This window comes from Desulfovibrio sp. (genome assembly GCA_016208105.1).
Lineage (GTDB): Bacteria > Desulfobacterota > Desulfovibrionia > Desulfovibrionales > Desulfovibrionaceae > Fundidesulfovibrio.
Map to the genome: position 1 here is coordinate 114,212 of JACQYS010000008.1, position 57,671 is coordinate 171,882.

General features: G+C 54.6%; 45 protein-coding genes. 10 read left to right on the plus strand and 35 right to left on the minus strand.

Annotated features, from left to right (window positions below):
• Positions 1-25: 25 nt before the first annotated feature.
• Positions 26-802: a hypothetical protein gene (locus tag HY795_03425; protein MBI4804265.1), complete on the plus strand. Its 777-nt coding sequence runs from the start codon at positions 26-28 to the stop codon at positions 800-802.
• A gap of 9 nt (positions 803-811) precedes the next feature.
• Here the strand turns inward: HY795_03425 and HY795_03430 are convergent, their stop codons facing one another.
• On the minus strand, positions 812-2,380 hold the full coding sequence (locus tag HY795_03430) for a type VI secretion system contractile sheath large subunit (protein ID MBI4804266.1): 1,569 nt from the start codon (positions 2,378-2,380) through the stop codon (positions 812-814).
• Between the two features lie 144 nt (positions 2,381-2,524).
• Between HY795_03430 and HY795_03435 the strand changes: the two genes are divergently transcribed.
• On the plus strand, positions 2,525-3,451 hold the full coding sequence (locus HY795_03435; protein ID MBI4804267.1) for a hypothetical protein: 927 nt from the start codon (positions 2,525-2,527) through the stop codon (positions 3,449-3,451).
• Between the two features lie 150 nt (positions 3,452-3,601).
• On the plus strand, positions 3,602-5,473 hold the full coding sequence (locus HY795_03440; protein ID MBI4804268.1) for a B12-binding domain-containing radical SAM protein: 1,872 nt from the start codon (positions 3,602-3,604) through the stop codon (positions 5,471-5,473).
• 35 nt (positions 5,474-5,508) lie between these two features.
• Here HY795_03440 and HY795_03445 read toward each other — a convergent pair whose 3' ends face one another.
• Positions 5,509-6,624 carry a glycosyltransferase gene (locus tag HY795_03445; GenBank protein MBI4804269.1) on the minus strand — a complete coding sequence of 372 codons (1,116 nt, stop codon included), beginning with the start codon at positions 6,622-6,624 and terminating at the stop codon, positions 5,509-5,511.
• A gap of 504 nt (positions 6,625-7,128) precedes the next feature.
• Positions 7,129-8,297, minus strand: a protein-coding gene (locus HY795_03450; protein ID MBI4804270.1) for an IS3 family transposase whose coding sequence is annotated in 2 segments (ribosomal slippage) — positions 7,129-8,039 and positions 8,039-8,297 — 1,170 coding nt in all. Because the reading frame shifts where the segments join, the coding sequence is not laid out codon by codon here.
• A gap of 621 nt (positions 8,298-8,918) precedes the next feature.
• Between HY795_03450 and HY795_03455 the strand changes: the two genes are divergently transcribed.
• The 4 genes from HY795_03455 to pseI are packed head-to-tail and all read left to right on the plus strand — an operon-like array spanning position 8,919 to position 12,548.
• Complete coding sequence (locus HY795_03455) at positions 8,919-9,716, plus strand: polysaccharide deacetylase family protein (protein MBI4804271.1); 798 nt, start codon at positions 8,919-8,921, stop codon at positions 9,714-9,716.
• Positions 9,716-10,450 carry a glycosyltransferase family protein gene (locus HY795_03460; GenBank protein ID MBI4804272.1) on the plus strand — a complete coding sequence of 245 codons (735 nt, stop codon included), beginning with the start codon at positions 9,716-9,718 and terminating at the stop codon, positions 10,448-10,450. Before HY795_03455 ends, HY795_03460 begins: the two co-directional genes overlap by 1 nt.
• On the plus strand, positions 10,447-11,490 hold the full coding sequence (gene pseG, locus HY795_03465; GenBank protein MBI4804273.1) for a UDP-2,4-diacetamido-2,4,6-trideoxy-beta-L-altropyranose hydrolase: 1,044 nt from the start codon (positions 10,447-10,449) through the stop codon (positions 11,488-11,490). Before HY795_03460 ends, pseG begins: the two co-directional genes overlap by 4 nt.
• Positions 11,487-12,548: a pseudaminic acid synthase gene (gene pseI, locus HY795_03470; protein ID MBI4804274.1), complete on the plus strand. Its 1,062-nt coding sequence runs from the start codon at positions 11,487-11,489 to the stop codon at positions 12,546-12,548. The genes pseG and pseI overlap by 4 nt, the downstream gene beginning before the upstream one ends.
• Positions 12,549-12,560: 12 nt before the next feature.
• Here the strand turns inward: pseI and pseC are convergent, their stop codons facing one another.
• On the minus strand, positions 12,561-13,718 hold the full coding sequence (gene pseC / locus HY795_03475; GenBank protein MBI4804275.1) for a UDP-4-amino-4,6-dideoxy-N-acetyl-beta-L-altrosamine transaminase: 1,158 nt from the start codon (positions 13,716-13,718) through the stop codon (positions 12,561-12,563).
• A 132-nt stretch (positions 13,719-13,850) separates the two neighbouring features.
• Between pseC and HY795_03480 the strand changes: the two genes are divergently transcribed.
• Complete coding sequence (locus HY795_03480; GenBank protein ID MBI4804276.1) at positions 13,851-14,393, plus strand: formyl transferase; 543 nt, start codon at positions 13,851-13,853, stop codon at positions 14,391-14,393.
• On the opposite strand, the gene HY795_03485 is transcribed toward HY795_03480, so the two are convergent.
• The 28 genes from HY795_03485 to HY795_03620 all read right to left on the minus strand — a co-directional run bounded on the left by HY795_03485 (position 14,381) and on the right by HY795_03620 (position 47,881).
• Entirely contained in the window at positions 14,381-15,811 is a 1,431-nt protein-coding gene (locus tag HY795_03485) for a B12-binding domain-containing radical SAM protein (protein MBI4804277.1), read from the minus strand. The two genes, HY795_03480 and HY795_03485, sit on opposite strands and share 13 nt — an antisense overlap.
• Positions 15,812-15,817: 6 nt before the next feature.
• Positions 15,818-16,804 carry a UDP-N-acetylglucosamine 4,6-dehydratase (inverting) gene (gene pseB / locus HY795_03490; protein MBI4804278.1) on the minus strand — a complete coding sequence of 329 codons (987 nt, stop codon included), beginning with the start codon at positions 16,802-16,804 and terminating at the stop codon, positions 15,818-15,820.
• Between the two features lie 67 nt (positions 16,805-16,871).
• The gene (locus HY795_03495; protein ID MBI4804279.1) at positions 16,872-17,255 is read right to left on the minus strand and encodes a hypothetical protein; all 384 of its coding nucleotides are present in this window, start codon (positions 17,253-17,255) and stop codon (positions 16,872-16,874) included.
• Positions 17,256-17,587: 332 nt separating this feature from the next.
• Entirely contained in the window at positions 17,588-19,141 is a 1,554-nt protein-coding gene (locus HY795_03500; protein MBI4804280.1) for a hypothetical protein, read from the minus strand.
• A 92-nt stretch (positions 19,142-19,233) separates the two neighbouring features.
• Entirely contained in the window at positions 19,234-20,484 is a 1,251-nt protein-coding gene (locus HY795_03505) for a radical SAM protein (protein MBI4804281.1), read from the minus strand.
• A gap of 162 nt (positions 20,485-20,646) precedes the next feature.
• Complete coding sequence (locus tag HY795_03510; protein MBI4804282.1) at positions 20,647-21,330, minus strand: methyltransferase domain-containing protein; 684 nt, start codon at positions 21,328-21,330, stop codon at positions 20,647-20,649.
• Positions 21,323-22,240, minus strand: coding sequence for an SPASM domain-containing protein (locus tag HY795_03515; protein ID MBI4804283.1), 918 nt, complete (start codon positions 22,238-22,240; stop codon positions 21,323-21,325). The genes HY795_03510 and HY795_03515 overlap by 8 nt, the downstream gene beginning before the upstream one ends.
• A gap of 238 nt (positions 22,241-22,478) precedes the next feature.
• Positions 22,479-23,924, minus strand: a complete 1,446-nt coding sequence (locus HY795_03520) for a hypothetical protein (protein MBI4804284.1) — start codon at positions 23,922-23,924, stop codon at positions 22,479-22,481.
• Between the two features lie 339 nt (positions 23,925-24,263).
• The gene (locus HY795_03525) at positions 24,264-24,962 is read right to left on the minus strand and encodes an SIS domain-containing protein (GenBank protein MBI4804285.1); all 699 of its coding nucleotides are present in this window, start codon (positions 24,960-24,962) and stop codon (positions 24,264-24,266) included.
• A complete protein-coding gene (locus tag HY795_03530) occupies positions 24,932-25,465 on the minus strand; it encodes an NTP transferase domain-containing protein (protein MBI4804286.1) in 534 nt (177 codons plus the stop codon). The genes HY795_03525 and HY795_03530 overlap by 31 nt, the downstream gene beginning before the upstream one ends.
• 273 nt (positions 25,466-25,738) lie before the next feature.
• A complete protein-coding gene (locus HY795_03535; protein MBI4804287.1) occupies positions 25,739-27,451 on the minus strand; it encodes a hypothetical protein in 1,713 nt (570 codons plus the stop codon).
• A gap of 109 nt (positions 27,452-27,560) precedes the next feature.
• Positions 27,561-29,843: a radical SAM protein gene (locus tag HY795_03540; protein ID MBI4804288.1), complete on the minus strand. Its 2,283-nt coding sequence runs from the start codon at positions 29,841-29,843 to the stop codon at positions 27,561-27,563.
• Positions 29,844-29,938: 95 nt separating this feature from the next.
• The gene (locus tag HY795_03545; GenBank protein MBI4804289.1) at positions 29,939-31,273 is read right to left on the minus strand and encodes a glycosyltransferase; all 1,335 of its coding nucleotides are present in this window, start codon (positions 31,271-31,273) and stop codon (positions 29,939-29,941) included.
• A 228-nt stretch (positions 31,274-31,501) separates the two neighbouring features.
• Positions 31,502-33,163 (minus strand): hypothetical protein, encoded by a 1,662-nt coding sequence (locus tag HY795_03550; protein ID MBI4804290.1) that lies wholly within the window; start codon positions 33,161-33,163, stop codon positions 31,502-31,504.
• 71 nt (positions 33,164-33,234) lie between these two features.
• Positions 33,235-34,497, minus strand: coding sequence for a hypothetical protein (locus HY795_03555; protein ID MBI4804291.1), 1,263 nt, complete (start codon positions 34,495-34,497; stop codon positions 33,235-33,237).
• A 113-nt stretch (positions 34,498-34,610) separates the two neighbouring features.
• Positions 34,611-35,654 carry a radical SAM protein gene (locus tag HY795_03560; protein ID MBI4804292.1) on the minus strand — a complete coding sequence of 348 codons (1,044 nt, stop codon included), beginning with the start codon at positions 35,652-35,654 and terminating at the stop codon, positions 34,611-34,613.
• Positions 35,655-35,735: 81 nt separating this feature from the next.
• Positions 35,736-36,509, minus strand: a complete 774-nt coding sequence (locus tag HY795_03565; GenBank protein MBI4804293.1) for a class I SAM-dependent methyltransferase — start codon at positions 36,507-36,509, stop codon at positions 35,736-35,738.
• A gap of 61 nt (positions 36,510-36,570) precedes the next feature.
• On the minus strand, positions 36,571-37,497 hold the full coding sequence (locus HY795_03570; GenBank protein MBI4804294.1) for a transketolase: 927 nt from the start codon (positions 37,495-37,497) through the stop codon (positions 36,571-36,573).
• A gap of 16 nt (positions 37,498-37,513) precedes the next feature.
• The gene (locus HY795_03575; GenBank protein ID MBI4804295.1) at positions 37,514-38,320 is read right to left on the minus strand and encodes a transketolase; all 807 of its coding nucleotides are present in this window, start codon (positions 38,318-38,320) and stop codon (positions 37,514-37,516) included.
• 12 nt (positions 38,321-38,332) lie between these two features.
• Complete coding sequence (locus tag HY795_03580; GenBank protein MBI4804296.1) at positions 38,333-39,358, minus strand: hypothetical protein; 1,026 nt, start codon at positions 39,356-39,358, stop codon at positions 38,333-38,335.
• Entirely contained in the window at positions 39,351-39,980 is a 630-nt protein-coding gene (locus HY795_03585; protein MBI4804297.1) for a hypothetical protein, read from the minus strand. Before HY795_03585 ends, HY795_03580 begins: the two co-directional genes overlap by 8 nt.
• 154 nt (positions 39,981-40,134) lie before the next feature.
• The gene (locus tag HY795_03590) at positions 40,135-41,238 is read right to left on the minus strand and encodes a radical SAM protein (protein ID MBI4804298.1); all 1,104 of its coding nucleotides are present in this window, start codon (positions 41,236-41,238) and stop codon (positions 40,135-40,137) included.
• Between the two features lie 8 nt (positions 41,239-41,246).
• Entirely contained in the window at positions 41,247-42,281 is a 1,035-nt protein-coding gene (locus tag HY795_03595) for an alpha-ketoacid dehydrogenase subunit beta (GenBank protein MBI4804299.1), read from the minus strand.
• A gap of 1 nt (position 42,282) precedes the next feature.
• Positions 42,283-43,230: a thiamine pyrophosphate-dependent dehydrogenase E1 component subunit alpha gene (locus tag HY795_03600; protein MBI4804300.1), complete on the minus strand. Its 948-nt coding sequence runs from the start codon at positions 43,228-43,230 to the stop codon at positions 42,283-42,285.
• 66 nt (positions 43,231-43,296) lie between these two features.
• The gene (locus HY795_03605; protein MBI4804301.1) at positions 43,297-44,385 is read right to left on the minus strand and encodes a radical SAM protein; all 1,089 of its coding nucleotides are present in this window, start codon (positions 44,383-44,385) and stop codon (positions 43,297-43,299) included.
• A gap of 13 nt (positions 44,386-44,398) precedes the next feature.
• Positions 44,399-45,943 carry an adenylyltransferase/cytidyltransferase family protein gene (locus HY795_03610; protein ID MBI4804302.1) on the minus strand — a complete coding sequence of 515 codons (1,545 nt, stop codon included), beginning with the start codon at positions 45,941-45,943 and terminating at the stop codon, positions 44,399-44,401.
• The gene (locus HY795_03615; GenBank protein ID MBI4804303.1) at positions 45,940-46,926 is read right to left on the minus strand and encodes an SDR family oxidoreductase; all 987 of its coding nucleotides are present in this window, start codon (positions 46,924-46,926) and stop codon (positions 45,940-45,942) included. The genes HY795_03610 and HY795_03615 overlap by 4 nt, the downstream gene beginning before the upstream one ends.
• 139 nt (positions 46,927-47,065) lie before the next feature.
• Positions 47,066-47,881 (minus strand): glycosyltransferase, encoded by an 816-nt coding sequence (locus HY795_03620; protein ID MBI4804304.1) that lies wholly within the window; start codon positions 47,879-47,881, stop codon positions 47,066-47,068.
• Between the two features lie 230 nt (positions 47,882-48,111).
• On the opposite strand from HY795_03620, the gene HY795_03625 reads away from it, so the two are divergent.
• Entirely contained in the window at positions 48,112-49,899 is a 1,788-nt protein-coding gene (locus HY795_03625; protein MBI4804305.1) for a DUF115 domain-containing protein, read from the plus strand.
• A gap of 13 nt (positions 49,900-49,912) precedes the next feature.
• Here HY795_03625 and HY795_03630 read toward each other — a convergent pair whose 3' ends face one another.
• From HY795_03630 to HY795_03640, 3 genes are read right to left on the minus strand one after another with little or no spacing between them, the layout of a single operon-like run.
• Entirely contained in the window at positions 49,913-50,890 is a 978-nt protein-coding gene (locus HY795_03630; protein ID MBI4804306.1) for an NAD-dependent epimerase/dehydratase family protein, read from the minus strand.
• Between the two features lie 12 nt (positions 50,891-50,902).
• Positions 50,903-52,846, minus strand: coding sequence for a hypothetical protein (locus tag HY795_03635; GenBank protein ID MBI4804307.1), 1,944 nt, complete (start codon positions 52,844-52,846; stop codon positions 50,903-50,905).
• A 40-nt stretch (positions 52,847-52,886) separates the two neighbouring features.
• Positions 52,887-56,300, minus strand: coding sequence for a DUF748 domain-containing protein (locus HY795_03640; GenBank protein MBI4804308.1), 3,414 nt, complete (start codon positions 56,298-56,300; stop codon positions 52,887-52,889).
• Positions 56,301-56,389: 89 nt separating this feature from the next.
• Between HY795_03640 and lhgO the strand changes: the two genes are divergently transcribed.
• Positions 56,390-57,589: an L-2-hydroxyglutarate oxidase gene (gene lhgO, locus HY795_03645; protein ID MBI4804309.1), complete on the plus strand. Its 1,200-nt coding sequence runs from the start codon at positions 56,390-56,392 to the stop codon at positions 57,587-57,589.
• The last annotated feature ends 82 nt before the right edge of the window (positions 57,590-57,671 follow it).

Consider the following 57,671-nt stretch of genomic DNA (forward strand, 5'->3'; position numbering starts at 1 on the left):
AATAATCTCAAGCAAAGGTTGGGCCATGACCAAGAGTATCTGGGTGACCATCCTGGAAAAGGACGAAGCCAAGGGGAAGGCCCTGTTCGAGGCCATTCACCGTTACGGTTTGGGAGTAAACGGCCACTTCTGGGTGGACGATCTGGAGAAGATGCAGTGGGCCGGTGCCTTTTCGGAGATTTCCAAGCCCGATACGGCCCTGTGGCTCATCAAGGGAACGCTTAAAAGCCTGCAGGAGGAGACAACGCGATACGGTTTGTCCATGCTGGCCGTCATGGTGCAGACCATGAAGGGGCACGGGTTCCCCATCATTCTCATCCCAGAGGACGGCCCTCTGGACCCGGCCAGTCTGCCTACCCCGCTCAAGGGCGCGGCAGTCGCCGCGGACGACGCAACGCTTATGGCCAAGCTGGTGGCCAAAGCCAACACCCCGGTGCCCAAGGTGGCTACAGAGTACCACCTGGACATTCACCCCTTGCCCGGGCTCGGGCAGTGGTTCGAGGTCGGGCCAGCCGCGGGCCACCAGTGGGCCGGGGCCATCTTCGGCACGGACGGCGCCGAGGTGGACGCCCATGGCGCAGGCCCCAGGGGAACCGTGCCGGAAAAGGCGGTTCTGGAATACCCCATGAAGGGCGTGAAGTTCACCCTGGGGCAAAGCGAGTTCAATGCCTGGGCGGTAAAGAACGCCCTGGACGACAATACGTCCTACTATCTGCGGGTGAAGGGCTATCCCAAGGCCGTGGCCTTCGGCAGCCTGCCCGAAGGTGATGAAGCCGAGATGTTCGTGGTGGGGCTTAAATAAGCTTGGCTCTTACCACCCGAAACCGAATGTGAGGCGTTCCCCGCCCATGACCGCCCTGGGCGGGGTGAAGGAGATGGTCAGCGGCACGCGCCCGTCCTTCTCTTCCCCGGCCGTAACGGTCAAATCCGCCGGCGGGACCTGATCGGTCTGGTTGAAGAGGTTCAAGAGCGCCCTGGTCACCATTGCCGCCGGATCTTCCTGCACGGCATCCGGCGAGGACTCGCGCGTTTGCAACAAGTGGCTCACTATCCTACCGAAGAAGAGCTGAAACACGAATGATCCGCCGTCCAGGGAAGTCTGCCTGGGCAACATGGTCACGTCCTTGCCTCGGCCCCCGACCAGCGGGGATATCCCCGCTTCCATGAGCTCGGCGATGCGGTTCTCGTCGAAGAGCCCCTCTGTGGCCGCCGGCCCATCTCCTGAGTCGGCCACGGCCAATTCTTCCACAAACACGGTGCGGTAGTCCGCCAGCCTGGACGGCCAGCCGTAGGCGGCCACGCTCTTGGCAGCCAGGGTAGCCACCCCCCAGCACGGAGAAAGCCACAACGGGGACTCTTCGGTGAACACGACCGGGCGGGCGGGATTGCCCGGGCCATACGGAGCGCGGGTGAGGAAACGATTCAAAGTGAGCATGAGCCGCGACGCGCCGGGATGGTCGCGCAGCTTGCGGAACTTGACGAACTGGGCGTCCTCCAGGGCGCTCTTCAGGTAGCCGAGCTTGGAGAGTTCGCGCCAGGCACCAATGCGGAAGAATGTCATGGACAGTTCCGCCACCACAGGGGCCAACAAAGTGTCGGCAAACGCCAGAACCTGCTCGAGAAGCTCGATGCTGGCCGGGGAATTGTCGAACCCGTGGTCGATGACAGTCAGGTGTGGGGTGTCCTCGATCAGCTCCACGGCAAGGGCTCCTAGCGCGTCCGCCAGGTTTTCTGGCGACACTGAGCAGAGCTTCAGCCGGACCCGCCCTCCTTCCTTCAGTCCAGCCTTGCGGGCCAGGCACTCGGCGCCGCGCCAGGCTGATTCGTAGAGCCTGAAGTTGGGGTCCGCGAAGATTCCAGCCACGGCCCGCGCCACAAGCGTCTCGACCTGGGCCTGCCAGCCTGCCAACCCGGAGCCTCCACTCGCCTGGGACGGCGCTCCGTCGACAGCCACCATGGACAGGATATCGTCAATGGCCCCGGTGTCGGCCGTTTCTTGCTGCGCTGCCTGGGCGATACTCAAATCCAGGGGCAGGCCCGGCCATTGCGCCCGGATGTCGGCTGCGGCCTTGTCCGGCTGGGCGCCCGAGGCCCTGGCCTGAGCAAGGTAGGAGCGGCAGGCATCCAGGTCGGCGAGATATGGCGTGTTCTTCACCACATTCTCTGGCTTGAATCCGGAAAGGCTCGAAACAGCCACATCCAGCCCGGCCTCGGGGCAGACGTCCTTGGAGAGTTCTACCCAGAACCTTGGGGCCATCTGGGCCAGGGCATCGTCTAAGGTATAGAGGTCGGTCTCCACCACGCGCGGCTTGTAACCTTGGGCGGCCACCGGCGCGAAGGGCGCCAGGGCCAGGATGGTGAACGGCTGAACGCTTGGCATGACTACTCCTGAACGGTAAGGATTTCTTGTCTTATAGCACGAGTGCGTATCCGCGCGAAAGACATTTCCAGCCCTGGTGCCAGGGCAAATATTACCTCGGCACGCTCCTTGCTTCTCGTTGGCAACGCGAAGCAAGGAGCGCTTATGAAAACCGTGGACATCGCCCAGGCCAAAATTCAGCCCGTACTCATGATATTGACCCACCCCTTCCGTGGCGTCAAAAATCTGCTCATTACCTTGCGCTGCCTGGAACGCTACACTGATCTGCGTTCTTTCAAAAAGATATACATTCTGGCCAATGCCAGTTTCGGGGAACATCTGCTTCTCATTCAAAAATACGTCAAGAAATACCCAGGACTTATCCAGGACGTTCACTGCTCTCCTCCCGGACACAATCCCTGCGTGGCCCACATGCAGAACCTTGTGCACGAGCGACACTTCAAGGACGTCATCCTGAAGATGGACGACGATATCTTCGTAACCCCGGGTTGGCTTCCGCCTATCCTGGAGGGCTTCAAAAAATACCAGGATGACCCGCAGGCAGGAATGGTCACGCCGATGGTGCCCATCAACACCATGGGGGTTAAGATCCTCTGGGATGCCCTTGGGAATCTCTACGGCGACGAGTACAAGGACATCTGGGTGCGCGGCGGCCATATCGGCACGAACATCCAATACCATCAGTTCATCTGGGAGAAGGTCCTGAATGATGACCTGATATCCAAATACCTGGCAACCGTCACCGAGCCTTATCATGTTTCCACAGGCCCCGGTTCTCATCTGAGCATAAACTGTTGCCTCTATGACTATAGAGTCATGGACAAGGCGTATCCGTACAATCTCGAAGACGAGTGGTTTCCGGACGGCGAAAAGAAGTTCGATGAATCCATCATCAACCGCTTCGTCCGCGACGGGCACCTTAAGACCATAGTGGCAAGACGCTCTGTAGTTCACCACTACTCTTTCAACAAGGTACAGGTGGAACTCATGCAGTCCCACCCAATCGAGATGGTGTATGAGTACCTCATGCGCCTGGAGTCACCTGGCAAGACTATTCGCGCCGCGAGTTGAGCCGGACATCAGGACGACTGAAACGCCAAAGCATTCGAGCAACAGGGCTGGTCTCTCCTGGAGAAGTTCATTGCGTTCAGGGCTTGAAGCATGTCAAACGTCTGAAGCCGACACTGGCGAACAAAAGCAGGAGCCCGCTCGAGCCGCATCATGAGAATCCTCATCGTTGCCCCCCGTTTCGTGGCCAAGGCGGGCGACTACTACGAGTTCCCCTTGGGCCTGAGCTACGTATCGGCCTGTTTGAAGCGCAAAGGGTTCGACGTCGAATGTTTGAACCTCAACCACACTGACACATCCCCCGAGCAAACCGTGTCCAGGGCGGTACGTTCTCTGGACATCGATCTAGTCATGAGCGGAGGACTCTCTGCCCATTATTGGGCGGTGCGACAGGTTTTCGACTCTGCAAGGCTGGGCAGGAAGGACGTGCTCACTGTTGCCGGAGGAGGCCTCGTCTCCAGCGAACCCGAACTCATGCTGAACGCTCTGGGGCTGACTGCGGGAGTTATCGGAGAAGGCGAACTCACTTCAACGGAGTTGGTGGAATGCCTTTCCCACGGTGGGAATCTCGCCGATGTACCCGGCATCGTCCACCGAGATGAGTCCGGAACACTCAGCCTCACGAAGGTTCGCCCGTCCATATCCGATCTGGATATAGCCCCTTTCCCGGATTACGACAGTTTCGGGGTGGAATCATACCTGGACATTCAAAGGCCTGGCGACAACTACTATCTCTATCCTTTCGACAAGCCCCGCCTTCTTCCCGTCATCTCCAGTCGCTCCTGCCCGTACAGCTGCACGTTCTGCTATCACCCACTGGGCAAGAAATACCGGAGGCGCAGCCTCGAGTCCTTCTTTATCGAACTGGACTCTTACCGCGAGCGTTACGGCATCAACATGCTGGCGATTCTCGACGAGCTATTCCCGACGAGTTCTCCCTGGCTTGAAGATTTCTGCAACCGCATGCGCGAGCGGGATCTGCTCTGGATCGCCCAGTTGCGGGTCAGCGGCATAACCCGCGATGCACTGAAATCCATGAAGGAGGCCGGCCTCTTCTACATCAGCTACGGCATTGAGTCCGCCTCTCCGACGATTCTGAAAAGCATGCGCAAGCACATCACAGTAGCTGAAGTGGAGTCCGCACTCAGCCAGACACAGGCTGAGAACATAGGCATCCAGGGAAACCTCCTGTTTGGTGATCCTGCCGAAACGCTCAAAACGGCCAAGGAATCACTCGACTGGTGGGAGCGAAATCCCCACTACCACCTCGCCATGAATCTCGTGATCCCATACCCTGGCTCAGTGATCTACCAACAGTGCCTCTCCCGGGGAATCATCCACGACAAGCTGGCCTTCATCGAACAGGGATGCCCCCCTCCAAACATGACCACCATGGGGGATGCTGAATTGGAATCCGTCGTCGGACGAATAGCGGATCTCAAGGTGGCGAAGCGTATGTTCTGCGAGGCAAGCGCGAAAGATATCGGATTCGACAAAGTGAAAGGGAGGCATGTCCACGAACTCTCCACCACATGCCCCAGGTGCGGCGCGGCCAACATTTACGGCAACTTTGTCTGTGAGCAGTTCGAGGTATTCAAACTCTCCTGCCGCTCGTGCAACCAACGCTTCGATTGCTCACCCCTGGTGTTTCCCCACCTTCTGGAGAAAGTCGCTCCTCTCCAGTCCGCATTGGATGTGGCAAAAAGAACCGGACGGCCACTAGCTGGAGCTCCGGCGCTCTTTCGGCCCACCTTCGAGGAATACCTCGGACTCATGGGGTTTGCTTTCGAGGATTTCGATTGGCGCTTATTCCTGGACGACAGACCGCAGCGGGTCGGGTTGGAATACGCTCCTGGAGTATACGTTCGCGCCTTGAACGCAGTCGACCTCTACGACCTACCGAAAGGATTGGCGGTCTTCGTTCCTCCGTACCCTGGTTGTGAGAATATTGTACGCAAGCTTCGCGAAAACTATTGCTTGGCTGAGAGGGATATTCTCCACTCCGCCGGTGGTGTCGGGATCTGAGCGTTTTCTCTACTTACGTCCCACAAACTGGATGATCAGCACTCCCCAACCTGACACTCCGGCAGAAATACATGCACTATTTTCTCCCGTGGGATCCCCCGGCCCACAAGGGCGGCCTGTTTCGCACCATCCGGGTCGAAGCCGCAGATTAGAACGTAGTCTCCGCCCCAGTTCCCGAATCTCTCCTCGTCCATGAATGGGATTGCGAAGTATCGGCCCTCGCCAAGTACTCCAGGCAGCGCCCCCAGCTCGTCGAGTATGTCCAGCACCACTTTTTCCACCGGGCCGAGCCCCAGCACCGCTAGCTTCATGCCAGGCCTGCCATGCATGAAGAATCCCAAGAAATAACGGATGCGGCTGCGCAGCCGGGCATAGCCGGTTCCAAAAGCCTCCAGTACGTCCGGGGAACGGTCCCTGACCCGGAAGACCTCTTCCCCGCGCTTCTGGGCAATGTGGATATTGGGACCGATGATGTCGTAGAGCGAGTTGTCGTACTCCTCGCGCATGCGACACATGCGTGTGTTGGGATGCATCCTGTTGGCTCCCAGGTTCACAGGCAGATTTTTCATGACAAAGCCGTGCTGCCAGATGCGCACCCAGTAGTCGTGATCGTCGCGTGGATGCGACTCCAGATAATCGCCAACTGTTTCGTACACTTCCCGGCGGTAAAGAAACGTCGGTCCCACCAAACAGTAGGAGAGGAGCCGGTCCGGATCGAAGGGCCCATAGTGCAGGATTTCATGGGATCTGCCCATGGAATCAATGTTCTCGAAGTCTGAGTAGACGAATCCCACGTCAGGGTTATCATCCAATTCACGCACCATGGTTTCCAGCCAGTCAGGATAGGGGACATTGTCTGTCTGGTGCCAACAGACATATTGCCCCCGCGTGCGCCTAAAACCCTCGTTGAGGGCCTTTCCCATCCCAGGTTCCGGATATCGAACTGCTATCACGCGCGGGTCATCGATCGAGTCGAGAATATCCCAGGTCGCGTCCGTGGAGGCGTAGTCCATGACAATGAGTTCCCAGTCCGCGAATGTCTGGGCCATGATGGCCGCGATGGTTCCCCCAATGTACGCCCCGTGGTTATGCGAGGGCATGACGATGGACACTTTCGGGGAAATAACGGTCGATTTAGTAGCCTTTGGCATCGGGAAACCTTTTTTTAGCATGCGATTTATGTCCATCACCCCGCAGCGTTAGCCCTGACTCTTAGGCCCAGCAGCGACGGTAGGATTCGAAACCGTCGAGAACGGCCATGACGCCTGGGGAATGCGGGGAATATCCAGGCTCAACAACAAGCCGCAACATTGCTAAATCCAAGCGAACGATAAATATATCACTACTGATCAGACCACCATTCCACCCTATGAAATAGAAATCCTCTTACTGAAGCTGCCCCGCTGGACCAGATATTGGTTTGAATTAAGTTTGTATACTACCAGAAAAACCCCCTCTTACCTAAATCAAGTAGCTCTGGTCGGGATGCCCGCCCCACCAAACCAGACTATGAACTGTTTAGCTAGTTATTGTCTGATTAGCCCGAACTTGCTTATACCCTATAACCAATGTTCATGAGACAACATGATTGGAAGAGGTGGTCCCCGTCGTTCGGACAGGTTGACGGCTTGGATAAGGTGGAACCTGTTGTTCCATTATGCCGCCTTGAAGCCTACCAGGGACGGATTTAATCCCGGCCCCGGCTTCTGGTTCCCGGAATACACTTCGTCGGGCGTCATGTCGTCCAGGCTGGAGTGCGGCCGGTTGGCATTGTCGTAGCCGACCCATTTGCCGATACCCGATCTTGCTTCGCTCCCCGTTTCAAAAGTCCGTAGATAAACACACTCGTACTTCAGGGATCTCCACAGTCGTTCGATCATGACGTTGTCCATCCAACGGCCACGTCCATCCATGGATATCCGCACGTTGGCGTCCTTCAAGGCCTGGGTGAAATCCAGGCTAGTGAACTGGCTTCCCTGGTCAGTGTTGAAGATGTCCGGCGTTCCATACCGACCAAATGCTTCTTCCAAGGCCGCAACGCAGAAATCAGCCTCCATGGTGTTCGACAGCCGCCAGGTCAGAACATTTCGGCTGTGCCAATCCATGATCGCCACCAAGTACAAAAAAACACGGCGCATCGGGATGTAGCTGATGTCCGCACACCAAACTTGGTTGGCCTTCTCGATGACCAGCCCGCGTAGCAGGTATGGGTAAACCTTGTGCTCGGGATGCGGAATGCTCGTGCGCGGCTTCTGGTAGATCGCCATCAGCCCCATCTTGCGCATCAGTCTGCGTACCCGTTTTCCGCCGACGTGGTAACCAAGGCGACGGAGGTGGCGCACCATTTGCCGTCGTCCATACCACGGCGTTTCGAGAAACTGCTCGTCGATCAGTCGCATCAGCGTATGGTTCAGGACGCTTTCCCCGGTCTCCTCATAGTAGAATCCGGAGCGGCTGAAGCCCAGCAGGTGACACTGTCTGACGATACTGAGCCGGGGATGGCTTGGTTCGACCATCCCTCTCCTTCGGGCGAGGCTCAACGCCCGAAGGCTTTGGCCAAAAAATCTCGTTCCACTGTCAGCTGGCCGATCTTGGCATGAAGATCCTTGATCTGCGCCTCGCTGAATTCCTGCGGCCGTTCAAGCTTACCGGAGAAGATACCCACCAACCCGTCCATCGCCAGCTTCTTCCATTGGGCGATCAGATTCGGGTGGACGCCGAATCGCACGGACAGCTGCGCCAGCGTCTCTTCACCCTTTAAGGCCTCTTTAGCCACTTTCGCCTTGAACTCAGCCGAGTAACGGGTCCGCTTGCCCTTGGACATGATCCCTCCGTGTGCCTTGGCTCCACCTTATACACCTGTCCGAGGATTGGGGACCACCTCTGACCATTTGTTCTGAGAGTTATCTCAATTTGAGAGGTCATTGTATAGGGTTCAGGTCAATTCTCCGGATACAACATAATATCAGGACCAAGGTACGCGTGAAGCTCAAAGCTAGAACTCGACCAATATCTCAACTATTGCCTGGCACTAGCATTGGGAGATTAACACCAGAGCGAACCGAATTATTAATGCATGTTGGCTTGATAATCATCTTGACTAAATCGCCGGTGATCCTGAACAGTTTCTCATTGCAAGGGATAAGCTCACGCTTTATGAGTTCTATGGAAATCAGCTCACAACCTCTGGGATACGCTCAGGAGTTCTGTGTTTGGTTTTAATACCATGAATATTCATGTTACAAACGGGTGGGGCATGTCCAGCGGACTAATATTATTTTATCATCGCGTTAGGCCAGAAGCCTATGACCCTCCCTTGCTTGGAGTGACACCCGAGCACTTTACCGAGCATATGGAGATCCTAGACTCCAACTGCTACCCCATGTCACTAGAAGAACTAGTGAATCAATCCTTGAAGGGCATTCTGCCAAGACGAGCTGTGGCCGTGACTTTTGATGATGGTTATGCTGACAATCTCGAGATTGCTGCTCCGATCATGGCCCAGCGCGAGATTCCCGCAACCGTTTTTGTTACCACAGGCATGCTGGGCCGAGAGTTTTGGTGGCACGAACTCGAACGACTCATGCTGCATCCGGGACGTCTACCCGAAAAACTGCATCTTCGGACTACGGATCGGCATTATACATTTGAACTTGGTAAGTTCTCGTGTTTGGACGCTTCCGATTTTGAACGCTACAAAGAATGGACTCTCCTATCACCCGGTGCCCCTACTCCTCGGCATGCTGCTTATCGGGAACTGCTGGCTCTTCTTCCTCCATTGCCAGATGTAGAACGCCGGGTATGGCTTGAGGAGCTTCGCGCCAAAAGCGAAGGAGTCCCACTCGGCCCGGTGACACCTTGCCTGACTGCCAATGCGATTCGCGACGTTGCTCACAACTCCCTCGTTGATTTTGGAGCCCATACAATTAGCCATCCAATCCTCTCTCTTTTACCCCCTGAGAATCAACTTGCGGAGATTGCTCAATCTGCAAGAGATCTCGAATCCTTGATAGGTCGATTCCCCTTGTGTTTCTCCTACCCCTACGGTGGAACCATCCATTATTCTCGGCATACCCGGGACATTGCGGAAAAGCTGGGTTTCTCCTTTGCCTGCACAACAACACCGGGACTTGTCGGGCCTGATGTTGATCCATTTGTTCTGCCACGAGAAGTCGTTCGAGATTGGGACGGCGCAACATTTGCCGCTCACCTAGATGTGCTGTTTGAAGCCGGTACTGATTAATGCGAACGATTGCAGTGATTCAGGCACGCATGGGTTCCACCCGTCTCCCTGGTAAAGTCCTACGAGAGATTGCCGGTCGTCCGATGCTTGATTGGTGTCTTGCGCGGGTGGAAAGGGTCAGGGGACTAGAAGCAGTGGTGACTGCCACAACTATTCTCCCAGTGGACAACGCTATCGTTGATCATTGTCAGGCCAGAGGAAGGTTTGTCCTCAGGGGGGCCGTGGACGATCTGCTCGACCGCTATATGGATGCGGCACGTTCTTTCGAAGCTGACGCCGTGGTGCGAGTGACCTCAGACTGTCCGCTCATCGACCCGGAAGTGATCGAGGAGGTTCTGTCACTTTTTTTACGAAATCAACCTGATGTCCACTACGCTTCCAATGTCCATCCATTAAGAACGTTTCCTCGGGGTATGGACGTCGAAGTAATCCGTCGTGATGCTTTGGAGCGAGCCTGGAGGGAGGATTCCCGTATTACTTGGAGGGAGCATGTCACACCTTACATCCAACGTAATTCAGACATGTTTAATGTCAGATGTCTCAAACGTGTTTCAGAATGCCCTCAGTACCGGCTGACCGTAGACACTATCGAGGATTTCGAGCTGATAGAACTCATATTGACCCATTTCGGGAATGACCGGTTTAAACTCGATGACATAGTGGATTTGTTATCTGCCCATCCTGAATGGACATTGATAAACAGTAACGTGGTTCAGAAACTGGTGGAGGAATGATCCCTCCCCCCTTGCTTATTCTGAGGGCCGACGCCACGCCAAGTATCGGCTCTGGACACGTCCTGCGTTGTCTGGCCTTGGCCCAGGCTTGGGAGGACGATGGGGGAGAGGCCGTATTCGTGGGGCATTTTTCAGGAGAGGCCTTGGCGCAGCGTCTTGCCAAGGAGGGATTTGATGTCCATGCTTCCCCCCCCCATCTGCTGGGATTTGCTGATATCGCCCCGATATTAAAAGAGCTGGCGTCGGGTAGAGATACTTGGATTACTCTCGACGGGTACAATTTTTCTCTGGATTATCAGGAGGAAGCAGCCCGTATTGCCCCGGTGTTACTGATTGACGACTACGTCCATCAGTCAGTGTACCACGCAGACGCTCTGCTTAATTCCAGCATTGGAGCTGAGAATTTCGGTTACGACCTGCGCCCCGGAGCGATTGGACTCTTCGGGCCAAAGTATGCGCCAATCAGGCGCGAGTTCCGGCTTGCAGCCCAAGCAGATGCTGAGGTGGCTTCTCAAGCGCGAAGAGTGCTACTGAGTTTTGGGGGATCCGACCCATCGGGACTAACTATAAGAGCTGTGGAAGCATTGTCCTTGCTGCCAGGGGATGATTGGCAGTTTGTCGTCGCAATCGGTCCAAACCACTCCGACCCGGAAGGCCTGACCAGCTCTTTAGAGAGGTTTGCTCCCCGCTTTGAGTGCCGACGTCTTGGCGTGGAAATGCCACAACTTATGGCCTGGGCGGACATAGCCGTATCAGCTGCAGGGAGCACAAGTTGGGAGTTGGCATGTTTGGGAGTGGCCAGCATCCTAGTAGTGACCGTTCCCAATCAAGAGATTATCTTTCATGGATTGCTTGCGGCTGGAGCGGCAGAGGGGCTCACATACACTGGGCCGAGCTTTGAAGTGGAAATTCGCGAGCTTGTATTGTCTCTTGCCAGCGACTCTCGGCGCAGGATGAGATTGATCAATCGAGCCCGTACCCTTTGCGATGGACAGGGAGCTGTCCGAGTGGTCCGAGCGCTTAGAGGGAGACGACCATGAGTGGTTTTTCAATTGACGGTCGGGACATTGGGCCAGGCCTGCAGGTCTATGTTGTGGCGGAATTATCAGGGAATCACGGGGGAGATTTCGAGCGGGCTCTGGCCCTAGTCCAGGCGGCCTTCGAGTCTGGTGCGGATGCCATTAAGTTACAGACCTACACCCCAGATTCCTTGACCATCGACTGCAACACTGCGCCGTTTCGAATCAAAGACACTCCCTGGGGCGGGCGTACACTCCACGATCTTTACGCGGAGGCCGCCACCCCTTGGGAGTGGCAGCCGAAATTGTTCAAGGCCGCAAGAGATCTGGGGATGGGAGCCTTTTCGTCGGCTTTCGACGAGACCGCAGTGGATTTCCTCGAATCCCTGTCTGTAAGCGTCCACAAAGTTGCCTCATTTGAAATCGTTGATTTAGCTCTCCTGCGACGGATTGCGGCAACAGGAAAGCCAGTGATGCTGTCGACGGGAATGGCCAGTTTGGCGGAAATCGAGGAGGCAGTAACGGTACTGCGCCAAGGAGGTGCTGGTCCCCTTGCTTTGCTTCGTTGCGTGAGTTCGTATCCGGCGCAGCCTGAGGACATGAACCTGCGAACAATACCGATGCTTAGTCAGCTATTTGGAACCGTCGCAGGTTTGTCCGATCATAGCCTCGACATTGTCGTTCCTGTTTGCGCTGTTGCCTTGGGCGCGTGTCTGGTCGAAAAGCATTTGACCCTGCGGCGATCCGACGGCGGGCCAGATGCGATGTTTTCCCTGGAACCTCATGAGTTTGCTGATATGGTCCGAGCTGTAAAGACTGCTTCCACATCCATGGGTGGCGTTCGTTTCGCTCCCGTGAATGCAGAACTGCCGGGTCGAGTTTTTCGTCGATCACTGTTCGTCGTTAAAGACATGAGGGCAGGCGATGTATTCGACGAGTTAAACGTCCGTTCGATAAGACCTGGCTATGGGCTCCCCCCACGTTTCTTGGAAGTGGTGCTTGGACGCCGTGCAGCAAGCGATATTCCCCGAGGGACTCCAGTGAGTTTTGAGTTGTTGTCCCCTGTGGGCAACGACTGAAGGGCGTATTTGCTACATTAGGTGGTCGAAGGTACGGAGAGTAGCATCGATAATCCGCTCCACGGCATCGTCATCAAGGCCTGGGTGTAGCGGTAATGAAAGGACTCGTTTGGCTGCCTTTTCGGCGTTAGGACACATTCCTGGCCCATACCCAAATTTTCTTTGATAGAATGGGTGCATGTGGACCGGGGGATAGTGTACATTGACTCCGATTCCCTCAGCCCTTAAACGCCCGACCACCATGTCTCGCATCCCGTCCGGCATTTCATCTGCAATTCGTATGACATAGAGGTGGTGGGCGTGTCTAACCCCATCACGCGTGGCGAGAAATGTGAAATCCTTGCGGGAAAGGAAGGCATCGCTATAGCGAGCTGCGATATCCCGGCGTTTGGCCAGGAAGCTGTCGAGCCGTGAGAGCTGGCTGATCCCAAGGGCGCTTTGGATATCCGTGAGGCGGTAGTTCCAACCAAGTTCCTTGATTTCATAGCCAAAAGTCCCAGCCTTCTCCCGGGAACGAGCGTCGAGGTTCATACCATGGTTGCGCAGGCAACGCATCCGGCTAGCCGCAACGGAATCGTTTGTCAGGACCATGCCGCCCTCCCCAGTAGCAATATGCTTGACCGGGTGAAAGCTCAGCACTGTGGCGTCAGCCAAAGTTCCGACAGGGCGCCCGTTCAATTCGGCGCCAAGTGAGTGACAAGCGTCGGCTATAAGGTGAAGGCTTCGAGTGTTAGTAATCCGGGCTAATGTTTTATAGTCGCAGGGTTGGCCTGCGTAGTCTACGGGGATGACGGCGCGTGTTCGCTCGGTCAGGAGCCTTTCGACGTCGCTCGGACTAACGAGCAGCGTCTCTGGATCAACATCTGCAAAGATGGGTGTAGCACCTTGGTAGACGACACAGTTGGCAGTGGCGGCAAATGTTAGGGACGGAACGATCACCTCGTCACCTGGTTCGATATCGAAAGCGGCAGTGGCAACATGCAAAGCGGCAGTGCCGCTGGAGACGGCAACCCCTTGGGAAGCACCACATCGGGATGCAACGGCCTGCTCGAAGACATCAACGAGTGGGCCGGTAGTAAGCCAGTCCGAGCGCAAGGCCGCAACAACCGCAGCGACATCATCATCGTTTATTGATTGTCTGCCATATGGGATAAATGGCTTCGTACTCATGCGAGGAGTCTCCTTGGAGCTGCCGTCCATTTTGACAGGCCGTGTCCAGGCTGATATCATTTAAATATGAGGGTAATGTTCCTTGGGCCAGGGCACTCGCCAGTTTATGCGTGGCTACTAGACCGGGAAGAAATGTCTGAGCCAGTGATCAAGCCCTTATGCGTGGAACATTATGAAGCTTTTTCTCCGGAAATAGTGGTTAGCCACGGCTACAGGCATATCGTATCCTCAGGGGTTTTGTCGCTGGCATCTGGGCGGTTCATCAACCTGCATATCGGTTATCTTCCATTTAATCGCGGTGCCGATCCAAATTTTTGGAGTTTCGCAGAAAACACCCAGCCGGGGGTTACCATCCACATTATGGATGAAGGCTTAGATACAGGCGACATCATTGCGCAAAAGCCCGTTGTTTTTGGCCCTGACGAAACACTTGCTACGAGTTACGATCTACTTCAATCCGAGCTTCTAGATCTTTTTTGTGCCACCTGGCCCGGCATCAGAGCTGGGACATGCCCAAGAAAACCTCAGTCTGGATTAGGGAGCTGTCACCGGCAGGTGGACATAGAGCCTTACCGGAACAAGCTAGTCGCCGGATGGGATACACCCATCACCGCGATTCAGGGAGTCGCTTTACTGAACCCTCGGCTAGTCCAGCCAGGAGATTATGAGGACTGATTCCCGCTAGAAATGCCAGCGGCCCTATAGTATTGAGTTTTGATTAGCCCGTCATCAGAAAGCCCCAGCCTCAGTTCACGGTTTAAACGCGCAAGCCATTGGCGCACAGCGCCTTCGAATTCAGAATCGGACATTGCCGTGAGGTTGACCCGCAAGTCCTGCCGATCGCCCATGGCCAAAAGATATTCCTCTTCATCAGTAATCCGTCCGATGGACTTGGCATAGTCATAAATCGGCGTACCTGGCTGGGGTAGCAAATACCCACTGGAGGGATAAAGCCCTATATCCAGACAGAAACCAAAGGTTTCATCAAGTGTTTTGAGTGTTTCCTGGGGATAACCAAGAACGATGCTTGTCGCGGACGCTATACCAGCAGCATCCAACAGTTCTTTTTGGCGCCGAAACTGCTCAAGGGAGCTATTCTTATTCATGGCAGCTAAAATTTCTGCGTTTGCAGATTCCAGGGAGTAGCCAAAGCGGACGCATCCAACGGCTTTCGCTCTTCGCAGAAGTTCGAGGTCGCTTTCGTCGTGGAAGAGGTTAGCCCGGATGTTGCCAGCGAAAAAGATATCCAGGCGTTCCCGCTCCAATCCTGCTACAAAGTCGGCCACATGACGGCGGGAATAGAAGCTAAGGTCATCCCACAACCAAATGTAGTTTATTCCATATTGGCGTTTGAGCCTGCGGATATCTGCCAGAACAGCCTCTGTGGACTTGTGGCGGAAGCGTGAACCGATAAAGACGTGATAACAGAAGCCACAACGGTTGATGCACCCTCGAGCAGAATTGATGGTGAAAGGTCTGAGTTGGTCACGGGGCAAGGGGAGCGGATCACTCAGGTGACTCCTTAACCCGTCTATATAGGTTTCGACGTTGAAGATGTCGTAGTCCAGGGGGATCTCATCCAGGCTCTGTATGAGCTGGCGATCCTTGGTTCGAACGACCCTTCCCGCGCGTTTCACTGCTACACCTTCCACAGTTGCTATATCCCGGCCAGACATCCAAGCCTTGACCACCTCAAGCGCTGTTACTTCCCCTTCACCCATGACAGCGACGTCTGTCTCTGTGTGATTAAGCAGAATCTCGGGGATGGAAGAGGCCACGGAGTTCCCGACTACAATCAAAGCGGCAGGGTTGGTTCGGCGGATGTCGGCTGTCAGTCTTTTGACCGTTGAGTATCCTGTGACGATAGCACCAAGCAAAACAATATCATATGGGCCTTGGGAAAGGCGGTTGATGATTTGCTCTGGGCTTGGCCTAAGCGCATCAACGTCGAAAACCTCAAATGAGACTCCTTGGCTGGACAAGCCAGAGAGAACGTAAGCTAATCCCACGGGGAATATTTTCACCGGTGAATTTGGGCGAAGCGATACGTTGATCGCTAGAATACGGGGTGCTCGAGGCTTGGTTGGATTCATTGGAAATTAACTCTTCAGCGTCCCGAGCATGACAGACAATTCTTCCGGCGTCAGTGGACGAGCTCCAGATCCCGAGTTGTATTCGAAGTCTTCAGGCACTGGGCTTCCTCCGTTTTGGGCGATGTATGCCTCGCGGGATCGAATGGAGGCAATCACCACATAGTGATTGTCGAATTCCGTAGTGTGTGGAGCCTCTTCCCGAGAAACAAGGGTTTCGTGGAGCTTTTCCCCAGGTCGGATACCGACAACGCGTTGTTCGCAATTCGGGCATATGGCTTGGGCCAACTCCTGTAGCCCCAGACCAGGGATTTTGGGAACGAAGATTTCTCCTCCGGTCATAATCCGAATGGAGTTCAAGACAAAGTCTACCGCTTGTTCCAGAGTGATCCAGAAGCGGGTCATGCGAGGATCCGTAAGGGTCAACACACCCGTTTCTCGTTGTGCCATAAATAGCGGGGCTACGCTGCCGCGGCTACCAAATACGTTCCCGTAGCGCGCGACAGCAAATCGGGTGCCCCCTTCGCCAGAATAGGCAGAGCCGGCTAGAGCCATCTTTTCAGCGCAGAGTTTAGATGCCCCGTAGAGGTTGATAGGATTTACTGCCTTGTCAGTACTGAGGAACAAAACCTTCTCCACGCCTTGATCGATCGAACAGTCGATAATATTCTGAGCTCCAAGGACGTTGGTCTTGACCGCCTCCATTGGATTGTATTCTGCTGCTGGAACCTGTTTCAGCGCGGCCGCATGAATAATGTAATTGACCTTATGCAGCGCACGGTGCAGCCGTTCTTTGTCTCGGACATCCCCCAAAAAATAACGTAGGCAAGGGTGGCTTTCAATAGACAGTGTCTGGGCCATTTGCCACTGCTTGAGCTCGTCACGGCTGTAGATTATCAACCGTTTTGGTTCATATCGCTTAAGGATGGTCTTGATAGCCTCCTGGCCAAAGGAACCAGTGGCCCCGGTGATCAATATAGATTTGCCGTCGAACATGCGCCCTCCGGGCGGACCGTCTTCGGCAAGACGGCCGTATGTGTGGATTATCTCCACGTGTTGAGCATTAAAGCGAGTTCAGCCTGTAAAGAATCGGTGCATCCGGTCCTGGCTCTTCCTCACAAAAGACGAGAGAAAAATTCTGGTCATCGACCCCCCTTTTCCCCTCGAGAAAAACGGATGGTACGCAGGCCACCGCACCGTCAGCATCATAAAGCTCGGGCAGCCATTGGCTTCCCCTAATTTCATCAAGGTCAGGAAAGAAGTCCCTCAGCTCTGATGTCACGTTCCCCCGTAAGAGAGCCGGCTGCGCGGGAGTGGTCAAGATCATGGCACCATCTGCACCTGTAGAACGATCTGTTCCCCACGCCCAACTTGGATGCTTATTGTGGTGTAGTTTTTGGGCTGAAATCGTGATGCGTGAAGGTTCGAGGTGAAAAGCGGCTTCCACTGCGTCAATCCGGGCATGACCAATCCGGGCATGCAGAGGCGATAAAAGAACCAAGTGCTCAGAACGAAACGCATTCGGTGGCAGTATGCGAGATAGAAGTGTTATTGTCCTCGCGAGCCCTGGTAGGCCATTCTCAATGGATTCGCTGAAAAGCAAGGAGGTCATCCCCTTGGCTTCATATGCGAGACTGGGGTTGTTATGGATGCAAAAGGACTGGTACCCCGGATACCGATTTGCACATATCCGAGCCGCAAACGAGACAGCTTCACGAGCAAGCGCGGGGGGCGTCCCTTTCAGACTCGTGAGGCGTTCGTCAAGGAGATTGAGTATGATCAAAGGCATAAGTGAGTCCCGAAGTCGAAACCATCGGTTTTGAGAATTGTCTCGGCTACATCAAAGTCCGCCTGGGTATCCACATCCAATAGTTCATACGGGTCATCAATGACGAAACATTTCTGACCTGTCTTGCCAGCTGCGAATGATCGTCCATCGAAATAACCAAGGCTTTTGTATATTCTTCTAGAAGCGGGAGTTTTTAGAAAATTTGAGAGAGCCAAGGGGGTACCATTGTGCGGTAGGTAGAGCCTACCCCAATCCACGTCAACCGGAGCGCATGCCGTAACCAGCGGGTGGTCATCAAGGGCATCGAGCATTGCCTGGACGCGTCCAAGACGTCGGAGAGGGCTGGTTGGGTAAAGCGTGACCACTCGGCTAGGTACGAATCCGTCAATCTCACGCAGACGCTTTAAGCAATATTCAAGAGCTCCTTCGAGACTTGAGTCGAGGGCCGAAAGATCTGGAGGTCGAAGGAAAGGTGCCTCAGCACCAAAGGAACGGGCAACTTCGGCATATTGTTCAGAATCGGTATTGATAACGATTCGATCCACACCTTTCAGTCGTTTGGCTAACAGGATGGTATAGGCCATGAGAGGCATTCCCATCAGAGAAGCTATGTTTTTGTCTTTAAGACGGGTCGAACCAGAGCGAGCGGGGATGTGCACCAGAGTACTTTGAGTCGTGCCCAATGATACACCCAAGACGCGTGCAAGACCAAACGGAAGTAGCCTGACACCTTCAAGGGCGCGTTGGACGTCGCTGGAGTCTGGGGCATTCAGGGGAGCCCCCGAGGATACTTGACGTTCGAGCAGGGACAATAATGGGCCGCAAACCTTCAATGCCCGTTCAGCTGCATAGACAGGCAGGGACTTTGGCCAGCTTCCCGGTATTAGAAAGTGCTCGGAGATGAGGGGGCGAGAATATGAGGTCGGCTCGACCACACACTCACTGGAAACCATGTTTTTGAAACATGCGCGTACACTTTGATCTGGAGTCGAACCTGCCAAGCGTTCGAAACGGAACAGGCGGATCGGCAAATCATGCGCAGCGATAAGCATTGCAGCCACATTTTCGCACCAAACAGAAAGCATTTCATCGAGGTTTTTACGTAACCAATCATCGGGATCCGGGGTAGGGGTCCCATTGGGTAGTGCATCGTGTAGGGCCTTACTGCCAAACAGAAGGTACAGGTCGCTGAGGTAGTCTCGAGGATCAATCAGGATGTAAGCAAGCTCTCGAGCCTGTCCGAGAATTCCACGGCAATACGACTGCAAAGTGCTGTTGGTGAGAAGTGCTCCTGGCGTCTTGATGACATCAACAGTTGTAGCAATAGCTCGGGCCGGCTCGAATGGGTGGTGCAGGGTAGGCCCATGAGCTTCAATGCTCAAACAGGCAAATCCATCAAGATCCGGCACCGTGCCATACATGTTTGAAGCATGGGTGTTTGCCGGCAACAAGGCTAACAACCTTGGGTCTGATCCGATTGGGGCGGTCTGGCGTAAGGCCACAGCGATGTGGATGAGAGACGATCCAGCTAGAATCACGGACATCTGGTCATTTCCTTAAAGCGTGCTGGGAGTCGGAAAGTCGACACCCAAAATTCTACGACAAGAGACTGCATATTCCAGGCCGAGGAGGCGGATCATTGCTCATTTTTTTCATCGACAAAAGCTTCAATGCGTGACGCCAGCTCACGGAAACGTTCTGGGGGAATGTTCTCACAAAAATGGTTTGCTGGGCTCTGATGGTTGTAGAGTGAGACGTCGAAATCTGGAGGGATCAATCCTTTGTCGCGGCAATAGTCATAAGCTTCTGTGCCGGGATATGGCGTAAAAACACTGTATATTATTTTGTCAATATGCGGCGATTGCATCGCTTTGAAAGTGTCTGCGATTGTATCCTCGGTGTCAAATGGAAATCCAATAATAAAGAACGCCCGGACCTCTATCCCTTGTGCCTTGAGCAAGGAACAAGCTTCAAGAGCCTTGGATACTGTCACGCCTTTGCGAATTGCTCGCAACACTCCATCATTACCAGACTCAATACCTACAGCCACGGCGTTACATCCACCCTTCCGCATGGCAGTAGCGGTATCTATGTCCACTAGGTCCGCGTGTATCTCGCAGGTCCACGTGATGCCCGGGCAATTCTCTCCAATCGAAGCGCACAACCGTTTGAGATGACTTTTATTGATGCCGAAATTGTCATCGTCGAAAAGAAAGGATCGAAGGCCCATGCCACGTAGCGCCTGCAGCTCAGCGACAACATTTTCTATGGAGCGAAGGCGCGTGCGCCGGCTCCAAACATTGCGTGATCCGCAGTAGAAGCAGGCATGAGGGCAACCACGTGTCGCAAAAATATATTGGTAAGCGTGAGGAGGATAGAGCGCATAGTCCACGAGAGTGGTCGGAGCACTGGCATGTGGAAAAGGCAAAGAGTCGAGGTCATGGATGAGTTCCCGTGCAGAAGTCCGCTCGACAAGACTATTTCTGCGTAGTGCTAGTCCAGGAATGTCTGCCGGATCACGACCGGTCTTCAAGGCATTGAGCAGTTCGACCAGGGTGACTTCGCCTTCCCCGAGGACGCAGAAATCAATTTCGGGGACTTTCATGACCTCAGGCCATGCCATGGAGGGGTGAGGACCTCCAATGACCACCACGGTGTCTTTGTTGATGGCCTTGACTATACGTGCGAGCCTTACGGCAGAGGCAAAGTTTTGGGATTTCGAAGAGATGCCAACAACATGCGGGGCATACTCCTTGACAGTCGTTGCGGCTTGCCGCCAGACATCAGCATCAAGGTTGTTAAGATTCGCAAGATAATTACGATAACCCTCTCCGGCAAGATAGCTGATACGATAGTATTGGGGTTCTTCCGGAGAAGCGAAATCCAAATTCTGGGTCTTTACCTCCCATCCTCCCTCCTTTATGACCGCTCCGGCAAGATACCCGAGAGAAAGCGGATACTTAGTGAGAGATAGAGTGGGCCTGTAAAGGCGATAGAACGGTGGCTCAAATAACAGTAGCCTTGGTTGCACAGTGATGTCCTTTTGGCGCTAGACTAGGTTCTTCACGGCTCGGATGGCGATAAGGAGTTGGTAATCTGGATCGATGTGGGCGAGTTCTTCTTCAGTCAGCTCTTCTGTTACAATTCCATGCAGAAATGAGACCGAGGTGAGTACGTTACCAAATGTCTGGACGGAAACGTTCGTTGGGCTGAAAAAGTCTTCGAAGAGCCGGCGTACCCCGAGGTCGGTAAATCGCCAAAAGTCCCCCCAACGGTCGTAATCATAGCGACTTATCTGGCTTATGCCAGGGACGGAGGCCAGAATTACCCCCCCCGGGCGCAGAATGCGTTTGAGCGTGGTCAAGGCCGCGGCAAGGTCGTAGATAACCAGGAGAGTTTGTGTCAGGATTATGCAGTCGTAGGCATCACTTTCAAGGCCGCTCTCGACAGAGGTTATGTCCGCGATGATTGCTCCGGGCGGGGCGTCCTGGCCTACGTGGAGCACATCACAACGGGAAACATGCTCCCCTCCAAAGCGTCGAGAGTAACTATCCTCAGCGATCTCCAACACGCGGCCTCGAACATCTTCAGTATGGGATTCCAGGAATCGCGCAATATAGTGCAGATCAATAGGAGTTCCTCGGTCAAGGCCGAAGACTCGGCTTATGGGAGTGGTCCTTCGTAGATCTCCGAAGAGTACTTTCCCGAAAGGAGGTGACGACTGCTCAGGCAATTGAGGACTCCTTGGGAAAAGAACCCAGGTCAAGGTTGGGCCAGAGGGCTTGACAGGTCGCGATGGCGGCTGGCCCAGGCCGAGGCGGAATTCCTATTTCAAGGCTGCCCTCTCTACATAAATAGCACAGTGGATTCCCCCTGTTACCGGAGAGAAAGCTTTGTCTCAAGCTTGTCATCCGCGGACCGTTCCATATTTCCACGAGACTTTGGTGACGTAAATCCCCAAGGACGAAATCTGCATTGACGTCGCGGCAGCAGGGTACGACGCGTCCGTCCCAGAGGACTGAGACACTATGCCACGGGTAGTGACATACGTGCGCATTAAGAGCTGCGACGCGATTAGCTTCTCGTGCTTCACTCTCGCCACCTTCAGCCAGACGTTGTGCCTGGTCCAGGATGGCAGGTACCCGTCCGGAAAAAGTTGAATACTCGCCGAGAGCTGCTTCTACGCCTTCCATCGCACCAAAAAAAGAAAGAAAATCTTTCCACTGATGACGATTCAAGGGGTTCTTGATCATAAAGACTTTAATCGTAGGCCAAAGACTTGATGTAGATTTTTTATAATCAATGAGCCAGCGGAGGCGTTCGAGTCCCAAGGTGAAGCTTGCTCGCGGGCCTCGGATGGCCTGGAAAACATTGTCGTCCATTCCGTCAAAGATGAGCCAAATGACTGCTTGACGGTTGTCAACAGCAGCTCTGAGTATTTCTTCCGACGGTTCGGAAGCAGTAGACGATGTGATGACGTTAAGTCCCATGTTTTGAGCCAAAGCCACCGTGCGCCCGTATTCCGGATGCAGGGAAGGTTCACCGTAATGCATGAAATTGATTATTGCTCGCCCATCTGAGTGTATGTCCTGGGCGTATGGTCGTAATTCACCCAGGACTCGTTCTAAAAGGCCGAGGTCCATATCTCCAGTAGGCCTGCTCAGCAAGAATTTACGAGGGCACTGAATGCAGCGCATCCGACAACGTGATGTTGTTTCTATTTCCAAAACTGCAGGATACGCAGAAGAAAATATACTCCCGGCATGGTAGGCCCATGCTCTTAACTCCGAGTTCCTGGAGGACGCTTCGGCCATGGGCATTTTTCCAAGCACCATGTCCGTGTCCAATGGGGTTACACAGACTTTGCTCAAGTTGGTCATCCTATGATGCTGCTGCCCGGAGAGGGGCAAGTTCTATGGGACGGCGATTCGGTGTCGTTAGATCGAGAAATGCCCGGTCGTTGATGAGGGAATCGCATAGGTTTTCGATGAAGACGTGCCCTCCGGGAGCGAACATACTGAGTGTTGGAATACGCCAGGAGAAAGTGTCCGACACGTAGAAGTCTGGCTTAGCGCGTAGACGCAGGAAACAGTAATGGGCGTAACGCCAAGCGGCTTCAACTTGTGCTTGGGTTGGAAGCGGAAGGGGGCTACGCGTTTGCAGAAGTTGGAGAAAAGAGTCTTTTGTGTTGATATCGACGGTGAACCCTTTCCCTTGGTAATGGCAATCTCCAGCCACGGCACAGAGTCGGCCAAGGAGCGGAGCCTCGAGGCTAAGAGTGCCGGTATAGGTCGATGATATATCGCTCATATGAAGCAGTGCGTAGGAGCTAATCTGCGAATTGCTTTCGACCAGATGGATATTGTGCGGTAGATCACCATAGGCAGCGCGTACGGCGTCTGCAATGAATACCCGTGAAGGGTTATGAAACTGGCGGAAACGTTCAACAGGATGTGAACGTATGATGCACTCTACGTCAGGATTGGCTGATGCGAAATCACAACATGTTCTCACCCAATCATAGAGCGAGACAAAGGCTTTGTGTCGACCGATAACGCTGGAATCATCTGTCACATTTGAAAAAAGGCATATCGTAAAAGCGTCCGAGCGTAACTTAAGGTGATCTCGAATAGCCGTAGTATCGTCAATCGGGGATTCGTAGAAACGAAATGGAGTGTTCTTTGAATCCTTCCAAAGCTTCATGTAATTTGCCGTGCGGCGTTTTTCCTCGCCTGTTAAAGGCTGATTTTTCACAACTTCCCAAACGCCTTCTTGGAGGAAATCTACGCAAGGTGAGTTGGTGTCGAAAATGAAGAGCTCTTCCCAATCCACTGTTCGAATACCGAGGGACCTGGCAACGTCGAAGACTGGGCCTGATTCGATTGTTTTCGCGTTGCATAGGAGTAGCGCGTCGTAATTGGCTCGAGAAAGTGCCTTGGCGGCAGCACGGGCGTTCAAAACGTATGCCTCCGCACATTTGCGTAAGACCTCCTCTACGAGATCAGGATCGCTAAAATTGGCGGAGAGATGCCAGTATGCCTGTTCGTATATGCGTTTGCCCAGGGGCAGACCCTCAAATTGCAATGGCAGAAAATCCAACAGTTCCATTTCGTGTTTACGCGGAAGGTTTAGAGCCGCGGCCGTTGAGGCGGCAAGCGAGCGATCGCCGTCAGAGAGGAAATCCGCAGTACTAGCCGGGGTTGGTAAACCCCACGCAGCAAAGTTGTCCAATGCATGTGTATGGCAGGCAGTACAATTGGGCCGAAGGACGTCGGCGTGTTCCATTCCGCAGGCCGGGATGTCTCCGCCACAAATTATTTCGTCCACATGATGCCCTCGTAGCCGTAGAGCCAAGGATATCATCCTTTCTAAGTGACCCTGGTCCCAGGGAACGGGGGAGTAGATCAAAAAACGGGAAGGGCGGCTGAGCGGGACGGGAGTGAGATCTTTAGTTCGCCATAGGCCTTCACTGGCAGCAAGCCCGCGAACAGCTTCCAACCAACTACCTGACATCATACAGCCTCCTGCGCAGAAGAAATATTTGCTAAATAGAGCCTAGAGGCTTTTGAATCTGCCCTCAGGGTTTCACCCCAACTACTGAGCCCTACAAATCTCAATACCCTTCATGGGGCACAATCAGACTCATCTAAGCGTCTACACGTCAAGTTACTCAAGAATTTCATGTTGCCATGTAAGAGCCGCATCAATGGCGTGGCGTGTCAGGCAAACATGGGCTGCCTCCACAAGCATATTTGCGCGGGAGCATACGAAGAAGCTCAGGTTTCCAATTCCCCGGAGGCGATTTTCAGAACTAACACCAGTAAAAGTTACCACGTCCATTCCCAAGTCGCCCGCTAAACGAGTGGTGGTCAAGAGTCGCTCGGTCTCCCCTTGACTGCATATTGCGATGAAGACATCACCAGTACCACCCATCCGCTCCAAGCAATGTTCGAGATGATGTTCCTCGGCGCTGTCGGTTTGGTCGCAAAGGTTGATCGCCCTTATCCCAAGGGTGTTGGTCAGGTCATCAAACATGTGTGCAGCAATGGACCTACTGGCACCGGAGCCTGCTAAAAAAACAGCGTGTCCTCTTTCTCGTGCTTCCATCAGGAGTTTGACTAGGCGATAGTAGCCGGAGTGCATGGTCATAGGGATCAAGCCCGGACCTGTCACCGCTGTGGCACGGATATCATCGGAGAGTTTCTCAAAGTAAGGAGATTGAAAAGAAATACTCGTAGCGTTTCGCTTAAAAAATGGCTTACATGCATTAGTCTTGTCTATGCATATCCCGGAAGTCGGGCCTCCGAAGTCGAGCCATCCAGAAAACACTCCGACTAGCAAGGCCGTTTCCTCGACCGGACACATGAAACTCTTTTCCACATTGTTTTTTTTTCAAGAAATGTTTGAACCTCACCATCATGGGTCAAGACCAGTCTTCCAAATCGGGAGGTGCCTGGTACTTTTGCAGCTATAATGCCTGCTTGAGCATTTTTCTTTTGAAACCACGAAACAAACGCCCATAAATCGGCATCTACGAATGAATCACCATTAAGAACCATGATGAGACCGTTGCGAATCTCTGGGACCGCCAATAGAAGACCACCGCCTGTGCCCAAAGGATAGTCTTCGTGGGAATAGATCAACTTAATTTTTCCATAGGCATCCCCATAGTGTGCCCGGATTGCATCTCCCATGTATCCGGTGGACATTACAACCTTGGCAACACCAGAACTTTCGACCAAATCGAGAACAAAATCCAAAAAAGGGCGTCCGGCAACCTCAGCCATGACCTTGGGCTTTCCAGGGACGGCATCCCGCAGTCTGGAACCCAGGCCACCTGCAAGAATGACTGCGGTTACACTGCGCATGTCCACATCTTGACTCAACATATGACTGCCCTGACAGGCAACTCTTCAGAGAGAAGCAGCTTGATGTAAAAATATCTTTGCACAACGCATTTTCTCATATTATATCCCAACAGAGATGCAAATTGTACATTTTATTATCGTGATTGATATTCAATAAAAAAATAAAACTTTGTTCAATTTACACAAAGAATTAGTGAAACATAAAAAACAACTTACATCTAAAACACTGTCACATAATAAAAAATATACTGACCTCAACAAGGTCGACAAAAGTTACTTTCTATCCACTGCAATACTTGAGAGTAAATTTTTCGTAGCAGCTAGAAGTTCTTCCCAGTTCAGTTCGTAATTGCGCACACTATGAATGATTATACTTTGGCGATAATTCTCCCTAGGTGGTGTCTGACATGCGTTTGCTTCAAGCTTCAAACAGCTCTGTTCCAAGAAGCCTACTGAACCGTAGTATATCCCTGGCAGATTTGCGATAAAAGTAGTAAATAACGCCCCACCCCCTAAAGGGGATATGAACATGTCGCATTTCCCAACTCGAAAAATCGTATCATATAGTTCACAGTGTAAAGCATTGTGAACATCAATCTTGGCATTAAGCTTAGCGCGGATCTGTAGCAACAAGTACTCTTCTTCTGGCAACCCATCGAACACTACTAACATGTCCTGATAATCCAAGTATAATTCATTCAGCAAGGATGCAAGGCCGTCAACTTGGCCGAGCCAACCACGCTTTGATCGCAACGTGACCCACAGCACGGGCCAGTGCGAACTAACCTGTGACAGCTCAAGTATTTTATTCAATGATAAATCATGCCTAACCTTGGACTCACTCACCACTCTTGCAGCAACCTTGTTCATGAACTGGCCGTAGTAATAAATAAAACCGCATGTAAGCCTGTTTTTAAGTATATATTGGAAGGCGTTACTGCGCCTTCTTTTTGTATCTTGCCCCTGAAGATTTTCGAACGTTCCGATTTCAGGAAACAGATCTCGGAAGTTTAGTAGATCTACAGAAACAATCATTATCCTATCAAGAGCATGATGGTAACCTTGATCAAGACAAAATTGAACACCACCAAGTTCATGAAGACCATGGTGCCCCAGGTTTGGATGAATTCCAACAAATGAGACTCTATCGTAACCACTAGTTTCTTCACAGTAGGACTCAAGGCTTTCCAAACAATACGCTGCCTGCACTTTCAATAGATCAACGTAATGCCACAAAGCACCATTACACCATGACTTTTCCAGACTAGGATAGCACGAAGTAAAGTCAATAAGAGCCTCTTTTTCCGGCAGATACACCCCCCACACCTGCGGGATGTACTTCAACACGTAGAATTCCTGACAACATAAAAACCGATAAAAGATGACTAATGCCAAATCCAAAACAGGCAAAGATTGACGTGTTTTGCAAAGCCTCCCGCAAAAGGGACACCGCGCAGCAGCCTCTCCAGTCTCAGCAATAACTCTATCAAATGGCGTGAACCTACCTTTAACAGGATAAGCGTCCCGCCACAGCACATCATTTTTTGTTAATGGATCTATAAAATCATTCTTTACACCTAATAAATCAAGAGTTCTTCTATCATCAGCAGAAGACCACTCAAATGTTGAGACACTCCTCCTTGGCCTATTCAGACTCCACTCTCCATTACTACTCTGAAGATCAATGACCTCAACCCGCGGCTTATATTTACACAGCTCGAATAAAAGATCTTGCGCTCCGTCTAAACCACAAAATAAACATACATCAATAGTATGTATAAATTGCTTTATATTGTTGAAGCATTTAAATTGTAAACTTTGCCACCCTGCCCCAGCGCCATAAACGCCTACAACTTCAATACCATCAAACAAATGTATATCGCAGCCAAATCGAGCAAAATCACCAGGGTATAGACCGATGCGCTTCCCTTTAAGGTGGCTCGCCAGTTCATCGAGGTTGCGTCGTATATCTTCTATAATCACCATACTCGTTTCTCTCGCTTGGAACAGATCGGATTGGATTCCTCACCACTTCGAGCAAGTCAAAAAATACAATCCAGGTCTTGGTATCCTTTTAGTTCCAGTAGCTTTAGAGCTATACCCGTTCATCGAAAAAAGGGAGAAGCCGAAGAGCAGGCCGCATAATCGTATCCAGGGCGATCGTTGCAAGCCCCGGTAAATAGGAAGACAATTGACCTTCCAGGGCCCGCTGGAGCTCTCGTCCAGGTGTCGCCAAGAAAACTAAATCAGCGCCGAGTTCTTCAATCCTCCGAGGAGGGAAAAGAGGCAATCCATCAAGGACCTGAGTTTGAACGCTGCGAAAATTATCTACGAAACCAATAACTTCTGCACCATGACGTTGCAACCTCTTTGCCATCTCCTGGCCAAAAGGACCCGCCGGAGCCAGAGCGATACGCCCCCCAATAGCTGCAACCTGGGCACACACACCTTCGAGAGCTTGATCTCTCATACTGGCGTAGATTCGACTCGACCGACTTGCAGACAACGCCAGCACTACAGCATCCAGGTCATGTCCACTTCTGGCCAATGGCCCATTTTTGCGTGTATTTTCATATGTAGCAAGCCATCCTGGTGGAGCGATGGAGAACACACGCTCAGCGGGAACACCCTGCTCAGCTAATAATTTTGCTGCGGTTGGCGGATGGATACTATCTGCAATCAGAGCAAAATCAGGTGCGAATTGCTCAACTTCATCCGGTGCGCAGACTGGTGATTCGAAGAACCAAGGCCAGTCGCGCAACCCGATATCGTCGATGCAACAGACTATTCGACCTGGATCAAGCCCCAAGACATCGAAATATTGAATCCCCAGACTGTTATGCCCAACACCCCAGATGGCTATCCGGCGAGCGTCTGCCAACATTTCACGTAACATATTGGCATGACGGAGGCCCGCCCCTTCCTTATATACATCAACGTACATGAGACCAAAACATGCCGGGCAATAATATTCCTGACCCAAAACCACTTCTGGTGGGAAAGAAGGCGAGACCGTCCGCCCACACGACGGGCACGACCCTTTCCCGCTTTCCGCATTGAAGTCTCTTATTGTCCACCTTTTAAGCAGATATGTTGCGTTTCTCCTAACCTGCCGCAAGGCAGCCCCCCATACAGCGCTGTCCGGCACAGCACTAACATTGACATAATCTGGATCAAAAAATTTTCCTGTTCGCAAAATGCTACTGTAATTCAGCCGTTCAATGTATTTAGCTTCATCCTCTATCAACCCAGAGGCAACAGCATTACGGTATATGCATGTCCCAGGGTAAGCAAGAACCATGCTAAACATTCTTCCAACAATATCTTCTTCGATAAGCAGGTCGACAGTAGCAGCCATTTCTTCTTCATTTTCAGTTTCATTAGCAAGCATAAATGAACACCCAGCATTTATTCCTGCGGAACGTGCAGCGCTAACAAAACTCTTTATTTTCTCTATATTAGTATTTTTTCCAATCTTCTTAAGCACACGATCACTTCCACTTTCAACACCTACACCAACATAAACACACCCAGCATCCCTCATTGTTGTTAAAATTCTTTTATCTATGTCAACCCGCAGATTGCACACCCATGTTTTTCCAGGACCATGCACAGCGTAGGCGTTACAAAAGTCTCGAATCAACTTACCAGTGGGTGCAAAGAGTTCGTTGGGAAAGACAAAATGATCAAACTCGTACGCCGCTACGAGGCGATGCATTTCTTCAAGAATATACTCCATCCGACGCATGCGATAGGCCCCATTGGTTGGCGAGCAAAACGTGCAGCGACCTACGCAACCTCTCGCCGAAAGCACAGGCATAGAAACGGCTCTGTCCTCTGGACTGTCCGCACCGCTGTAATGACGCGCATTGACGTCGTCCCATACCGGAAAGGTATCGAACGTTCGTAGATCGAGCCAGGGACGCATGGGGTTGACTTGGAGGCTACCACCTGGGCTGCGACTGATAACTCCTGGGATGCCTTTGGGATCACAACGCAAGCTCAAAGCATCAAGCAATTCAGGAAACGTAATCTCGGCCTCACCCAGCACGCCATAGTCCACAGCGATGCGGTCAAAGACAATATGCGCCGGTGTATCAAAATTGATCGGCCCACCCAGGATAAAAGGCGTCTCTGGGTTAATCGCTTTGACTTCTGCGGCTAAGTCACGAAAAAAACAGAAATCCGCGCTCATGCCACCAGCAGCCACCGCCAGGTACTCGCCACGGGCCAACGGCCCAGCCCAAGAGCACGAGTCTGGAAACAGCCTGTCAACGAAATCATAATCCATCCCCACCTTGCGCAGAGCACTCATGACATGCCCAAGTCCTATGGGAAAATGGTCGTAGGCTGATTTGAACAGTAGAACCTTGCTCATTGTTGCCCCTGCTTGCGATTGAAAAATGCCTAGTGGGAAAATTAGCCTTCGCCGTCAGTATCATGCAATTTCCGCTCCGATTGTCCCCCAGCACATTATTCTTTGCGCCAAGCGGCAAAGTTGACCTCCACCTCCTCCAACCATTCAAGATGCGACTTAACCATGATCTCACGGTCAAACCGACCAACAGCGTCCAAAGCAGCGTTTAGGCCAAGGCGGGTGCGTAGATCCGAATCCGACAAAAGAACAGCCAGCCCTTGAGCCAAGGCCTCGTAATCACCGGGGGGGGAGAGGATTCCTGTAGCCGTCTCCGACCCCACTCCGCTCGCAACACCAACACTTCGTCCCCCCAAAGGTCGTATCTGTTCTGGAATACCACCCACGGCTGTGGCCGCGACTGGTGTTCCACACGCCAGCGCTTCCAGCACTACCGTCGGGAACGTATCGGCGCATGTAGCGTGGACATAAATATCAGCGGCGCGGTAATACTCAGCAACCAGCGTCGGATCGTTAACGAATGGCACGAAGCGAACATCAGCACGGCCATGACGCTCATTGGGGGCATCCTCCCCTAAAGCCAGAAATATGATCTCATTATCTGGGAGACGTTCTGCCAGACATGCTACAGCCAGACGCATCGTCTTCCAGTCGCGCCACATACTCTGGCGCACGGATGTAGCCGCAAACAATACAACCTTTGCTTCTGGCGGTATTCCTAGCCTCTGACGCGCAGCCGCCCGGGAGCCTGGCCGGAACACTTTCAGATCCACACCGTTTGGGATTACTTTCATCCCAGCTACAGCTGGAGCCAGAATTGACGCCACGACTTTGTCCATCAGCCAATTCGAGGGCGTGGTAACGTAGAGCCGGCTTCGGGCAAATATCGCCTTCTTGCGCCGCCAATTGTGCTCCGTGGAATCCTGGGCTAGGCCAGGATAGATTCTAATGTTTGGACATTTGCCACAGCCTGACTTCCAACGTTCGCAGTCGAATGAGTGAGCACAATTACCAGCAAGAAGCCACGCGTCATGGAGAGTGAGGGTGAATGGCACCTGGGCAGAAAACTTCGGCAACAGTCGGAGGTCAAAATAGCCACCGTGTAGGTTATGCGCTGCGACTACATCCGGCCTCCCATCCGGCAAAAAATCTAGTAGTCGAGCACTGTGGGGCTGGCGAAACTCCTCCAAACCTTTACGACGATCCCTCAAACGAAGACGATCGCACTCAGAAAGATTGTCTTCTTTCTCCAGGTTCCTGAATACGGTTGGCAAGCCTCCACCCATGTCAATCACTCGAGGGTGACTGGTATTCTTCGCACCGACAATCAACCAGGCTTCTTTGCCTTGGGCCACAAACCCTTCGCAAAGCCCCCGGCAAATGTTCTCAGCCCCTCCCCCAGCGTCGAACGTATTAAGAAGCATGATCCGCATTTACCCAACCTTATGGTTCCGCAGTAGAGTATAAAGCCAAAATAATGTTTGATTGTTAGTCATCAATCAACAAGAAGGCACAGCCAACGAGTCGAAAGCACTCTATAAGTAATTATGCCTCAGGGTGAATAACCACTCATCCTCAAAGCATCACGCTACACCCAGCATGTGCACGATGCGTTGCAATTCATCTAGCCTCGACCTATGCCACACCGTCCTAATAAGAAATCAGTTCCACTCAACCTTGGAGTACAACTTAAGTAGTCCATTCAATCGGCCGTCCAGGTCGTGCTCCGCCCTGTAGACGCGTACGTTCTGCCGCAATGCTTCGTAATCCACCTCATCGATCAGGCCCCCTAACCTACTGATCTCATCTTGCCCGACCACCAGCCCGAGACCATGCTCGCGCACCAGCTCTGACACTGCCTCAAGTTCCCTGCTGACAATCACCGGCAGCCCCGCCTCCAAAAAACTGAAAAATTTTGTCGGCAATATGTGTGAGAGATGAGGCCGTTGCATGGTGAACACTTCAGGGAAACGATAGACCATGCTGCCCCAGCCGAAACCGCCAATTGTTGCGGGCAGCTGATCTGGCCCCACGCCTTCATGTACGGTGAAGAGAGGCTCTGTCCGTGCCAGATACTCATAGTCCCAGAATGCGCCTCGCTCTCCCTTTCGCTGGTAGGGATTGAGAAAAACATTGAAGGCTACCCCCTGGGCGGCCAACTCACGAATGAGACCGAGAAGCTGGACATCGCCAAAGGGAGGGGCTGGGTAGTTCGAAGGGTTGAGGGTTCCACAAAAGACAAGACTTCGCCTCCCCGCAGCTCCCAAGGGGACATCCGCAAAAAATTCCTTCAACGGATGGCTGTGCAAGTGAATCAGTGGAGGTGAGGTTGAGTATTGCTCGACAAGGGTGCCAACCGACCCATCTCGATAGTTGAGCGCAACACCAGACGATGCGGACAGGGCCACGCTGATGGAATGGTGTTCCGCTGCCGCCTCCCCCTGAGCAAATAGCCGGTCGTATTCCTCATCCGTGAAACAGTAATTCGGGAGATCGTTGAATTCGGTGATCACGGGCGACACCGAGAGCGCGGCAGCCGCTGCGGCGAAACAGTGCAATCCCAGCCATCCCTGGAAGTGAACCGCCCGGAAACGATGCTTGGCGAGCAATCCGTAGAAAAGCTCCAGATTGGCACCAGCATTCAGGATCACATCGAAGAAGCCTTGCTTGTGCGCCTGATTGGAAGGATTGAGGCAGAGGAAGGCTGTCTGGAAGCCTCTGCGCCGAAGGGCCATGCTAAGTTTGCCCTGGTTAAAGTAGGTGTAGATCCCAGCAAAGAGAATCGTCCGCTTGGGGTCAAGTCGGGCGATGGAGTCCGACATGGCAGAGAATAGCCCGCCCAGAGCCTCGTCGTATGCCTGCCTCCAGAACGAAGGAACTGCAAAAGGGATGTTGTTTGCTGTAAGATTAGGCACCACTTGTACGGGCCCGGCACATGCTTCGGGCAAACCCTGTCCCTGCTCCTCGTCGAGCACGAGCAATGCCCCGGCCTGCTTGGACGCCGAAAGCGGCAAGGACTCCACGAGTCCGATGCCTGGAGCGAATAAAGGACTTGCCGGCTCGGCCTCAAGCAAAACGACCTTTTCGAAACCGTCGAGAATGCCTGATGAGAGGAGTTGGGCCCCGAGGTCTCGGTCGCCAACCACTCCAAGTACCTTTCTTTGCCCAGACCTCAGCTTGGCAACGGCAATGGAGGCGGCACGCAGCCTAAGCCTGTCAGCCATGGACTGGCGTTCACGCGGGGAGGCAGCTTCAGCGCCTTTACGTTGAAGAGTTTCCCACAAAAATGGATCGGCCTGGGCCAATGTTCTGAAAACGCTCACCGTCACTCCGTCAGATATGGTATACGGGCTTCAGCTTCCGCTCGTGTTCAGTGAACGGCCCCACCTGGAGATTACAGCCCCCTGAACCGTTCTATGTCTTCAATTCCCTCGTAGAGAGCCTTCAGAGCCGGGATAGCCGTTGCCACCTCGAAGCGTTCGCGGAAGCGGGCAACGCCCTCACGCAAGGCCGCGTAGTCGGCCTCAGCAAGCAGCTTAGGGAGACTCTCCAATCTTCTCAGCGAGTAGATGACTCCAATGCCATATTCACGCACCAAATCCGCGATGTAATGAAACTCCTCGTAGGCTAGAATTGGCAGGCCTGCTTCAAAGTAACTGAATATCTTTGTGGACATATTGGTGTGAAAGGCTTCGATACGGTACGTGGACAACTCCACGTTGTCGTACAGCAGTCCGTAATGGAAATGCTTGATTCCCTCCGGCAATGCATAAAAGGGCATTCCAGGTTGAAAGCTGAAATGCGGTAATCTGTCTTGCATGGAAATATAGCGGCCCTGCTCGTTCCAGAACATGTTGCGGGCGTTCTGGTTTGCGTAGATCGTAAGTTCGAGCTCGCCGCCGGTTCCTTCGATGATCGGATCAAATACTTGGTTTGCGTGGCCGTTTTTCAAAGCCAGGTGGAAAGGCATGACCCCGCCAGCGTAGACCAACCGGTACGGCGGCATGTCCGAAGATTCTCCGCAAGAGAAAAACTCCCGACACGGCAAGGCGTGGACTTGAACACCAGGAGTATCGAGCTTCCAGGCCTGGCGGATGGCCTCGTATCCTTTGTCAGGCATCTTGTGGACCACGGCGTCTGCTCGGGAGAGCACCTCTCGTTCCAGGCGGCAATTGAACGTATCCTGATCGCGAGACATATAGTGCCAGGAATCGTACAGATCGACGACCAAGCGCCCTCCGCCGAGGGCTTCCACTGCCAGCGCTCCAAGCAGAGAAGGCTGCACATGCACCGAGAGAGCCAGCGGAGAGGCCTGTGGCAGCAAGGTCAGAAGTTCCCGGTAGTGTTCGAGCTCGTACACCTGGTCAAACCAACGCAGGCATTGCACGTCCTCGCGGGCGCAACAGGCAATAAAGGTGGTGTAGTAGTCCCCTGTCCGGCGCAGGGCGATACTTTTCTTAATGCTGTTGAGATACGGATAGTATGACAGAAAAATGACATGCTTTTTTCCGCCCACTTCCGCACGGTCAAGGTTCTCCAGGGGTTGACGGAAGGCGAGAGCCTCGCGGCCACGCGGCATAGGAGCATCCAGCAGATCATGAACTCCGGCTCGAAGATCCGCCGGAAGCCAGCCGAACTTCCCATTTCCGACCACCATCATCACTCCTCAGAGGCCCAAAAGCCGGTGAGAGTCAGCTCCAGCCGCGCATCCGGCACGCCTGCACGGCGGAGAACTCCATTGTTGAATCATTATGTAACACAGCATTTATACTAAATAAAATTGACGTGCATGGGAGGTTCGCCAACTGGATCGGGAAGCTTTGCACCATTATGCTTGATCTCCCAGAGGGTTTCGTTGACCTTGTGCTGCAGGCACAGGGACACGCAGGTCTTACGCGCATCGAAGCGTTCCGAGCGAAGTTCTTTGAGTACATCCCAGTAATGGTCGCTTTCCCAAAGGTGCTTAAAGGACACGTCAACAAGATTTCCTATATGAAAACGCTCGAACCTGGGCATAAAGAGTCCGCCGCACGGGGCCACCAGTCCAGAGCCGCTGAACTGCATCATTATTGGCGGACCGTAACATGGTCCGTAGCAACGTTTTCCGTTCGAAAGGATCTTGGACCACTTGGCCTGAACTGTATACGTATCCGTGGAGAGGGCCTCGGCGCTCTTGAGTATCTCCACTAGTCCGAAATACTTGTCGTACTCCACACCGAGATTGCCCTGGTCGTCGTCGCTGCAGTGCTTGATAACCAGATAGTCAACGCCGAGTTCGCGGCCCAGTCTGGCCAGCGGAAGCACCTGGCTTCCCATGTGCGGCATGAGCACCATTTGCAGACCGATGGTCACTTCGAGCTTTTTCTCGCGCTTGATCTCAACGCATCTCCGGATGGTTTGGATCACCTTCTCGTAGGCAGCAACGTCGACGCCCATGGTTTGAGCGTAAACATCCGGTTCACCGGCCGAGATGTTAAAACGCAAATATGTGAGGGCGGTCAGGATGTCTTCGAGCTTGTCGTCGCGCAGGAGGAAGCCGTTCGTGCCGAGAGCCATGTCGATGCCGTTGGCCTTGCCGCGAAGGATTGCCTCGTAAAGATGTGGGCTGCAGGTGCTTTCGCCGTCACTGACGAAGCTGATGCCCTTAACGCCAATTTCAGCGGCGTCGTCCAAAAAGCGCATGGCCGCATCGCGGTGTATCCGCCGGCCTTCATTCTCCTGCAATTTACCTATGCAATAGACACACTTGTATGTACACGCCCGTGTGAGGGCGCAATCGATGGTTATAGGGGCTACACGCTCGCCTGCGAGCATAGCCTCGACGCGGTCCTTATGCCAGGCGAGTTTGGTTCCGTCCAAAACGAGTTCTTTCACTCAAGCCTCCAGACCTGATTCCTACCAGTCCACCACAATGTAACCCGAAGGCACGCTGTGCCAGGCGAATTTGTTGATCCTCGGACGCTTGCCGAACGTCGCCCGGAAATACTCATCCACAGCTTGGGATTCTCCCCCAAAGGTCACCAAAGCGTACTCGTCCAGAATGATCACTCCGCCGGGAACCATGAGCGGCGCAAAGTGCTCGAGTGCCACCTTGGTGGGTTCATAGAGGTCACAGTCGATGTTCAAAAGAGCAATACGCAGTCCCGGACCCTGATCTTCCACGAATCGGGGGATGGTCTGGCACATGTCTCCCTCGACAAACTGGATGCGGTTGATGTGGCGCAAGTGTTTGTCGGCGTTCATGGCCTCCTGGGCTTTGTTCAGAACCCTAGGCACGGTTTCGCCACCGAAAAGCCCACCCGGGACGCGCTCCACTTCCGGAAGCTCCTTTCCATCAGCTTCGGATACTTCGGGGAATCCCTTAAAAGTATCAAAGCCATAGACCACCTTCCGGACATCAGTCGGGCAGAAGATTTCGCAGAGTTTGGCGAATGTGAAGGTGGATGCTCCCCTGAACACTCCCAGATCCACAATAGCCCCAGGAAGCTCGTGCACTTTCTTAAAGAGTTCATAGTGCACGAGAAAACGGGCAAGGTTGTACCGCGGCGTGAACACAGGGAAGTTGCGAAACATTTCAAAGGTGGAAAAACCTGTGGAGCCGAAAAGGTCTTCCAACAATTCACGCTGCTTACGTTCGTTCTCGTGGCGAAGGGAGATGTCGTCTGCCAAAATTAGTCTCCTGGGTTGCTTCAAAGCGCGTTACTGAATCATTCGGGGAGAAAATGATTCACTATATTTCTAGCAATCTCTGGGCCACACGAACAATATTCCCGGGCTCAAGGCCGTAATAAGCCAGAAGATCAGCTTGAGACCCGTATCGGTCTGGAAAGGCGTCGGGGAGGGCGATGCGTTTGAACCGCTTGGGTGTTGAATAATTCGCTTCCGCAAGCACTTCGGCGCAGGCAGAGCCCAGCCCGCCCAGCAGACTGTTCTCTTCCACCGGCACAACAGCCCGGGTCTGCGCTGCCAAGTCCAAAAACAACTCCTGGTCGAAAGGCTTCACGGTTGGAAGATGCAGCACGCTGGATGAAATCCCCATGCCGCTGAGTCTGTCCGCGCTCTCCAGCACGGGCCCCAAGGTCACGCCCGTGGTAACGAACAGAACATCCGCCCCCTCTCTGTAGACGATGCCCTTGCCTATGGAAAAGCCTAGCTCGCGCCGGGTGACCACCGGATCGTAGCCTTTGGCAAGGCGTATGTATATGGGGCCGTCCCACTCCACGCTCTGGAGCATGAAATCTGTCATCTCCTCGGCATCCGCCGGACAGACAACCGCCATCCCGGGCAAAGTCCGCATGAGTGAGATATCCTCAGATGCGATGTGGGTGGGGCCTAGGGGGGCGTATACCAGCCCTCCACCGTTCCCGATGAGGCGCACCCTTGCTCCTTGCATGCAAACATCGACCGCTATTTGCTCGAAAGCCCGCCTGGTCAAAAAGGTGGCTATGGTGTTGACGTAAGGAATTTTGCCATCCAAGGCCATTCCGGCGGCCATCCCAACAACGCACTGCTCGCTGATCCCCTCCATGAAGAAACGCTCTGGAAGCTCCCGGCGGAATTCATCCAGGGTGCCGCTACCCAGATCCGATCCTATAAACACAATGCGTGCATCGGTTTGTGCCAATCGATAGACCATATTGAGGCAGGTCTTGCGCATGATGCTTCCTTGCGGCTCACTCGTTTTCCACAGCCAGCCTGAGGCGCTCCAGATCCTGGTCGGTGAGGGAACTTTTGTGATGCCAAGAGAGGTTGGCTTCAACGAAGTCGATCCCCTTGCCCTTGATGGTGTGGCAGATCAAGGCCGTAGGTTTCCCCGACTCTAGCGGAAGAGAGCTGAAAACGGTCCTCAAGGCGTCATGGTCGTGCCCGGGCACCTCGGCAACCGAAAAACCGAAAGCGCGCCACTTATCCGCGAACGGCTCGAGCTCCACGACCTCCGAAGTGGAGCCGTAGGATTGCTGCTTATTGTAGTCCACAATGACCACGAGGTTGTCTGCCCTGTGTTTTGAAGCACTCAGAGCGGCTTCCCAGACCGATCCCTCGTTGCACTCACCGTCGCCCATGATCACAAACACTCGTGAAGGCCGACCATCTAGCCGAGCAGCCAGTGCATAGCCCAGCCCTAAGGGCAAACCATGGCCAAGGCTCCCGGTAGTAGCCTCCACACCTGGAACCTTGTGGAGCTCAGGATGCCCACCGAGCATGGATCCGTGACGACAAAAGCCATCTAAATCGTCCTTAGTGATAAACCCTTTCTCCTCCAACACTGCGTAGAGGGCCAAACACCCATGCCCTTTGCTCAAGATACAACGGTCCCGGTCAGGCCATAATGGATTATCAGGATCAACACGTAGGACATCATCATAGAGTACTCCGAGGATTTCTATGAGCGAGAGGGCCGGGGCTAGATGCCCCCGGCGGCTGGCGGCCAAAGTCCGCACCACGGACCGACGGAGCTTAGCAGAAAGGTTGCCGAACATAATCCCTGCCTTTTACACCATGTGAGGAGGCAATCCACTTCTTACGAAATGCTCGATGCGCGAATACATTTCCCGGGCCTTAAGCAGTTGCGTATCCAGAATGTCCGCCTCCGGGGTCGTATCACCCAGAAATCTGCGGCGATCTATTCCCCCAGGCAAAAATACGTTTAGAAAAATAATACACCAGGCAAGGCCAAAAAGGGGCAGGAGAGCGTCCAACCTCTCAGGGAAGCCCGGTCGCTCAGGGAAAATTTTTTCAAGCGTATCCACAAATCCGCCTTTTAGCGATTCACTTAAATCCATGCGTGGATGCAGCAGAAAATCCGCGGCTACTTTCGCAGGATCGTCCCAACCGAAGTACTCGAAGTCTAAGAAGACCAGGACACCATCCGGACGCTTGATGGCATTATGGAAACCGAAGTCCGAGGGACTTAAAGTACGCCCGTGGTAGGGAAGCAGGCATTGCAGCCCGAAGTGTGGAGCAAGCAGTTCTTCGGCCCTGACTAGATAGCGCTCCAAAGCTGGATCAAAGGATCCGACAAGCAAGTCGGCAAGTCTCTTCTCCGGATGATGTGACAACCGAGAGCGTCGACAACGCAGGTTTGCAGCGATATCCGGCAAACTGAAAAACGCCTCGGACGCCGGTCCCGCTTCGTGCCCAAGAGGGCCAACTCCGAGATTTTTGAGTAATCGCAAGAAGGAGCAAAATTGCTCTACGTCGGATGGTTCAATGCAGTTTTCGACTTTACATCCTTCAACGAAGCAGTAGAGAGCACAACCCAACTCGCGGTTGGCTGCTACAGGTCGGGGAACCAACTCCACTCCAGCCACCCACAACCGCTCGAATGCCCCATACTCAACCGTCAGCCTGTCCCGGCTGTCTCCAGGTAAGTTCCTGTAAACTTTGAGAGTAAAGGTGCGACCGTCAAGACACGTAGCCTTGAGCACTCTACTGTTGCCAACACCTTCCAGTAGCTCCAAGGAATATGGCGAGCCGATCGTGCGGGTGGCCCAGTTCAGGACCGCGCCATCAACCATCGACCGCCCCCCTGAGAATAGTATCCGCAATCCGGGCCCAGTCCCGACAAAGAATGCCTTTGAACGCTTCAGGAGCTTCACCCTCGGGCATGAAGAGCACCTGCTTGACCCCGAGCGGAAAGGAAGGATTCAGGAACACCTCAGGCAGATCGTCCACGAAAACAGTGCAGCCAAGACTTGCGATCCTAACAGCCTTTTCCTCGCGAGTGGATTCAAAGAAAACTCTCTCAGGAGAAAGCGGCGATCCATTTCCCAGGAGGCCATTTTCGGTCATGAAGTCCAACGCGGCTTGACGCAGGTTGAAGCTCTGCCCCCGGTAAGATGCGGTTGGGGTTTTGTGGCTGACCACATAGACAGGCAATCCCAGGCTTCCCAGACGGAAAAGCAACTCCCGTACCCCTTGGTGGATGGACGCCCTGGCGATATCCCTGCCATAAACCCTAGCCTGAAGAGAACGCCAGGATATCTCACCGCCAACCTTGCCCTGAATCGCGGCCCGTATCGCTGATTTTGAGGCACCAGTCCCAGTGGTCAACAGTCTTTCTTCAACTGCTGATTCCAGAAACAGCGATCCATAATCCACCAACGTGTTGTCGAAGTCAAAACCAACAATGCACTTCATTTGACATCTCCGCTGATCGTGCTGCAGAGGATCGGGATAGAGATACCATCAGGGCAAACGGACAGACTAAAGTGCAACGCAAATCCGCATACACCTGCCATGAATGTGTACATTGTAATCATATTATTGCTTCACAATATCTTCTTCTGCTCTTTCAAATAAAATTAACGTGCATTGGTGGTTCATCTTTAGATGGCATTACAGCACCTTCATAACGCACTATGCTCTCCAATGCTTCGTTAACCTTGTGCTGCAGACATAATGTCCCGCACATGGTACGGGCGTCGAATTTCTCTGAGGCTATCATGTTCATAACTTCCCAGTAGCGATCGCTCTGCCAGATTTCCTTGAAAGATTTATCCGCAATATTGCCGATATGATATTTTTTATACCGACTGTTAAACAACATGCCGCAAGGAGCTACCAGACCGGATCCGGAAAGTTGCAAAATAAACGGTGGGCCATAGCATTGTCTGTAGGTCCGCTTACCCTGACTCATCAGCTTAGACCATTTGGCTCGCACATGGTAAGCCGGACCCGACATGGATTCCGCCTGGAGCAGAAGATCAGAAAGTTGTTCGTAGGATGAATAGTCCACCCCTAGTTGCCCTTTCTCGTCGTCTGAGCAGTGTTTTATTACCAGATAATCAACGCCGAGTTCCTCACCCAGCCTCGCCAATGGCAATATCTGGTCCGCAAACTGGGGCATGAGAACCATCTGGAGTCCAAGTGTCACCGGCAGCCTTTCTGCTTTCTTCAAGGCAACGGCTTCACGAATCGTTCCCACAACCCTGTGAAAGCATTTCTCCGAAACACCGTGAATGCTTGCATACTGCGTCGGCTCACCGGCTGAAATATTAAAGCGCAGGTAGGTGAGCGCAGGAAGAATTTCGGGCAACAGCTCGTGATTGAGCAAGTAACCATTCGTCCCGAGAGCCATGTCCAACCCAACGGCCTTGCCATGGGTTATCGCCTCGCTAAGATAGGGACTGCAGGTTGACTCGCCGTCACTGACCAGGCTCACAGCCTTGACTCCGATCTCAGCGGCATCATCAAGAAAACTGAGAACTACTTCGCGAGTTATGTGTTTTTCGTCATTCTGCTGAAGTTTCCCGTAGCAATAGATACATTTATACGTGCAGCGCCTGGTGAGAGCCCAATCTATTGTGATGGGGGCGATGCGTTCCCCCCTGAGCCAAGCTTGAACTCGGTCCGCGTGCCAGGCCAATTTGTGACCGTCTAGTATGAGCTCGCCCATGTTTACGTCTAGGCCAGCGTCTCGCGCACTGCTTGTTTAATGGCTTCCGCTCCAGGATAGTAGGCCTGTTCCAGAACAGGACTGGCCGGTGTCGGCGCGTCAGGAAACGCTACCCGCTTAAGCGGAGCCTTGAGGGCGAGTGGAATACGCTCGGCAACTAAGCACCCGATCTCGGCACATGCTCCTCCGGTCCGAGATGCCACATCAGCCACCACGAGCCTGCCGGTCTTACTCAACGATTCAAGGATGGTATCAGCATCCAAGGGAGCAATCGTCCTGGGATCAACAACCTCCACACTGACGCCTTCCTGCTCAAGATCACGGGCAGCTTTCAGGGCCTCCAGCACCATGTAGGACAGCGCCACAACCGTGACGTCCGTGCCCGGATTTCGAATCAACGCCTGCCCCAAGGGAACAGAATAAAGCCCTTCCGGTACGAAACCTATTGTGTTGTAAAGCCAGCGATGCTCGCAAACCAAAACGGGATTCTCGTCTTCCACTGCGGCGATGAGCATTCCTTTGGCGTCATAGGGCGTTGCGGGCAAGGCAATCCGAAGCCCTGGAACATGGAGAAACAACCCGTGCAAGCCCTGGGAATGCTGGCCAGCCGACCCCCATCCTCGGCCGATAATAGAACGCACTACAAGCGGTACCCGGACACTCCCTCCGGTCATGTAATGCCATTTGGCCGCATGATTGATAAGCTGGTCCATGCACATAGGCAAAAAATCCATGCGCATGTGAATGAAAATTGGTCTCATGCCCGCTGTAGCAGCTCCCACAGCAACTCCAGTCATTCCATTCTCAGCTATCGGGATGTCCATCACTCTTGAGGAGCCAAATTCCTGAGCCAATCCTTTAGTAGATCCAAAAACTCCACCTGGATCGTCAATCCCCTCCCCCAAAAGGAATACTCGCGAGTCACTTTCTAAGAGTTGCGCCTGAGCCTCTCGCAGAGCTTCAACATACTTGATGGTACGTTTCCCCTCTTGATGGAAACGTTCCAGATCTTCCTGGTCAACAAGGACTTTTGTCCAAGGCATATTAAGCCCCTGACATATAATAGACGTTACGCATCACTTCCTCGGCATCTGGGAATGTGCTTTCCTGGGCGAAAAGCACCGCGCTGTCCAGAATTGCAGAAACCTCGCGATTAATGCTGTCCATAGTAGGCTCGTCGAGAATACCCTCGCGCATGAGTGTGCTGCGAAAAGCCTCTACAGGACATCGATCCATCCATTCGAGAAGCTCTCCTTTTGGCCTACAACCCTTTTGCCAATCACAGTTTGGCCCCACATGTCCCTGCCAGCGATAGGTGCGGCATTCCAGAAAATAAGGTCCCCTTCCCGCCCGCGCGTGCCTCACTGCCCTCTCTGCTGCTCTGTACACATCCCATACGTTATTTCCGTCTACCACTTCCGCTGGTGAGCCGAAGCTTGCTGCACGGCGGTGAATGTCCTGGTGAGGTTGCCTAGCTTTCAGGGGGGAATTGGTGGCGTAAAAATTGTTCTCGCACACAAAGACCACCGGCAATTCCTTAAGGACAGCGAAATTAAGGCTCTCTTGAAAAGAACCCTCCTCGCTTGCGCCATCACCAAAAAAAACGACAGAAAGCCGTTTTTCCATTCGAAGCTTGGCGGCTAACGCATGTCCAACGCCTATTGGGATTCCCCCTCCAACAATAGCGGAAGTACCCAGAATGCCTCGTTCGGGACATGCAGCGTGCATGGAGCCCCCCTTACCGCGACAGCACCCAGTGACCTTACCGTAGAATTCCGCAAGAAGAAGCTGCGGATCCATTCCTTTAGCCAAACAATGCCCGTGGCTACGATGAGTGCTGGACAGGTAATCATGCGGGGTTAAATGAGCACAAACACCAGCCGCCACTGCTTCCTGGCCGATGCATAAATGAATGGGTGTTTTCATCTCCTGCTGCGGATAAAGACTTATGACCCGTTCCTCGAAACGGCGAATGAAAAGCATCATCCGCATGAGGCTCAGTTTTGTCTCAGAGCATCCATCTTCGGAAATAATAGTTTTCGCCATCGCGATGATTCCTCAGATGAAATTATCGTGCGGGGCAGGGTTTCGCAGACGCCAGAGATACGCATTGATCTTATCCATCCGGCAATTGCTCCGGCACTCGGTGATGTCCAGGTTATGCATCATTTCCAGGGAAATCCGTCTCCTCGCTCCCTCCCAGACCTCGGCGAAGCTATGCTCCTGGATGTTTCCGAGTTTGAACCGCTCGTCGCCAAGGAAGGCGCTGCAGCTGACAAGATCTCCGGTTGAAGAAACATACGCCCAGAAAAAGGGGGTGGAAAAACATGAGGAGTATGCCTTGGCCCGGCTGTAATTCTGCATGGTCGTTGCTCTAAAGACCACGGAGAAACGCTCTGTGGACATGGCATCCAAGCGTTCCTTGAGAGACAGGTGCGGTCCGTAGTCGATGTTTTCATACTGACGGTTGTGGCTTCTCTTGTGCTGCGAGAATGGCTTTACCACCAGGTAGTCGACCCCTATTTCGTCGCGGCAGATTCTGGCCAAGTCCTCCACTTCGTGGACGTTCTCCGGCAGTAACAGGATCTGCACCCCGATGCTCACACCCCATCCATTCGCCTGACGGGCTTCCACTGCCCGGCGGAGATTGGCACGAACCTTGTCAAAATCGCCCTCCGGGCACCTGTGGATGGCCTTATACGTTTCGGGGCTCCCCGCATTACAGCTGACCTTGATCCAACTGACCTTGGACAGGCTGCGCTCCACGAAACGGTCGCCAAGCAGCACCCCGTTGGTGGTGAAGGAGGTGTCGATCCCGGCACTGCTGGCTGCCTCGACCATCTCGTTGATTCTCGTGTTCAGTAGGGGCTCCCCCTCACCAGCGAACATCACACTGCGCACACCCTTCTCGCCCATCTCGGCCAGCCGTTCAACCATGAGCCCCGCGTCCAACTGCTTTGGCGCATACCCCATGTAGTCCAAGGCGCAGAAAGTGCACCGGTGATTGCATGCCCCGATGGGGGATATCTCAACGTACAGGGGATAGATTTTCTTGAGGGCTTCCCAGTCGTCCCCGGCCGCCACCCAGGCGGCCACCCTGTCCGGATGGAGCATCAGCTTGTGCCCGTCGATGGCGAAGGAGTCCATACCGTTCTGGTCCCTACTTTAAAAGCGAAATCAAATGTTTGACCATGGCCGTCTTGTCCATGGAGGTTCTGTTGGACATGGTTCCCACGGCCTGGGCACCAGCAATGTTGGCCATTACGCCCACCATCTCCATTGGCGCGCCAAGACGGGCGAGCAGCGAGACGACCGAGAGCACCGCGTCTCCAGCGCCCACCCTGTCCACGATGTGTCCGGTGAAGGCCGGCACATCGAAAAATCCCTCATCCGCGCTCCATGCGAGGCAGCCCTGTTTACCGCGCGTGATGAGCATACGCGGACAGTGCATCCTCTCGGCAACGCTCGAAACAATGTCGTACAAGGGCCGGACCCGGCTGTGCGCAGCCATGCGAATCTCCTTTTCCGAGATGCATATGAAATCCGCGCGCGGATACTTGTACACCGTGTTGAATCCCATGTTTCCGGCGTTAACCTGGGTATTGAGGGCCAGAAAAGGAGACTTGTCGATGAGCCAGGAGATGCTTGCCTCATCGAACATTCCGTGGCCGTAGTCGGCGGCCACGACCAGATCAATCTCGGAGATCATTTCCGAAAGAACTGAAAGAAGCTTCTTTGAATTCTCCGCACTCTCTTCGCATCCGTTCATGATGTAGACTTCGAAGAGCTTCTGCAGAGGATATGTTTCCACGAAGCGGCGCTTCACTATCGTGGGCGCGTCTGGGAGATAGAGAAAGTGCGGCCGCACCCCATCGCGGAGATTCTCAAGAATCATCTCCTCGTGGCTCTCGCGTTCACCAAGGAAGGTCACCATCTCCACGTTATTGGTGAAAGCGGCCAGATGGTTTGCGATGGCGAGAATGCCACCGGCAGCGCGTTCTGCCTCGATGAAACGCGCCGCCAGAATGGGCTCCTTCCCCGATTTCCCCAGGGTTTCGCAGTAGTGGTGTTCGTCTATGATGGCCTCACCCAGCGCAAGCACGCGAAGCGACGACGCCTTATCAAGGTATTGTACCACCTCGTCCTGGGAGAACCTGTCGGCGAACCCTCTCAGGTATTCGGCCACGTGGCGTGGGAATGGCGAATAATAGGTATTGATGAGCGATGAGGAACTGAAGACGATATCGTTGGTGAAATGGACCCGCCCGCCAGTGTTTTCTACGGCCTGAGTCTCGTCGACGATCTTCCCCGAGGGATCGTTGGCTGCGTCTTTATACTCTCCCCCCTTGACGTAGATGTCCGGTTTAAGGAGCGCGATGGTCTCTACCGCCGTGGGCCAACGGTTGATCGCCACATAATCGACGCAACCCAGGGCGGCCAGCGCCTCGGCGCGAAGAGTCTGGGTGAAGGCCGGACGATGAGGCCCTTTGTTCACGTGGGAATCGTCAGTCAGGGTCACCACCAGGATGTCCCCAAGTGACTTGGCCTCTTCAAGGTAACGGATATGACCGATATGCAACAGGTCGAAAACGCCGTGACAGTGTACCACCACCCGGCCCTTTCGTGTGCGAGCCAACTCCCCGGCCAGATCGGCCAGATCGAAAATCTTGCTGCTCGCCCGCTGCATCATCGTCCTGCCTTTCATTTGTCGCCTAGGTACCGAAACCAGTCTGCAGTTGCAGTGTGGATGCTCTCGGAATCCCAGACCGGAGCGTCCGCCCAGTCATTGATGCGTTCGATCATGACGCCCACGCCTTTTTCAAAGGATACCGTGGGTTTCCAGCCGAGGTCCCGGACTATGGCCGTAATGTCGGCCCAGGTCACCTCCGGCTCGCCGGGCCGTTTTGGGATGTGAACCTTTCCCCCCCCCAGGAGTTTCACAAGCCGATTGACGGTTTGCGGATTGCCGCTGCCTACGTTGTAGGCCCGCCCGCTCAGGTCCGACCCTGCAGCGCGAACAAAGGCGTCGACCACGTCTGATACAAAGATGAAATCCCGGCGCTGAGAGCCGTCCCCCACAACTGTGAAAGGCTTTCCGGCCAGTTTCTGTGCCAGAAAAACCCCGAAAACCGCTCCGTAGGCCCCGGTGGTCCGAGACCTCGGGCCATAGACATTAAAGAGCCTCAGCGAGAGCACATTCATCCCGTATGTCTGTCCCCAATGCATAACGTATTCCTCACCCACTCGCTTTGTCAGAGCGTAGGGATACATCGGCCTGACGGGGGCATCTTCACCAGTGGGGTAGACGTCCGGAATGCCATAGCACGAGGACGAGGCCGCATAGACGAATCGTTTGGCACCGGCGGTTCTGGCAGCCTCAAGCACGCAGGCTGTCCCATCTGCGTTTGATCTGTGGTAGCGAAGGGGATCCTTGATGGAAGGCACAATGTCCGCCAAACCCGCGAGGTGAAACACCCAATCTGCGCCTTCGAAGGCCTCGGCAAGGCCAGCCTCGTCGGTGACCGAAACGCGGGCTAAGCGCGCTCCCCGCTTCATCGCCGCAGCCAGGTTGCTTTCACGCCCGGTTGAAAGGTCGTCAACTACCACCACTTCATGCCCTTCGCCGATCAGGCGGTCGGCCAAGTGACTCCCGATAAAACCAGCACCACCGGTTATGATCGAACGCACGCAACCTCCAATGTCATTTCAAGCCACATTTCTTCGCAAGCAATTTGCTCATAAGCAAAACCAAGTACACGTAGCGAGACCGTATCACGCCATATCTTCGACGATCCGGACAAGATACTGACGCTTAAAACCATTACTCTCAGCCAGGGACTCTTCCCTCAGCTAAGGCCTTACGCGCTACTCGCACCAAAGATTTTGATTCCTCTAACAGTTTACTCCAGTTGCTCGGGCTATGCACACCCACATTGCGCTGCTCGTGGCTGCGAACTGAGTAAAGTACGCGAGGCACATGCAGGAAGCGTACCCCACCCAAAGCGAACCGGAGGAACTGCTCGTGGTCGTTGGCTAGATAGTCCACATTCATAGGACCGAAGCGGTCCAGCAGGGAACGCCGGTATAGTTTTGAAACTCCGCAAAGGTACCAGTCTGCAAAGCAGGTTGTGAAATCGTAATCGGGCAGGGAAAAGCGACGGAGTATCCGCCCCTGATCATCGATGATGAACATGTCCGAATAGACGAAATCGGCCTTGTCTTCCATGAGAGGAGCAGCCAGTTCGGCAACCATGCGCGGATGGCAGATATCGTCAGAGGCAACATAGGTTGTGTACTCGCCTGTGGCCGCAGCGAAACCCTTGTTGTAGGTCCATGTGGAACCCCGATTGCGCTCGTTGCGCTCCACAATCAGGTCTCGCCCTTCTTGGGGCCAACGCAAATGTTCGGTCCTCAGCAACGTGTCAGTCGCTTCGTCATAACGTGAGGCGTAGGAAGTTCTTTCCGATCGAACGCGGCGAGCATACTCTTCGAGAAACTCGCCTGTCCCATCAGTTGAACAGTCGTCCATAACTATGATTTCTATTCGTGGATATTCCTGAAACCAGATGGAGTCCAGGCAGGCCCCAAGGTACTGTACCTGATTGTACGTAGGCACGATGATCGAAACTTTGGGAAAGTCCATGTTGCGAATCTCCAATTCTTTTACAGTTCGACTGCCTCGGTTGTTCGTCCAACTTGGCGATGCCAACTATCGTATGCCTGCAGTGGATTCAAGTCCATACGACGGAAGTGCTTCCAGTCTGACCCTCAATTCCACATGCAGAACACCTAGCCACCTGTTCCTCTCCATTGGAATGCAGGGAAAGGATTTACTAGTTGCCCTGGCGCGACACTCTGCGTTACTGATTCTTCATGTCATCTCTCGCCATCTTCCAGGAACTGGGTATTCTGGCGATTGGGTCAAGGACTGCGGGATCGGTACCTATCGTAAATGGCCTCCATGTCTTCCACCACCACAGTGCCCTTTGGGATTATTGCGATCCCAAGCTGGCCAACCCTTTCGTTCCAGGTGCCCAAGATTCCGAGGTTTTCGCCACCCTACCACCAGGAACCACCCTGACCGAGGCGATGGCACACAGCCGTTTCCTGGTGTTCATTGGTGCCCGCTCTTCACCAGAGCTGCAGGCTGCCCTCGCTCGGACGGATGGTGTTTGCCTGATTTTCGAGCCAGATTTGGATCAAACTGAGGCTTTTCTATCAGATGCCAAGCCCAGTGAATTAGCCCAAAAGGCAGTCTTTATTATTGGAGGCGATCCCGACTCCCTTGATGTCCCTTTGCTTTCAATGCTGCCGGAGGATGTGTGCCGCCTGGGCTATCCGCTGTTTTTCGTCCTGGACGGCCTGGCTGACGTCCTGCCGAAGTACATCCAGCGCGTGGAGGAGTTGATCGAACTTTTTTACTACCGCAACTTCATCTACCAATTGGACAGCCAGGAGAACGTGCGCGGCCTTCCTTTGCGCCCGATGACCCGCGACTACATCTACGACAGGCTCAAGCACCAGTATGAAAATTTAGAGCCTTGCCTCCGATCTGGGACACTCGAAGACCTTCTTGGCGCCTTCACCGGGCACACGGCCATACTCGTAGCTGCCGGACCGGCCCTCCTGGACTGTTTGAAATTCATTCGTGAGAACCTGGACCGGACAGTCGTTATCGCGGTAAACAATGCCCTCAAGCCTCTTCTTGCAGAGGGTATCGAACCCCACTTTGTGGTCATTAACGACACTTCAGTGGATTCTGAGGTCGGCTTTACCGGGCTTTCCCCGCTCAAAAGAGCCTCCCTCGTGGCCCACTGCCTCTGCGGGACTGGCGACTCGATCTTCCCCAACATTTATTTCTTCGGTAACTTTCCGGGCCAGCCCTTTCCAAAGCGTAAATCACTCCTGCTCCACGGCTCGGTGATCACCACCGCATTCTCCCTGGCCGAATACTTAGGCTGCACAAAGGCCGTCCTCGCCGGTGTCCAACTGGCCTCACCTGACCCAATGACCATGAACTACGCCAAGGGAAGCGCCCATGAGGCACGGTGCTCAGAAGTGGTTGAGACAGATCTGCCAGGACGCTGGCCGCAACTCTATCCAGTAACAACAGCTGACAACAGAACGTTCTACACAACCCTCAATTTTTTCGACGCTGCTCAATGGTTCGCCGATCGTATCCGCATGGCCTCGCTTGAAGTCGTCAACCTCTGTCCAGCCAGCATCCTCAAAGGACCTGGTATTGAGTTTGATCCTTCCCCCCCCCTACCAGAGGCCCCCGGCTTGGCCGCAAAGCTTGCTACCTTGTCACATACTGACATCTCGGCAAGGCGAGGGAAAGTGCTGGATTATTTAAGCAAGGAAATGGCGCGATGGAAGAAGAAGCAACTAGCAGCCAGGGAGGCTGCTAAAAACCTGAACGCAGCCACATCCTTTATAACCGGCTGCGACAACGACAATACTTCATTTATGCTGCAACGTTTTGAAGATTTCGACAATATGCATTTTCATACGACATTCTTTTGTGCTCGTTCTGACAAGGAACGCGCCGACGGCGCCGTCTACTTCCTTGAACGCATGTCGCGGATGTGTACCGCCCTGCTTAAGATTCTCCTTGAGCAGCACCGCAGGATCGCCGCCATGCAAGAGCGCACCGGATAAGCGTACTGGACAGCTAGACGAGATCGGCCCTGTTCTCGCTGAACCAGTCCATGGTGATGCTCAATCCCGCCCGCAAGACCATGTCCGGTTTGAACCCTCCGAGACTTTCCAGCTTGGAAGTATCCGCCAGAGAATGCCTGAGGTCGCCTGCCCGTTCGGGCAGGTAGGTGATGGGCAGCTTTTGCCCGGCAATATCGGCCAAAAGCTCGGCCAGTTCTGTCACCGAAGTGGACAACCCCGTGCCGACGTTGAACACGCCCGCCAGGGGCTTGCGCCCGGAAAGGCCCCCTGCCAGGAGAACGGCTTTGACCGCGTCGTACACGTAGACGAAGTCACGGGTCTGCCCGCCGTCTCCGAATATGGTCAGGGGCTGGCTGTTTAAGACCATGGCCATGAAGCGGCGGACCACCCCGTCATAGGGCCCTGGTTTGCCGCGGGCCGGGCCGTAGAGGTTGAAAAAACGCAGTGCGCACCCGAAGCCGGATTCCTCGATATGCTTGGAGGAAAGATACTTGGACCATCCGTAGGGGCTAACGGGATCCCCGGCCTGATCCTCTCGCACCGGACCGTCCACCGGCCGGCCGTACTCGGCGGCCGAGCCTGCGAAGACGAAGGCCGGCACGCCAAGATCCCGAGCTTCCTGATGCAGAGCCAGTGTGGCCGCATGGTTCACGGCCATGGTTTCCTCAGGATACTCCATGGACCAAGGAACGCTCACCACGGCCGCCATGTGCAATACAGCATCAAAGTTCCCGTGCTTTTCCGAGAGATCGGCCACGACCCCTGGTTCCACGATGGAGCGTTCATGGAAGGAGAAGTCCGGGTGCGCAACAAAGGGAGCCAGATTGGATTGCAGGCCCGAAAAAAAATTGTCCACGCCCACCACCGAGACACCATCGTCGAGCATGGCTTGGCATAGTTTGGACCCCACGTTTCCGGCGACTCCGGTCACGAGGCAGCGGCGTTTTGCGGACGGTTTATTCGAAGACATTCTCGACTCCCTTTATGGATAGTATGCTCTGAAAAGCGACATGAGTTTGGGCCGTTGCACATAGGGTCTTAGCCAAGCCGCGGACAGGGCGGCCGAGCCTTCGATCCACTGCGGTGGTTTGCCCCGGGTTATGCTGAACCCCAGGCTGTTGAGCCATGCCCTGGCCACATCGCCCAGGGTGATTTGCCGAAGTACGGTCGCTCCGGAATCGTCCTGGTCCGGTAGCGAGGCCACCACCCTGGCCTGAGTATTTGTGGGGTCGACCAGAAACCGCCTCAGCGAATCCCGGGCGGTTTCCAGGAGCGCTTCGTAGGCGCTTTCTCCCCAGCCGCTCCCGGACAGCGCTTCGGCGAACGCGAGCACCGTGTCCTGAATATCCCTGGTATGCTCCGCCCCGGCTGGTTCCGCTCCAAGAACAGGGCGGACAGCCTCCCCGTGGCGTTCGTACCCGAGCACCCGGCCGTGTCCGGCCCGGGTAAAGGCACGCGCCATGAGCCTGATGTTGCGGAAGAGCACTGACTCCAGGGAACCAGCTGCCGCCTGGGCGGCTCGTTCCATGAACAACGCGTGGTGCCCTCCGGCCTCCATTCGCCCCAGGCGATGGCTGGCAAGACCGAAATACCACCCTTCGACGTCCACTCCCCGATTGGCCAGCGTTTCCCTCAAAGCCCGCTGGGTGAACAACGTCCACCCCATGTCCGCCACAGCCAGAACATCACAATCCAGCGCCCCCTCCTGCTCCAGGTAGTCCAGCAGGAGCTCCCTGGCCTGAGCCGACTTGCTGGCCAGGAGTCTTCTCGCTCCTGGCGAATCTATGAGCTCCCAGAGATCGTCCAGCCCGCGCTCGTTAAGGGGTTCGTCCGACAGAAGTCCCGGCATTCTGAGCCCGGATGCGCCGAGCAGCTCTTCCGGGCTCAGCGACAGCTTCGCGAGGACGTCAACAGGCCGGCGCGACTGCCCTTCAGCCGTGAGCCAATCCAAATCCGCCCGACTCAGTCCGGCAAGCAGGGAGGCGTTCCAGGCGGACAGCGACCCCATGAGGTATCTGGGTTCTGGCCCGCCCGTCACGGGTCGCAGGATCTGGGCCAGACGGTGCAGAATCTGCCCTTCGCGGGCAAGAAAAAAGAGGCGTTCCACACCTCGACGGTCCGCGTCGGCCATTGCCCAGGCCACGAAGGCCGTCAGAACCGGCGCCACCACCGCAGCCGCGAAGTCGCGAACGGGCCGCATCCCCTCTCCCGGCTCCGAGCGCAGTCTGGCGAGCCTGCTGGCCGCCACCACCCGGGAGCAGTCCGGTGCGCTGGCCCGATGCAGGCTCAACAGGTATTCCTCGTGCGGCGTGAAACGGGCCTCGGGGAATGGGACCACCGAAATTCCTATGGATTTCGGAACCCTCACGTCCAGGACAGGGTCTGAGCCGCAGTGGGTGAGCTCTCCCGGATCTATGGATTCTCCAGCCAAAAGGTGCCTGAAAAGCGAGCCCGTACTTTTTCTCTTGCCGAGTTCCCCGCCGCCATAAACTTCCCCGGCAAAGCCATGGGATTCGAGAAGCCGCCTGAGGGCCGCCCCCGGAAGTATCGAGTCCGTAATGTAAACCACCCGTTCTCCCCGGCGAATGTGTCCCCGCACCCTCTCCAGCATGGCGGGAACGGGCCGGGTGTCGGTCATAGCCAGGTTCAGTTCAGTGGAATAGAGGATTTCGGGATCCAGCTCCCAGGGATTGTTCCTGGGGAAGCGTTCGTACACCATGCCAAGCAATGCCTTTTCCAACCCTGAGCTTTCACGGGCCTCTTCCTCGGCGCGCAGGCGCATGCGAACGAACTCGTGCTGGTCCTCACGATTGACAGGTCCCGGCAGGACTTGGGCAGCCAGGGAGAAAAGCTGGTCCAAAGGGCGGGCATGCATGCGCAGCAGGCAGGTGTCGAAAACAGAGAAGGAGTACACCACGGGGACCATGTAATAACACTACCAAACAAGGTCCCGGGGCGGCAACGGCTCAGTAGCGCAAACGGACGTCCGCTCTGCTGCCCGGTTGGCCTTGGGCCTTGGGGGGAGCCAGATGGTCGCCGGTGACCGTGAAGGTCCTCTCCTGGGATATCTTCCCCTGCCCGGCCAGGAAGGCCAGGATGACGTCCTGGCGTTGCCTGGCAAGCTGTTCCCATTCCTCCTGTGAGGGTTGCGGCGGGGGTGCCTGCTGGGGCTGCCCCTTTTGCGGCTTTCCGGCGGGGCGTGACGCCGCCAGTGTCGCGGAGAAGGCCTGGGATTCCGTGCCTGGATCGACATAGGCCATGATTTCCAGATTAAGACGAGGCCTGTTGGCGATGGCATCTCCCAGAGCCGTCAGGGTTTTCTTGGCTTCAGAGGTGAGTTCGGCTGAGCCCGGAGCGAAAGCCACATAGGCTGATTGTCCTGTCCCCTGGGCAACGTTTAAAAACGCGAAAGGGGAAAAGAGTATCTTGGCGAAGGCTCCGGCCATGGCCGTGGAAATCACGTCGTGCAGATCGGCCTTGGCCTGCGAGATGTCCCCCTTGACCGGGATATCCAGGTCGATGACTCCCTTGCTGTCCGAAAGGAGACTCACTGCCAGGTCCAGAGGCACGTCCTTGCCCCCTGGCAGGGAGGTTTTCCGACCGAGTTGGATACCCACAGCCACGATGTTGTTTTTTAGATCCAGGGTATTGCCGGAGGCCTTGTAGTCGAGTTTCAGTCCGAGCTTGCCCCGGGTGATGGGAAAGCCCGTGAACTTCTGGCTGACCTGGGAGAGTTCTCCCAAATCCATGTTTTCCAAGAGAGCCTTCAGGTCGAGCACTGGAGCGTTCTCCACCCATCCCGCCAGGCCGTCCGCCTTGAACTTTCCGGAATGGCCCAAGCCAAATCCCAAGGAGACCTTGGCAGGACGGTTTGCCCGCACGTCTGAAAGTGTGGCCTTGATGTCCTTAACATGGCCCGTGAACGGAGGATCGAACCCCTGCGCCGCCAGGTCAATCCGGCCTCCCTTTATCTCGACACGGTCCACTGAGTAGAGTGGCGGAGGGTCCTTTTTCCCCTTTGCCGGTTTTGCCGGAGGCGGAGATTCGAAGGGAACAATGGGCTTGCCCTCTTTGTCCAGGACAATGCTCAGCCAGGGGTCATCGATGGTCAGGCTGGATGCCTTCACGTCCAGCGGAGCCAGGGAAAATGATACTCCCTTGGCAAAAAGGCCAGACAAGGCGGCCCACGGTTCCCCTTTGCCGGGCCGGGCCAGTTTGAGATCGGCAATCCCCATATCGCCCTTGAACGTGGCGTTCAGGACATCCTTGCCGACCCACGCGGTCGTCTCCCCGGAAATGCTCGCCATTCCTGACAAGGCCGTTACAGGAAGTTGGGGAACCAACCGAGTCATATCCGCCAGGGGAAAACCCGAGAGAGAGAGCTTCAACGCCAGCGAGGGTTCCTTGAGCCGCACTTCGCCGGAGATCTCGAAGGGAGCCTTGTTGCCTAGCGCTCCTTTGGCAAAAACAACCAGCGGTCTCTCCAGGCTCGTGGAAAACTCCTTCACCCCGAACTCTTCCAGCTCCACCCGCTGTTCAACCTTGGCCATGATATCGCTGTACTCGGCGGCAACCTTCGCAAGGTGTACCTGGTCCACCGCAATGGACCAGGGGGCCTGTCCGCCGTCCTTGGATTCTCCCCGGCCCAAACCGAGATTCTCCAGCGCGGGAAAACGTCCCGCCTCATCTCGGGTCAGCGTCATTGCTCCGTCCGAAAGCGCCACCTGCCCCACATTCAACCGGCGGGCATCCACATCGGCCTGAACGCCTTTGATGCTGAGCGCTCCGGCGCTCAGGAGCGGCTTGCCCTGCCCTTCGGCCATGGCCCGGAGACCATGAATATCCAGATCCGCCTTGATCTTTGGCACCCACCGTCCTTCGCTCTCTCCGAGCGTGTATGCCACTTCATAGGAGGCCGATCCGGCCAATTCGAGCTTCGGCAGCAGACGTTTGAGGGCGGGAAGCGGCTTGGAGAGGTCTATCCCTTCCATGGTGGCGCTTCCTGAAAGCGCGGCGGGGGCAAAGGTCCCCTCGGCGGTGATCGCCAAGCGTTTGAACTTGTCACCGGCGGCTTCAAAGGTCGCGGAGCCGATCCGGCCCGAAGCGGTATCAAGGTCTTTCACCCTGACAAGGATGTCAGAGAGCGTCATGGTGATGCCAAGCCCTTGGTCGTTGAGCTCGGCCCGGCCGTCCTTGAACACCGCCTCGCCCAGGCTCACCTGCGGGCCCTGCCCCCCGGGCTTCTCCGCACCCCTTCCTTCCGGTTCGAGAAGCGCTATCAGATCGATTATGCCCGCCTCGTCGCGATTCACCTTGAGAAACGGCGAGTGGACTTCCACTCGGTCCACCCGGGCGCTTCCGGACTCGAAATCGAAGGAAGCGCCTTGGACCTCCAATGTCGAAAGCCCGGCGACTTCCCGCTCCCCATCCACAAGCGCCGCTCCGGAGAGCTTCACGTTTCCCTCGACCCGCAGTGGGGACGAATCCACTTTCTTGGGGAGCATCATTCTGGCCCAGAGCCCTGCCTCGTTCATTTTAAGATCCACCGGACGCTTCAATGTCAGGAGGTAGGGCGTGTAATGCCTGAAAACCACGTCTTTGACATTCAACCGGGCTTCCACCTCCGGAGCCGGACCGGTGAGATCCGCCTTCACCGTGAGGGCCAGGCTTGATTCGTTCACCAGGCCACCCGTACTGAAAATCTCGCGCAGACCGGCCTGGTCGCTGGCCAGAGAGTCTATGGTGAAATGCAGGTCCTTTATCTCATGGAGGGTGCCGGTAAGGGCGTCGGCGAAGGAAATCGATCCTTGTGCCAAGCGGATGTCGGACAGGGTGAAGCGCAAACCCGGCGGCAACAGCTCGAAGGTCTGGGGTTGCCCCGGCTCTTTCGGGGAGGATTCTCCAAACAGATCCTCAAGGTTAAACCGCCCCTGCTCATCGCGAACCAGACGGAGAACCGGTTGTTCCAGATGGAAGCGGCTGACCGTGAACCTTCTGCCCCAAATAAATGCCATGGGGTCCAGGTTCAACTCCATCCTGGAAAAGGCGGCGAACACGTCGATGCCTGCCTTGTCCATGACCGTAAGGCCCTTGGCCCGGATGTCGAAGGTGAACGGATTGAAGTGAAGCGATTCGACCCTGACCTCCCGGCCCAGATCATGGGACGCCTCTTTGCGAAGATAGCTGGCCGCGAGAGCCGGAACGAGGAGAGCACCGACCAGCGCGGTCAGCACAACACCATGCACCGCGACACACCCCGCGAGCACCATCCGCCGAAACAGTTTCGCCCACCGGGCGTCCGCGGCCAATGCGCCGTGCGTCTCGCGCAACCTTTTTGTTACCGCCTCCAAAACGGACAGGACTTTCGGGCTTAGGGTCATGACCGCACCATAGCACGCAATCGCCGTAAGCGAAAATACCGTAAACCCCGAACTTGCCTTTTTTATGTCCTGCGGGCACAGACCCCCCCATGGATAATGCCGACGTCGTCATAGCTGGAGCAGGCGTAATAGGCCTGACCTTGGCAAGGGAATTGGTATCGCGGGGTGTACGGGTCCTTGTCCTGGACAAGGAGGATCAGCCCGGCAGGCATGCATCCGGGCGCAACTCCGGAGTTCTTCACGCGGGCATCTACTACGCTCCGGAAAGCGCCAAGGCAGCTACCTGCCTTGCGGGCAACCGACTCATGCGGGCCTATTGCCTGGAACGCGGTCTGCCCATCCTTGAGTCTGGCAAGGTTATCGTGGCCAAGACAGAGGCTGAGCTGCCAATACTGCGTGCGCTCTATGAACGTGCCGTAAGCTCAGGCGCCCAGGTGAGCCTTGTGGATGAAGCCGGGCTTAAGGACATCGAACCCCATGCGCGCACAGTGGGGCAGGCCATCCATTCGCCGCTGACCGCCGTGGTGGACCCCAAAGCCATTCTCAAGAGCCTGAAATCTGAATTGCGCAGTTCCGGCAAGGCCGACGTGCGCTTCGGGGTCAGGGCGCTAGGTCCGGCCGGAAAACGTACGCTGGCAACCACTGCCGGGCCGGTTGAATACACCGTGCTGGTCAATGCCGCAGGCACATACGCCGACCGCCTGGCCCATGCCTTCGGCAGGGGAAAACGGTACGTTCTGGTGCCGTTCAAGGGCGTCTACCGCAAACTAAGCCCTACGGCGTCCCATCTGGTGCGGGGCAGCATCTATCCCGTGCCTGACCCGGCCACTCCTTTTCTCGGGATCCACTTCACCCGCTCCGTTAACAACGACGTATACATCGGCCCCACGGCCATCCCCGCCTTTGGCCGTGAGAACTACGGCATCCTGAAAGGTCTCGATTCGGAAGCCCCTGAGATTCTCTGGCGAGACGCGCTGCTGTTCGCAACCAACAAAACCTTCCGCGCAGTGGCCATGAGCGAACCGCGCAAATACATGTTCAGACACTTTTTCGCTGACGCATCCAGGCTGGTGGATTCACTCAAACCAGACGACGTTCTGCCCAGCACCAAGGCGGGCATCAGGCCGCAGCTGGTGGACGTGGTGTCGAACACACTGGTCATGGACTTCCTCACTGAATCCGGCGAGGCCGACCTGCACGTGTTGAACGCCATTTCCCCTGCTTTCACCAGCGCCATGGCCCTGGCCGGCATCCTGGCGGACAAGGTTCAGGCTCTCGGCGCTAAATGAGAGACATGGTTGATCACCAATGGCCGTTGGACTTCATTCCACAAAACCCTTCGCGAATAAAAAGTGGTCCAGATTAAACCCC

Bases quoted from the DNA above. Each gene is read 5' to 3' on its own strand.
- HY795_03640 (MBI4804308.1), bottom strand. From the start codon at position 56,300: ATGACCCTAAGCCCGAAAGTCCTGTCCGTTTTGGAGGCGGTAACAAAA.
- HY795_03425 (MBI4804265.1), top strand. From the start codon at position 26: ATGACCAAGAGTATCTGGGTGACCATCCTGGAAAAGGACGAAGCCAAG.
- HY795_03555 (MBI4804291.1), bottom strand. From the start codon at position 34,497: ATGGTGGTCGGAAATGGGAAGTTCGGCTGGCTTCCGGCGGATCTTCGA.
- HY795_03445 (MBI4804269.1), bottom strand. From the start codon at position 6,624: ATGCCAAAGGCTACTAAATCGACCGTTATTTCCCCGAAAGTGTCCATC.
- HY795_03570 (MBI4804294.1), bottom strand. From the start codon at position 37,497: ATGCGCAAGACCTGCCTCAATATGGTCTATCGATTGGCACAAACCGAT.
- pseC (MBI4804275.1), bottom strand. From the start codon at position 13,718: ATGAGTACGAAGCCATTTATCCCATATGGCAGACAATCAATAAACGAT.
- HY795_03585 (MBI4804297.1), bottom strand. From the start codon at position 39,980: ATGAAGTGCATTGTTGGTTTTGACTTCGACAACACGTTGGTGGATTAT.
- HY795_03545 (MBI4804289.1), bottom strand. From the start codon at position 31,273: ATGCGGATCATGCTTCTTAATACGTTCGACGCTGGGGGAGGGGCTGAG.
- HY795_03540 (MBI4804288.1), bottom strand. From the start codon at position 29,843: ATGAGCAAGGTTCTACTGTTCAAATCAGCCTACGACCATTTTCCCATA.
- HY795_03635 (MBI4804307.1), bottom strand. From the start codon at position 52,846: ATGGTCCCCGTGGTGTACTCCTTCTCTGTTTTCGACACCTGCCTGCTG.
- HY795_03625 (MBI4804305.1), top strand. From the start codon at position 48,112: ATGTCATCTCTCGCCATCTTCCAGGAACTGGGTATTCTGGCGATTGGG.
- HY795_03590 (MBI4804298.1), bottom strand. From the start codon at position 41,238: ATGGGCGAGCTCATACTAGACGGTCACAAATTGGCCTGGCACGCGGAC.
- HY795_03430 (MBI4804266.1), bottom strand. From the start codon at position 2,380: ATGCCAAGCGTTCAGCCGTTCACCATCCTGGCCCTGGCGCCCTTCGCG.
- HY795_03605 (MBI4804301.1), bottom strand. From the start codon at position 44,385: ATGGACTCCTTCGCCATCGACGGGCACAAGCTGATGCTCCATCCGGAC.
- HY795_03525 (MBI4804285.1), bottom strand. From the start codon at position 24,962: ATGTGTCCGGTCGAGGAAACGGCCTTGCTAGTCGGAGTGTTTTCTGGA.
- HY795_03460 (MBI4804272.1), top strand. From the start codon at position 9,716: ATGCGAACGATTGCAGTGATTCAGGCACGCATGGGTTCCACCCGTCTC.
- HY795_03580 (MBI4804296.1), bottom strand. From the start codon at position 39,358: ATGGTTGATGGCGCGGTCCTGAACTGGGCCACCCGCACGATCGGCTCG.
- pseG (MBI4804273.1), top strand. From the start codon at position 10,447: ATGATCCCTCCCCCCTTGCTTATTCTGAGGGCCGACGCCACGCCAAGT.
- HY795_03530 (MBI4804286.1), bottom strand. From the start codon at position 25,465: ATGCGCAGTGTAACCGCAGTCATTCTTGCAGGTGGCCTGGGTTCCAGA.
- HY795_03480 (MBI4804276.1), top strand. From the start codon at position 13,851: ATGTCTGAGCCAGTGATCAAGCCCTTATGCGTGGAACATTATGAAGCT.
- HY795_03575 (MBI4804295.1), bottom strand. From the start codon at position 38,320: ATGTTCGGCAACCTTTCTGCTAAGCTCCGTCGGTCCGTGGTGCGGACT.
- HY795_03500 (MBI4804280.1), bottom strand. From the start codon at position 19,141: ATGTCCGTGATTCTAGCTGGATCGTCTCTCATCCACATCGCTGTGGCC.
- HY795_03485 (MBI4804277.1), bottom strand. From the start codon at position 15,811: ATGAATCCAACCAAGCCTCGAGCACCCCGTATTCTAGCGATCAACGTA.
- pseB (MBI4804278.1), bottom strand. From the start codon at position 16,804: ATGTTCGACGGCAAATCTATATTGATCACCGGGGCCACTGGTTCCTTT.
- HY795_03620 (MBI4804304.1), bottom strand. From the start codon at position 47,881: ATGGACTTTCCCAAAGTTTCGATCATCGTGCCTACGTACAATCAGGTA.
- HY795_03515 (MBI4804283.1), bottom strand. From the start codon at position 22,240: ATGGACCTCGGCCTTTTAGAACGAGTCCTGGGTGAATTACGACCATAC.
- HY795_03435 (MBI4804267.1), top strand. From the start codon at position 2,525: ATGAAAACCGTGGACATCGCCCAGGCCAAAATTCAGCCCGTACTCATG.
- HY795_03595 (MBI4804299.1), bottom strand. From the start codon at position 42,281: ATGCCTTGGACAAAAGTCCTTGTTGACCAGGAAGATCTGGAACGTTTC.
- lhgO (MBI4804309.1), top strand. From the start codon at position 56,390: ATGGATAATGCCGACGTCGTCATAGCTGGAGCAGGCGTAATAGGCCTG.
- HY795_03535 (MBI4804287.1), bottom strand. From the start codon at position 27,451: ATGGTGATTATAGAAGATATACGACGCAACCTCGATGAACTGGCGAGC.
- HY795_03440 (MBI4804268.1), top strand. From the start codon at position 3,602: ATGAGAATCCTCATCGTTGCCCCCCGTTTCGTGGCCAAGGCGGGCGAC.
- HY795_03600 (MBI4804300.1), bottom strand. From the start codon at position 43,230: ATGCGGATGATGCTTTTCATTCGCCGTTTCGAGGAACGGGTCATAAGT.
- HY795_03560 (MBI4804292.1), bottom strand. From the start codon at position 35,654: ATGCTCGCAGGCGAGCGTGTAGCCCCTATAACCATCGATTGCGCCCTC.
- pseI (MBI4804274.1), top strand. From the start codon at position 11,487: ATGAGTGGTTTTTCAATTGACGGTCGGGACATTGGGCCAGGCCTGCAG.
- HY795_03630 (MBI4804306.1), bottom strand. From the start codon at position 50,890: ATGTCTTCGAATAAACCGTCCGCAAAACGCCGCTGCCTCGTGACCGGA.
- HY795_03610 (MBI4804302.1), bottom strand. From the start codon at position 45,943: ATGAAAGGCAGGACGATGATGCAGCGGGCGAGCAGCAAGATTTTCGAT.